Origin of the sequence: Nocardia arthritidis (assembly GCF_011801145.1) — a bacterium.
Taxonomy (GTDB): domain Bacteria; phylum Actinomycetota; class Actinomycetes; order Mycobacteriales; family Mycobacteriaceae; genus Nocardia; species Nocardia arthritidis_A.
Map to the genome: position 1 here is coordinate 6,828,032 of NZ_CP046172.1, position 57,671 is coordinate 6,885,702.

The window sequence follows — 57,671 nt, forward strand, 5'->3', positions numbered from 1 at the left end:
CGTACGCGCGCTGTCGGAGGCGATCGCGGTGATCCGGGCGATGTGGAGCGGCGAACGGGGTTTGCGCGTACCCGGAACCTTCCACACGCTCAATGGCGCGCACGGCGGCCCGGCCCCGACCGGCGATCCCGGAATCTGGTTGGGCGCCAAGGGACCTCGAATGCTGGAGCTGACCGGGCGCGCGGCCGACGGTTGGCTGCCGTCCAGCGGCTGGGCCGAGCTCGACTACCTCCGCCAGGCGGGTGAACGAATCGACGACGCCGCGGCCGCCGCAGGCCGCGACCCGCTCTCCGTGCGGCGCCTCTACAACGTCAGCGGCACCATCACCCGCGACGGCGTGGACCGCGGTTTCCTCAACGGCCCGCCGCAGCGCTGGATCGATGACCTGACCATGCTCGTACATCAATACCGCATCGACGGTTTCATCTTCTGGCCGGTCGAAGGAGATCCGATGACGGCGGCGGCGCGGTTCGCCGAAGAGGTGGTCCCGGTGGTGCGCGCGAATACCGGGGCGTAACTTCCTTCGGCGTCGGCTTCGTCCGAGCACTCATTCGGCCCCAGGGCGGCCGGAGCGCCGACGAGGCTTCGGGAGCGGCGCAAAATGGCCACGGATTTGGCGCGAATTCGGGGCGATACCGCGGAAATATGTCAGCTATCTGCCGAGTCCACCCGTGATATTTGTGGCGATGGGCAGTGCTTCCTACCCTGGCAATTCTATTAACCAGGAAGTTGCCCAATACTGCTCGCGTCGCCGTCGCCGCCCAGCAGCTACCGGACAGCGGGGAGGTTTCTATGCGTGCGACGCTAATCGGCACTCTAGCGGCCGCGGCCGTCTGCACCGCGGTCCTCGACGCGGCGACGGCGAATGCCGCCCCACCGCAACCACCTGCCATGGACAACACCGGGATCCGGCTCGATATCCTGCCCGGGCTGCTGAACTACTCGAGCAGCGTGGCCGACGATTCGGTGCGGATCAGCACTCCGCTCGGCGCACTGACAACCCGCGGCACCAACCAGTACCAGATCACCGGCGCCACCGGGCAATTCATCGCGGGTACCGGCTTCGCCGCGCCACCTGCCGCGGCTGTGGAACCGAACCAACCGTCCACACCGCCTATGCCCGCACCGCCGCCCATACCCGGCATCGGCTTCCACGCCGACCAGAACACCCATACCTCGGAGATCGACACTCCGATCGGCAGCGTGCGTGTCGACGGCACCACGGTCACCGCGCGAGATAACTCCGGTCATGAAGCGTCCGTCGGACCGCCGTGGATCCCGGCCGATCAACCGACCCGCTCCGACGGAGCGTTGCCCGGTGTTCGGCCGGTCGATGATCCGACACCGCCGGACGTCCCGCCGCCGCCCTCGCCCGCGGACCGGATGAACGATTTCAACAACGCGCTCGGGATCGCGGCCACCGAATTCGGTTTGGCCACCGGCGTCGGCGCCATGGTCGGCGGCGTGATCGGGCTCGGCGCGGGCTGTGTGCTCGGCGGTGCCGTCGGACTGTTCGCCACGGCCCTCATGCCGCCGCTGGTGCTGCCCGGGGTTTTGGGCGCCTGCATCATGGGCGCGGTCGATTTCGGCGGTGTCGGCGCCATCATCGGCGGTGCGGCACTGGGCATTCCGGTCGGTATCGTCGCCGGCGTTCAGATGTACAACTCGCTGCACGCCAAGCAGGAGGTCGCCGCCGTATTGCCCACGGACTGAATCGGATGCGGCGACGAACCGAGCCGCCCGCCCCCGCCGGATTCAGCGTATGTCCCACGTCGGAATGACGAAATCGCCACGCGAGATATGGACTTATCAACGGATCAATAAAGGAGCGAATGGTGCGTCGAATCCTAATTGTCCTGGCGGCGGCACTGTCGATCGTTCCGGGGCGGGCCGCGGCGGATCCGTTACCGGTACCGTATTCCTTGACCGCGTTCGTCGCATCGGCGGCCACCGCCACCGCACCGTTCGACCCACCGGGTGGTAACGACTGGAACTGCGTGCCGGGCCCCGCCCATCCACGGCCGGTGGTTCTGGTACACGGCATCACCGGCAATGGTGCGGACAGTTGGCAGAGTTATTCACCGCTGCTGCATAACGAAGGCTACTGCGTGTTCGCGATCACCTACGGTGTCGCACCGGACGCGCAGGGCCCGCAGGCCGGGATGGGTGGCTTCATTCCGATCGACCAATCCGCTGCCCAATTGCGGGAATTCGTCGACCGCGTGCGCGCCGCGACCGGCTCGCGAACGGTCGACATGGTCACCTGGTCGGAAGGCACCCTGGTCGGTGCCGCGTACCTCCAATTCCACGGCGGCGCCGACGCGGTGGAACAGGTGGTCAGCCTGGCACCGATCTGGCAGGGCACCGCCGTCGCCGAGCCGATCGTGTCCTCGCTGCGCGCGCTCGGCACATACGACGCCACCTATGCCGCGTTCCAGCCGACCTGCGCGGCCTGCACTGACATGCTGACCGGCTCCGATTTCATCAACCGGTTGCAAGCCAGCGGCGTCTACTCCGACCGCGTGCGCTACACCAATATCGTCACCCGCGCCGACCATGAGGTCATCCCCTACACCAGCGGCGTACGGCTCGCACCCAACGCGACGAACATCGTGCTCCAGGACCTGTGCCCGATCGACCTGGCCGGACACAACGGACTGTCCGAGGACCGAACCGTCGGGGCAATCATCCTGAACACCTTCGCCCCCGGCACCGTCGCATCCATCCCGTGTGAACCAACAATGCTGCCTTATGTCTGACAACCCGGAATTCGTAGGAAGACCGAACAGATGAACAGCTCGAAATCTCTCGGATGCGATACACCCAGACCATTGGAGAATTGCGATGCACTCATTTTCGGAGCTGAGAACACTGATCGAGCAGGTCGCTCCCGCACCCCTGATGACGATCCTCGCCTGGATACCCCAGCAAAAGTCCCTACTCAGGGTCTACACCACTCACCCGAACGAATTTCCCGTCGGCGCGCAGAAGCCGGTCGAGGTCTCCGAAGGTTGGCTGGCGCAATGCATCATTCGCGGCGCACTCTTCCTCGGTGCGGATCGCGGCGCGATGCGGAAGCTGTTCTCCGACTATGAACTCATCGAGTCGCTCGGATTTTCCGCGGTGATAAACCTGCCGATCCGCCGCGACAGCACCACCGTCGGCCTGATCGATCTGCTCACGCCGGAAGGCGCATATACCCCCGACACACTCGCCACTATTGTCCGCGAACTCTGGGTTGAGCAGAACACGGTAGCCGATCTCATCAATTCGACAGTACACATGCTCGTTCCCGCCCACAATCAATATGAGGGAGACCGAACAGTATGAACAGCTCGAAAACGCTACTCATCAAGAATGCTTCCGTCCTCGATGTTCGCGCCGGCGAATACACCGAATGCGACATTCTGGCGGTCGACGGGACGATTACCGAACTCGGGCCGAAATTGTCGTCGTCCGATCCCGACTGCGACATCCTGGACGCGCGGGGTAAGTTCGCCCTTCCCGGCTTGATCGACTGCCACGTCCATGTCATCGCGGGCACGGCAAACCTCGGCGATCCGGAAACGCAGAGCCCCTTTCTCACCGGGGCGCAGGCCACAGCCCTCATGGGCCAGATGCTGGACCGCGGCTTCACCACCGTCCGCGACTGCGGTGGCGCCGACTACGGCCTGGCCCAAGCTCAGGCCGTCGGGCTCATCCGGGCCCCGCGCCTGTTCTACGGTGGTCCGGCCCTCAGCCAAACCGGCGGACACGGCGACTTCCGCCCGAGGGGTGACGACCGCGAACAACCACGGCCGTGTTGCGGAATCGGCCGGGTCGTCGACGGACCGGACGAAGCCAGGAAGGCGGCCCGAGACGAACTACGCAAGGGCGCGCACCACATCAAGATGATGGGCTCCGGCGGCGTCGCATCACCGACCGACCGGATCGAATCGACCCAATTCTCGGTCGAGGAGATCGACGCCGTCGTCGCGGAGGCAACGGCCGCGGGCCGTTACGTCGCGGCTCACGTCTATACGGCCGCCGAGGTCACCCGCGCCCTCGAACACGGTGTGCGATCAATCGAGCACGGCGACCTTCTCGACGAAACCAACATCCCATTGTTCCTCGAGCACAACGCATTTCTCGTCCCCACCTTGGTCACTTACTGGTCGCTGCAGCGAGAGGGGCGCGAGTTCGGATTGTCCGAGACCAGCTGGAAGAAGGTCGACCGCGTGCTGTCCGCCGGTGCGGAATCGCTCGAGCTCGCCGCACGCGCGGGCGTCAACATCGCCTTCGGCACCGACCTATTGGGCGGTATGCAGCGGCACCAAACCCGTGAGTTCGCTATCCGCGCCGAGGTGCAGAGCCCCATCGAGGTGGTTCGCGCGGCAACTCTGAACGCCGCCCGGTTGTTGCGACAGGAGGGTCGGCTGGGCGAGATCAGCGTCGGCGCCACCGCCGATCTGATATTGCTCGCGGCCGATCCGCTCGACGATATCGCGGCACTCGCCGCGCCCGAGAAGTATTTGCATTCCGTTGTCCAATCCGGAAACCGAGTCGTCGAAACCAAGTAACGAGATGGGTATCGGTCGAACTCCGGCGTGGGTCATCCGACCCGCACACACCGGCATGCCGCCCGCACCCGAATCACCGGGCGCCACAATCGAACTGTTGCAGCAGGCCGGTATCGCGCTGTGCGATTCGGGAGCGCCGACGCTCCGGATCACCGAACGGCTGTACCGCCTCGCGATCGCCTACGGCATCGACGACGTCCGGCTCTTCGTGCTGCCCACTGGAGTGTTCGTCGGCAGCCCCGGCTACGCCACCGCATTCCGGCGGGCGGAAGGCCATACCCTCAACCTGGATCAGAACGCCGCACTGCACGAACTGTTCGACGTCGCAGCGGCCGGACGGTGCACGGCCGCGGACTGTCTGCGACGGCTGCACAAGATCTTGCGGGCACCGTCCCGCTACGGCGTCGGCACCACGATCTTCGGGCACGCCTTGCTCGGGGTCGGCCTCGGCTTGATCATCACGCCGACGGTGCCCGCGCTCGGCGCGTACGCTGTCCTGTCCGCGCTCGTCGGCGCGGGGAGCCTGATGATCCAGCGGACTCCCCGATTCGCGGCGACATTCCCGGTGGTGGCCGCCTTCCTGGTCACGCTTGTCGCCAATCGCATCGCGGGACCGTGGTTGGGTGAGACGCCCATCATGGCATTGGTGCCACCGTTGGCGTGGCTGCTGCCCGCCGCGAAACTGACCACCGGAGCGCTCGACCTTTCCTGGGGCGACACCATCTCCGGCGCGGCGCGGCTGCTGGACGCGGGCAATCGCATAATGCTGCTCGCCTTCGGCGCGCTGGCCGCCACCCAACTTTTGCCACCGGCTTCCACCATCGCCACCTACCCCCATCTCACCTGGGGTCCGTGGGCCGCACCGGCGGTCTTCGCCGTCGGTATGGCGCTGGTGATGTCGGCCCCGATCCGCGTCCTACCGCATATGACCGCCATCTGCTATTCGGCATACGGCGCAATGGTCGCGGGGGGCATACTGTTCGACCCGCTGCTCAGCGGCTTCTTCGGCGGCCTTGTCGCCACGGTGGCCTCGATGGTGGCGCAGCGGCTGCCGAAGGGTCCCCCCGCCGCCGCCGGTTTCCTGGCCGCGTTCTGGCTGCTGGTGCCCGGACGGCTCGGCCTGTCCGAGGTGATCGAGACCGGCATCACTCATCAGCTGAGCAGCCTGACCGCCGGGGGTGACGCCCTGTTGACGGTGGTCGCCATCGCGACCGGTGTCCTGGTCGCTGCCGGACCAGCCCGGATTGGCAGGGACCCGCACCGAGGTAGCTCACGCCCTCGTGCTGATCCCGGCATCGAGTGCCGTCGTCACGAGTGAGGCGATGGTCGCCGGGCACGGCGGAATACCGAAGCGAGTACCCACGTTAGATGACGTGTCATTCAAATAAATTGCATGGCCGGAACCATGTGGAGGCGCATGATGACGACGACACAATTGCCGGGGCACGGCTGGATTCGAATTCCAGATGATCGTCATCGCTTTTCTGTGCTGGCGCGCTCCGCACGAAGTTCCGATATTGGATGGCGTGCAGGAAGTCACGCGACATTCTGTTTCCGCCGCGTCGGCAGCTGAACCCGGCTAGTCCTCATCAGTGCAACAGGATACGAGGCAAGGAGACGACGGTGCGGGCACTGGTTCTACATGGCCCGAAGGATTTGCGGCTGGACGATGTCCCCGAGCCCGAGCTGCGGCCGGGCACGGTGAAGATCAAGGTCGAATGGGCCGGTATCTGCGGTTCGGACTTGCACATCTACGGCCGTGGCCCGGTCGGCAGCTCGATGACCGGCAAACCCCATCCGATCACCGGGGAGGTCGGCCGGATACTCGGCCACGAGTTCGCGGGCCGGATCACCGAGGTCGCCACGGACGTGGCCGGTTTCGGCCCGGGGGACTCGGTGGCGGTGGAGCCCATCCTCTACGACGGCACCTGCGTGTGGTGCCGCCGAGGCGACTACAACTTGTGCGACAAGATGGGTTTCGTCGGCCTGGATGGCTGGGGCGGCGGATTCTCCGAATATGTGGTGCTCCCGGCACATATGGCCCATCAACTGCCCACGACGATGGGAACCGATCTGGGAGCCTTGGTCGAGCCGTTATCGGTCGCGTGGTCGGCGGTGCGCCGTTCCGGCATCCGAGCGGGCGATACGGCATTGGTCATCGGGGCGGGCCCGGTCGGGTTGGCGCTGCTGCTGTGCCTGCGCGCGGCCGGTGCCAGGTTCGTCGCGATAAGCCAGCCCGCCGGAACTCGCGGCGAGCGTGCGGTCGCGTTCGGCGCGGACCTGGTCCTGGATCCACGGACCGAGGATGTCGCCGCCCGGGTCCGCGAGCAGACCGACGGACTCGGCGTGCACGTCTCCTTCGACACCGCGGGCAGCAAATCCACGCTGGACACCGCGTTGGCCGCTATACGCAAGCGCGGCCGGGCCGTCAACTTGGCGCTGTGGGAGCACCCGGTGGAGATCGATCCGATGCCGATGCTGTTGGGTGAGACGTCCTACACCGCGAGCAACGCCTACGGCGCGGGAATCTACCGCGACGTCATCGCCGCGATGGCCGACGGACGGCTGGATGCGACCCAGATGATCACCGAGCGGATCGCCCTCGACAACGCCGTGACCGACGGATTCCACATGCTTCTCGATGGTGGCATCGCCAGCCAGGTCAAAGTCCTTGTCCACCCCTGAGCGAAGGATGCCGATGTCCGCTCGAACCAGTGCCGCCGTCACCGAATCCGCCCGCCGGGACCAGCCCGACGCCGCAGCCCTTGTGGCCGCCGCGGACGACGCCCGTCCAATCCTGCTGCGCGGCGGTGCGGTGGTGACCCTGGATCCCGCCGTCGGCGAGCTCCCGACCGGTGATGTGCTGGTGCGCGGCAACCGAATCGAGGCGGTCGCACCCGAAATCCCCACGCCACCAGACGCACTCGTGGTCGACACCACGGGCCAGATCGTACTGCCCGGTCTGGTGGATATGCACCGCCATACCTGGGAGACCGTGCTGCGCGGCGTGGGCGGTGACTGGAGTTTGCTGGACTACTTCAACCAGGCGGTCGGCCTGTTCGGCCAGCATTTCCGGCCAGAGGATGTGTACGCCGCGAATTTCCTCGCGGCCACCGAGTCGCTGGACGCCGGGATCACCGGCCTGTCCGATTGGGCCGACGCATCCTTCACCCCCGACCACGCCGAGGCGGCGGCCCAGGCCTTGGAGGATTCCGGGATCCGGGCCAGATTCCTCTATTCGAACGTGTACGGACCGGCCCAAAGCTGGGCGACCACAACGCATGTCGAAAAAATGTGGGCTCGGCTCGGCGACCCCGACGGTCGGGTGAGCATGGGCCTGGGCATCGACTCCACCCGCGACCCGGCGTTCCCGGAGCAGGCGGCTTGGCACTTCGCACGAGAGCACGGGATCCCGGTGACGACCCACGGCGGGCTGTTCGGCTGGGACAACCAGCACTGGATCCGCAAGCTCGCCGATCACAACCTGCTGTGGCCCGGTACGAGCTATATCCACATGGTCGCGGTGCCGGATGAGTTCTTCGGGCTCGTCGCCGACAGCGGCGGCAACATCATCATGAACTCCCTCAGCAATATGAACTCCGGACAGGGTTATCCGACACTGGATCCCGTTCGCTCCCACGGCATCTCGATCAGCATGGGCACCGACGTCGACGTGCGATACCGCCTCGACATGTTCGAGTTGATGCGAATCACGTTGGCCGCCAACAGCGCCTACGACCATCAGCGGGCGCATCGCGCGGGCCACCTACAGCCCTACAACGTACTCCGGCACTCCGATGTGCTCGGCTATGCCACTGCCGGTGCGGCGAGGGCACTGGGAATGTCGGATCGGATCGGCTCGCTCACCGCTGGCAAGCGCGCCGACATCAGCACCGTGCGGATCGACGACCGGGCGCTTTCGCCGCGGTTCAACGCCGCCGCACACCTGGTTTTCCAAGGCACCCGCCACGACGTGGATACGGTCCTGGTCGACGGACGAACCGTGAAATACCGCGGCTCGCCCTCGGATCGGCGCTTGGAACGGGCGGTCGCGCTGGCGGCCGAATCCCGGGAATACCTGATCTCGAAGATCGGCGAGCAGGCCATTCGCAATTCCATCAACGAACCCTTCGCTCCCGAAGGCGAACCCGTTCAATTCTGACGCCGGGCAACGACCGGCGTCCTACGGAAGGAGTACGACATGCGTGCAGTCACCGTGGATTCTTTCGGAGCCGCACCGACCGTCACCGAGGTCGACCGGCCGCACCCCGGGCCGACGGAGCTGCTGGTCCGCATCGAAGCGGCCGGCATCAACCCGTTCGACAACAATATCGCCAACGGATTCCTCAAAGATCACGTGCCACACCAGTTTCCGCTCATTCTCGGCACCGACGGGGCCGGCGTGGTCACCGAGGTCGGCCCCGAGGTGACCCGATTCCACGTCGGCGACCGGGTCGTCGGCAAGTTCTTCGCACCACCGCTGGGACGGGGCACCTTCGCCGAATACGCCGTGCTCCCCGAGGACGCGATCGTGACCACGATCCCCGACAACATGTCCAGCGTCGAAGCGGCAGCGCTGCCGGTGGCCGGCATCACCGCCGAAGACCTCGACGCCCTGATCGGATCGCACGACGGCACAACTGTTCTGATAAACGGCGCGGCCGGCGGCGTCGGCTCCTACCTGGTTCAGCTCGCCGCCGGACACGGCGCCCACGTCATCGCCACCGCCCGCGGCGCCGACGCCGACCGGATGCGATCACTCGGCGCCGCCGAAGTGTTGGACTACACCGAATCCCCCGTACTCGATCAGGTGCGAGCGGCACATCCGGACGGCGTCGAGGTGCTGATCGACCTGGTCGGCGACCAAGGCCACTTCCACGACCTGCTGCCGGTGGTACGCCGCGGCGGGGCGGCCTGGAGCTCGATCTGGTCCGCCGACGAATCAGATATGGCCGCGCGTGGCCTCGACGGCGGCAACTTCGAGTCTTCCGGCGGCGCAGATGTTCTCGCCCGGCTGGTTCGCGAAGTCGCCGACGGCGACATCACCCCAGCGGTCGGCCGTGAAGTGAAACTCGAGCAAGTACCCGCGGTCCTCGCCGATCCCGCGGGCGCCCGCGGCAAGACGGTGGCCGTCATTTAGACGTAAGGCACGGCGGGATCCGACATCGACGAAGGGTGCACGGTATGGGTACGGCCACAATGACATCGTCGCTGCACAGCGTCCGCAGTGTGGACGGCACGGTAATCGCGTACCGGGTGATCGGCCCCACCGACGCGCGACCATTGGTGATGCTGCACGGCTTGGCAGAGAGTTTGATCGTTTGGGGCTCCGTGATCGAGACATTCGCGCAGCGATACCGGGTCGTTACTCCGGATCTGCGCGGGCACGGCTATTCCGGCAAGCCGGAATCCGGCTACGACGATCCAGCTAATTGGGCGGGCGATGTGGCCGCGGTGCTGGCGGCGGAGCACATCACCTCCGGTGCGGTGCTGCTCGGATGGTCCTACGGCGGGTTCGCCCTCACCGACTATCTGGCCGAGAGTGGCAGCGGCGTGGCGGACGGCGTGGTGTACGTCGACGCGATCACCGGCCTCGGCCCCGGTGTCCTCGGCGGCCAAATCGGCCCGGCCATGCGCGACGCCATGCGCGACGTCATCCCCGCCGTCTTCGACGAGGACGGCATGCGGGCAATTCACGCCTACAGCCGCGTGGCCGAGGCCGGGATCTACGGCGCCGCGTCCGGACCCGATGTGCAACGTCTCATCGGCACGAGCCTGATGACCCCGCCGCGCGTGCGCAAAGCGCTGATGACCCGACCACCGCGCGACAACGAGACAACGCTGCGTGCGCTCACCGTCCCCACACTGATCATCCACGGTCTCGATGACACGATTGTCTTACCGGATACAGCCCGCCACCTCGGCGAGGCGATCCCGCATGCGCGGGTGTCCCTATGGGAGAACACCGCACATGCCCCCTTCCTCGAAGATCCCGGACGCTTCACAACCGAGATCACCGAGTTCATCGAGGGCCTGCGATGAACTCGAACACTTGGCAATTCACGCGCTGATCGACTGACGGAGGTTCGGTCGTGCCGGAATACGATGTGGTGATAGTCGGTGGCGGATCCGCCGGAGCGGTGCTCGCGGCCCGGCTCAGCGAGGATCCGGCACGAGAGGTGCTGCTGCTCGAATACGGGCCCGCTCCCGATCCGCAGGAGTATCCCGAAACGCTCTACAACGCCAACATCATTGCCGGAGATCCCCGTTACGACTGGGACTATCACAGTGTCCCGCACGGGATCACACCCTCCTTTCCGCTGCCCCGCGGCAAGGTGCTCGGCGGGAGTTCGGCAGTGAACGCCGCTGTCGCGATTCGTGCCCCGCGCTGGACCTTCGACCAATGGGCCGCGCGTGGCCTGACCGGCTGGTCCTACGAGCAGATGAGCCACTGGTACCGGCGCAGTGAGCGGACCACCTTCGGTGATGACGAAATCCATGGCCGCCATGGCGATTTCGTTGTGCACCAGATGAGCCACGAGGCCCTCACGCCCGCCCAGCGCGCGTTCGTCGCCGCCGCCAGGGCCATGGGATTTCCCGAGGTCGTCGATTTCAACTCGGAGAAGAACGCCGGAGTCGGCCCGTTGACGATGAACATCGTCAACGGCGTCCGGATGAATACCGGCATGACACATCTCGATCATCGGGTGCGGTCCCGGCCCAATCTGACCATCCGCACCGGCGTGCTGGTCGACAGGGTCGAGTTCGCGGGCACCCGCGCGGTCGCGGTGACAGCAGCGGGCGGTGCACGGTTCGAGGGGGCACAGATCGTGCTGTCGGCCGGGGTGTACGGCAGCGCCGCGATCCTGTTGCGGTCGGGCATCGGCCCCGAAGACGAACTGTCCCGGCACGGCATCCGGCCGGTGCAGATCGCGCCGGTGGGTCTCAACCTGCAGGAACATCCGTTCCTGCTGTCCGGTTATGCCGCACCCGCGGACAAAGTCGCGCCGAACGAGCATCCGCTGGCCGCGGCGCAACTGTGGTATCACACGTCGCGGGCGGAGAGCGGCGAGACGGACTACGCGATCCTGCCCGAGCATTTCCTCATCCCGGAAAGCCCGACCGGCACCGGGATAACGATCGCGGTGGCCCTGCTCTCCGCGCGCAGCCGCGGACGATTCCGGCTCACCAGCCGCGACCCGGCCGCGGCGCCCGAATTGGACGTGCGCATCCTCTCGGACCCGGAGGATCTGGCCCGCATGATCGAAGCGGTGCGCGTAGCGCATGAACTGGTGGCGACGGCGCCGTTGGCCGAGTACATCACCGCACCACTGAGCGATTCGGCCAGGGCCACCACCGATGCGGAGCTCGAAGGCGCGATTCTGCGCGAGAGTTCGACCTACCAGCACGGCACCTCGACCGCGCCGATGGGCACCGAGAACGATCCCGACGCGGTCACCGACAACACCGGCCGCGTCTTCGGCCTCGACCGATTGGTAGTCGCCGACGCGGCGATCATGCCGACGGTGCCGCTCATCAACACCAACCCCACGGTGATCGCGATGGCCGAAGCCATCGCCGCCGGTCTATCTGTAACCCGCCCATAGAAAGGACGAAACCATGCCTGCCAATCCCTACGACGCGCTACCCGCGCTACCGGCATTCCGGCTCACTTCCACCGATATCACCGAGGGCGAACCACTGCGCAACGATCAGCTGGGCACCGCCTACGGCGCCACCGGCAAGGATATTTCACCCCAGTTGTCGTGGTCCGGATTCCCTTCGGAAACCAAGAGTTTCGCCGTAACGATGTATGACCCGGATGCCCCGACCCTGTCCGGCTTCTGGCACTGGGCGGTAGCGAACCTGCCGGTGACCACCACCGCGCTGTCCTCCGGTGCGGGCAGCGCGGGCGGTGCGCTGCCGGCCGGTGCGGTGACCTTGCGCAACGACGCCGGATTTCCCGGTTACATCGGCGCTACGCCGCCGCCGGGCAGCGGACCGCACCGCTATGTCGTCGCGGTACACGCCGTCGATGTCGAACGGCTCGACATCGACAAGGACACCACCCCGGCTGTCCTCGGCGGCAACCTCTACGCCCATGCCGTCGCCCGCGCCGTCCTCATCGGCACCTACGAACAGAAATAGGACGACATTCGATCGGAGGGAGCAGCCATGAAACGACAGCCGACGGTTGCCGTATTCGGCACCGGGATCATGGGGTTACCGATGGCGGCGAACCTGGTACGCGCGGGGATGACCGTGCGGGGGTTGAAACGCGGCGCCGCGGAGGCCGAATCCCTTGCCGCGCACGGGATCGAGGTAATGGACTCGGCGAGCCGGATGGTGACCGGAGCGGATTTTGTCGTGACCATATTGCCGGACGGCCCCGTGACACACGCGGTGCTGGAACCGGTTGTGGCCGAACTCCCGGTTGGCGCCGTGTGGCTGCAAATGGGCACGGTCGGACCGGAATGGACCAATCGGCTCGCCGCGTTGGCCGAGCAATCCGGTGTCGGGTTCGTGGACGCACCCCTGTTGGGGACGAAACCGGCCGCGGAACAAGGCACGCTGATCGTGCTCGGATCGGGCGAGGACCGGCTGCGCGATCGGGTCCGTCCGATTCTCGAGAGTGTCGGTGGGCGCATCATGTGGATCGGTGCGGCCGGGGCGGGCAGCAAGCTGAAGCTCGTCGTCAACGCGTGGATGCTGGCCCTCGTCAATGCGACCGCCGAAAGTGTCGCACTCGCAGAGACTTCGGACCTGGACCCGAAACTCTTCCTGGACGCCATCGCGGGCAGCGAAATGGACGTGCCATTGGCTCATTTCGCGGGCGAAGGAATAATCGGCCGCCGGTTTTCACCCAACCTGGCGGCCCATCACGCGGTCAAAGATGCCGAACTAATGCTCGAGGTGGCCGGAAAGGAGGTGGATCTGGCCGGTATCCGTGCGACGCTGACCCATCTGGAGACGGCCGTGCAAGCCGGGCACGGTGACGACGATGTGACCGCCCTCTACTACGGAGTCACGCCGCAATGAGCCCCGCGAACAGAGCTCGGAGCGCAAACGATCCGATGGCATGGTGCCCGGCATGACACTCGCGAAGATCGCCATCGAGGAAGCATTTCACAATCCGCGCGATGTGCGTCCGCTGCTGTCCGATCCGGAACTGCTGCAACAGTTTTCCGATCGGGCGGGCCTCACGCCGGCGTTCTATCGGCCGGTACTGGAGCGGCTCGGCGAATTCGACGAGATTCGGCTCGGCGAAATGGATCGCGGCGGTATCAGCCATGCCATCCTCTCCTTCACCGCACCGGGGATTCAGTCGATCATCGACCCGAGGCGGGCACGCGACGAGGCGAAGCGGCAGAACGACTTCCTCGCCGAGACGATCGCCCGTCACCCGGACCGGTACTCCGGATTCGCCGCCGTGGCACTGCAGGATCCGACCGCCGCGATCGCGGAATTGCGTCGGTGTGTCGGCGAACTCGGCTTCAAAGGCGTTCTCGTCAACGGATATACCAACGTCGACGCGGAATCCGCCGCATATCTGGACGAACCCCAATTCGATGATTTCTGGTCGGCGCTGGTCGAGCTGGACGTGCCGCTGTATCTCCATCCGCGCCCGGCATTGCCGAGCTGGCAGCGGGGCGCGATTCACGGGCATCCCGAGCTATTCGGAGCCACGTGGGGATTCGGTCTCGAAACCAGCACCCACGTGCTTCGCCTGATCTTCAGCGGACTGTTCGATCGCCACCCCGGGATCAAGTTGATCGTCGGGCACCTGGGCGAAGGCCTGCCCGCTCAACTGTGGCGAACGCAGTACAACTTCGACAAGAACCCTTTCGACAAGAAGATCGAGAAGACCCTTCCGGACTACTTCGCGGACAACATCTGGCTCACCACCAGCGGCAATTTCTCCAGCCAGGCGCTGGACGCGGCAATCGGGACGGTAGGAGCCGACCACATCATGTTCGCGGTCGACTACCCCTACGCCGACACGCAATTGGGCACCGACTGGATCGAATCGGCGCCGATCAGCGAGATCGATCGTCGAAAGATCGCACACGGTAACGCGACGTCACTCTTCGGTATCGGACAGGAGTAGAGCTATGACCACAGTTCGCGAGGTTTCCTACGATGTGTTGCGGGCCTTCGGAGCGACCACGATTGTCGGTAATCCCGGATCGAATGAGCTGACCTTTCTGGACCGCATGCCGGAAGACTTCACCTTCGTGCTGGCCCTGCAGGAGGGCGCGGTCATCTCGATCGCGGATGGCTATGCGCAGGCTTCGAATACGCCGGTGGTGGTGACGCTGCACGCGGCCGCCGGTCTCGGCACCGGGATGGGCGCGCTCACCAACGCCTACGCGAACGGCGCACCGCTGATCATCATCGCCGGTCAGCAATTCCGGCCGATGTTGACGCTGGAGGCGATGCTCACCAACCGTGAGGCGGTCACGCTCCCGAAGCCGTTGGTGAAGTGGAGTTTCGAGGCGCCGAGCGCGGAGTCGGTGCCCGCCGTGCTGGCCCGCGCCGCCGCGTGCGCACTCACCGCACCGACCGGCCCGGTGTGCGTGTCCATCCCGCTCGACGACTGGCGCCGCGAAGCCGACGCCGCGACCGCGGCCTATTCGATCGGCCGCCGTATCTCCGGGAACCCACACGCCGCGCGGACCGATCTGGAAGAACTCGCGCGACGGCTCCAGTCGGCGCGCAATCCACTACTTGTGCTGGGTCCGGATGTCGACAAATACGGGGGGTGGCACGCGGCGATCACGCTCGCGGAGAAGTTGTCGATCGAGGTGTTTCTCGGTAGCGGCGAATACTCGCGAATGCCGTTCCCCACCGGCCATCCCTGCTTTCGCGGCGCGCTCGGCGCGACCGTCGAGCAGGTTCGCGATCAACTGCGGGGCTATGACTTCATCGCCTGGATCGGCGGTGCGCTGCTGCCGTACCACGGCTGGGACGAAGGGCCGTATCTGGCGGCAGGCACCGATCTGATTCACCTCACCGCGGATCCCGACCAGGCCGCACGCGCGCCGCTGGGGCTGTCCATCGTGGGTGATCCCGCGGCCGCGCTCGCCGATCTCGTCGAACTGGTCGCGGTGTCGACCAAGCCCCTGCCCGCCCCGCGATCCGACGAGGCGGCGGTTGCCCATGGCGGTCGGCTGACCGAACAGCAGGTGTGGGACATCTTGGCCGAGGTTCGGCCAGAGGGAGCGCAATTCGTCTGGGATGCTCCCTCGACGATGGGTTGGTGGAACCGGGTGCCGATCAATGAGCCCTCGAGTTACTTCGCCCCGGGAGCGGGCACCGTCGGGTTCGGATTGCCCGCCGCTATCGGGGTCAGCTTGGCCCGGCCGTATCGGCACACGATCGCACTCCTCGGCGACGGTGCGATCAACTACACGATCGCGGCCCTGTGGACGGCCGCGCAGCGAGAATTGGACTGCACCTTCATCGTGCTGCGCAACGGCACCTACCAGGTGCTCGAGGATTACGGCGCAATGCTCGGCGCACAACTACCCGATATGAAGCTGCGCGATCTGGATTTCGTCTCGATCTCCCGCGGATACGGCGTGCGCGCCGACCGTGTCGATAACGCCGACGCGTTGAGCAAAGCGCTGCGCAATGCCTTCGCCGAACCCGGGCCACATCTGATCGAGGTAAGCGTCATGGCGCTCAGCAGCGGCATGTTCTGAGTTCGCTCGATCCCATGTCGACGTGGCCCGTGGTCGGCGGAGGAACATCCGGGGCTTATGCGACGTCGTGGATGCGGCAGCCGGGGGCGGCGGGTATTCCGGCGAAACGGTCGGCCAGCCAATCGATGGCGGGGCCGGGGCCGCGCACGCCTCCGGTCATGTGTTCGGCGATGTGGTAGCGGGTGTAGTCGATGCTGGATTCCGGTGCGCGGCAGTAGGTGTCGACCAGGGCGTTGACCATGCCGACCGGCATCAGCCAGTCCGGGTTCGCGTGGTAGATGTACATCGGCATGTCCGGCACCGCCGCGCCCATCGCCAGCGCGTTGATGACCTGCACGGCATCCGGGTTCTCGAACGGATTGTCATCGAACAGGCCGACGTAGTTCAGGAACGGGACGGTGTAGTTCTGATAGGACAGGCACAACCCGCTCTTGGCTTGCGCCAACTGTTTTCCGAAGGGGTTTATGTGCTGGTCGATATACCGGGCCAGCGACGGGTACTCACGTGCGGCTCCCAGGACTCCGGCGAAGATCATTCCCGCGCCCAACTGGCCGTTGTCGAACCGCAGCACGGTCCCGATATTCGCGAGGACACCACCTTCGGCGACGCCGACCACACGGAGTTCCGGCGCATAGCCGCGGTGGAGTTCGGCGGCGAACCCGGTTGGGATGGAGCCGCCGGAGTACCCGGCGATCCCTACCCGGGTGGCGGAGCCGGGCAACTGCATCGGCGCGAAGTTCTCGGCCGCGCGGATGCTGTCCAGCGTGATCCGGCCATTCAGCGGACCTGCGCCGAACGCCTCCTGCAGCCCTTGATAGTCGGGAATGTTCAACGCCCAACCGCGATTCAGGCTCTGGTAGCCGAAGAGGGTATCGATCGGTATCACCATCGAGCCGTTGACAAATCCCGGAACCGAACTGAGCTGCAGCTGGTAACTCGGTGCGCACCACCGCCCCAGCGAATCCTCCGCGACTTGGAAGGCCAATAGTGGACGATCGGGCTGGAACCCGCGTGGCTTGATCACCGTGGTCACGGCCGCGATGGGCTCGTCACGGGTATTGGTGGAGCGGAAAGACAGTTGCCAAGCGTCCGCGTCGATCGGAATGGCCGACGACTCCGCGATCTGCACCCCGCGTGCCGCAATGATCTGCCCCGGCTGGAGATCGACGAACAATTCGGGTGCCGGAGAGTAGAACGGGTCCGTCTCAGGCAATGGTGGCGGCGTTGCGGGCGGTGGCAAAATCATCGGCTCGGCTGCCGCCGGAGCGACACCCAGCGACAGACACACGACCGCCGCGACGATAGTGAACACCAGCTTCGACAGCACTTCGCGCACGCGCATCCGTCCTTCGATTCGATATTCCCGGTGGCAGAACCACGAATAACACGGAATGTACTGCCCCAGACAACATACGGCAACGATACGGCAATCTCCGTGAAGCTGGGTTCATATACCGTGCGCGCCGAGCTGGTCACCGGTCCGGCACATCGCCACGGGCGGCAGCTGCGCCTACCGGACCGAGGCGCTGACGGTCGTATCGGAAGCAAGTACGCTGCTTTGTGAAATATGATCGGTCGGGATGCGTTAGGCGATTGCCGTAGTGATGCTCTTGATCTCGGAGTAGTGCTGGATGGCGTCGTGACCCATTTCGTGGCCCCAGCCGGATTGTTTTACCCCGCCCCAGGGCGTCATGGCGTCGAGAAATGGTCCCGAGTTGACCCAAACCGTACCGGCTTCGAGTTTCTCGGCGACGCGGTTGGCGAAGCCGATATCACGGGACCACACCGAGGCCGCCAGCCCCATTTCGCTGTTGTTGGCGCGAGCGATCACCTCGTCCTCGTCTGTGAAGGTGAGCAGGTTCACGACGGGTCCGAAAATCTCTTCGCGGGCAACGATATTCGTATCGTCGATATCGGCCAGAATGGTCGGGGCGTAGAAGAAGCCGTCACCGTCGACGCGGTAACCGCCGGTGACCAGCGTGGCTCCCGCTGCGATGCCTCGTTCGACATAGCCCGCGGTGCGCTCGACCGCGCGTTCGGAGATGAGCGGTCCCATATCCGTATCGGCGGCGGTGCCGGGGCCGATCCGCAATGCCTCGGCGGCCGCGGTGAGTTTTGTCCGGAATTCGTCGAGAACCGTTGTGTGAACATAGGTTCGGCTGAATGCCGAGCAGTGCTGGCCCGCGTTGTAATAACCACCGACGAGCTGCCCCGCGACCGCGGCGTCTATATCGGCGTCGGCGGCGATGATCACCGGATCCTTCCCGCCGAGTTCGAGGGTGACCCGCTTGAGATTGCTTGCGGCGAGCCCGAGTAGGTGTTTACCGACCCGCGTCGAACCGGTGAAGCTGATCTTCCGAACGTCGGGGTGCCCGGCGAGCCGGTCGCCGGTTTCCGCACCGCCGGTGAGAATGTTGACGACTCCCGCTGGGAAACCAGCCTTTTCGACGAACTGAGCGAAACGCAGGATGCTCAGCGGCGCCTCCCTCGGAGCTCGCACCACGACCGTATTGCCACATGCCAACGCGGGAGCCAACTTCCAGCACAATTCCATCGTCGGCGCGTTCCACGCGGGCATCAGCCCGCAGACGCCGATCGGTTCGCGCTTCGTGCGGAAGATCCGGCCCGGCACGGACACCGGGCTGGTGGTGCCGTCGACCTTGGTGGCGTATCCGGCGAAGTAGCGCAGGTTCGCGATCACGCTGGAAATCTGGAAGTTTCGTACGTCGGTGATGCGGTTGCCTTGATCCAGGCTCTCCAACTCGGCCAGCTCCTGCGCGTTCGCCTCGACCAGATCGGCCAGCCGCCACAGCAATACCCCGCGCTCGGACGGCGAGGCCCATCCTTTCCGGAAGGCCGTCGACGCCGCTTCCACCGCTTCGTCGACCTCGGGCACACCGGCTTGCGGCACATCCGCGATCGGCTTCGCCGTCGCCGGATTCAGGGTTTCGAAAACCTGGCCGTCGTACGTTGTATCGCGCCACTGACCATTGATATAGAACTCGGTGAACGCGGACATGACTCTCCTCCGGAAGGCTCGGACTCAGACGGTGTGAGCGATCACTCGGCCGGCGCGGATGGTCAGCTCGAAGCGGTTGCCGTCGACGCCGCCGATACTCGATTCATCGGTGGTGCTGGAATGGATGACCGAAATGCCGCCATCCGCGACGAGGTCCCCATCACGGCCGGTGATCGAGACATTGTTCATGGAGACGAAACTCGCTCGGTTCATCAGCACGCCGATTCCGTTGGGCGCGGTGATGACGAGGTCGCGCATCGGTACACCCGAGGCATGCACTTCGAGAGCCACCGACTCCTCGCCGAGGGCCGAGATGGCGCCGCCGACAGCCAATTTCCAGACCTCGCCGTCGTCGATCTTGACGGTGCTGATTCCATCACCGTCGCTGGAGATGTCACCGGTTACCAGGATCTCGGCGATGCTGCCGCCGGGTTCGACGTTGATGGCGTTGGCCGCCAACTCCGTCAGCACGCCCTTCACCAGGGATTCGCCGGAGCTGCCGTGGGTGCGAATGCTCCCATTGACGACCAGCTTGCCCAGCGGCCTGCTCAGTTGGATGGCGGGAGCACCGTCGCCGTGCGTGGTCACATCCTGGAATTCGATGGTGCCGACGGACCCGGAATAGATGTTGAAGGCGCGGGCGCCGTAGCCGTGGGTCTCGATCGGCGCGGTCAGTGAAATGTGCTCGATATGACCGAAGTTGATGATGCCGTTACCACTCGAGCCGGTGGACAGCAGCGGCCCGCGCACATCCCAGCGGTCTACGACACCCCACGCGTCGAGGATCATGTCGTTGACACCGAATGTCGTCACCGACCCGGCGTCGATGGCGTACTCGATATGCGCTCCGTAACCGAAAAAGACTCCCGACGTAATGAGATCCTGTACCCCAGTGGCGATTCCGCCGTCGATGTAGATCTCACCCAGCTCGACGAGGTCCGCCTCGACGCGGCCGCGGGAACCGAATCGTTCATCGCCGCCGCCGGAGATGAAAACGCCGGATCCGCGCACGGGCCGATCCGCACGCCCGATCGACAGACCGCGAATCCTGGTGGTGAGCAATGACTCCGGACCCTGCTGCTGATTCCAGATCGTGAACGCGCCCTGCCGCGTCCGCACGCCGTAACTGGTCGGACACTCGGTCCGGCCCCGCACATCCGCGAATTCGACGTCCACGCAAGAACATTCGATGTGCCCCGCCCGGACCATGGTATTGGCGAGGATTTGGATCTGGCCGACTACGACAAGGTCGGCGAGTTCCAGGCGGCCCAGATCGGCGACCGCGGTGTCGTTGTAGATCGCGCGCCGGTCGGGGTCCACTTCGATGCGCAGTCCATCCACCGCGTTGTCGCGGCTCAGGCGAATACCGTCGGCTCCGGCGGCGAACCGCAGGACCGCGTCACCCCGCCCGACCAACTGCGCACCCGGCCGCAAGACGACGGTCGGCAAACCTTCGATCGTGGTGGCCACGGTGATCGTCCGGGTGTCGGGCGACGCGACCGCGCTGAGCAGACCGGCGGCGGAATCCACCAGCACCGCGTTATCGATCTTGTTCATAACCACCCCTCACATTTCGGCTGCGAATTATCCGATTTCGGCGGAAAGATCCCATTCGTTGCCATGGCATCCCACTCAATTGCATTGAAACCGGTTTTCACCTTTTTTGCATGCATGAAGAACAGATAGCGCTCATCTCCACGCGGCAGGGGTTGACGGATTCACGCCAGTTGAGGCTTCGCCAGCATCACCGGTGGACGCATCGGCAGGTCAGCAACGTCGGGCATGAACCCGAGGACACGAAAAACAGATGACCCTCATCTGGACCGGCGATAATCATGCGACGCAGGGCCGGACCGGTTCAGGAAGTGCCGCGGCCGTCCGGCTCCCACCACAGCCCCGCTTCGGACGGCTGGGCCGTGCCGGACGGCCTCGGTTCACGCGTTACCAGAGCACTCGATCCCGGTACCACCGGCATATCGTCAATGCGAGCCGCAGATCGAGGGTGTCGCCGGTGAGGGTCAGCCCGAACTTGCCGGTGATCTGCTGGATTCGGTATTGTACCGTATTGCGGTGCACCATCAGCTTTTTCGCGGTATTGGCATAGCTGCGGTCCTCGGCCAGGAAGACTCGCAGAGTTTCCCGGAATATCTCCATTCGGGCGTCGTCGCGGGCCAGCGGTCCCAGGGTGCGTGCGGTGAAGTCGGCGAGTTCTTCGGGTTCGTCGAGTAGTAGGGCGACCGGTGCGACCTCCATGAACGACAGTACGGACGGTGCCGCCTTTCCGGCGGAGACCGCCACTTTCTTGGTCCGCGCCGCTTTAGCGGTCGTGCGACGGAAGCCGGCGGCTCCGGCATACGGGCCGCCGAGAGCGAGGCGCACCGGCACGCCTTCGTGCACCCACGCCTTCCGCAGTTGTTCGATATCGGGTGCGTCGGCCGCCGAAAGCGGAACCCACACCCGCAATTCCCGGTATCCGCTGGGTAACAGCAGCGGGTCTCGGGTTACCCCCAACAGGTGCCGCAACAGTGGAACCGTGCGTTCGAGTGCTCGCGACGCCACCGCGGGCGTGGTCGTCGGGCATACCCATGCCTCGACGGCCAGGTGAATCGAATCCAGCGGATATCCGAGTGCCTGCTCCGCTGCGTGCAGGTCGGGATCTGCGTCGTGCAGTAGTCGCTCGATCCATCGCTGCGAGGTCGTGTGCTGGCTGTTATCCCAGTGTTCGCGTTCCCGCTCGTAGGCCTCGCCTACCTGGGTACAGACTCGATCGATGTACAGGGCGGCGAATTCCGCCAACCTGGCGGAGATCACCGCCGCATCGGGCATACCGATCCGCCACACCTCGCCGATCGCCGCGGCCAGCAGTTTGGACTGACCCAGACCGTACGCGCGCAGGAGCGCCGTAAGCGGAACACCTTCACGAGCCAGTCGCCGGGCATAGACGAGCGCGGATGCGGGAGCGTCGACCGAGGCGGGGTCGACGCCGTTGGCGAGTACCTGCATCACCATGATCACGTTTTCGGTTGTGCTGGCGCGCAACAGATCCGCCAGATCGCTGGTCAAACCGAGGGCGCCGATCGTCTGTTCGATGCTGACCATCACGTCGTCGATGAAAGCCTCGCGGGCCGGCAAGAGCACACGGGCTATCTCACCCGTCAATGTATTCATCATGCAATCTCCCGGAAGCAATCGGTCGCCCGGGCTCGCCCGGGGATCAGAATGGCGGATCGGCCGAACGTCATTCGAACCGATTTCCTCGTTCACCAGTGGCCGCGTTGTTTCGCTCGGCGCCGTATCGAACGCCACGCCGGTGCCGCACGATCGGTGCTATCGGAACCGTTTGCCGATCTCCGCGCCTGACAAGCGAGTGACAAATATTCACGGCGCTATAGCGGCTGCCATTGGCCTTTCCTCGGATTCAGGTCGACATAGCCGGAAGTCGGCGCGTCGAAACGTTCCCGGACCGGAACGGCCGAGGCTCGGAGCTCAGGAACGGCGGGCTGTCTGCAACACCTCGTATCGGTCGTTGCCCGCCTGATTGCTGAACCTTAGCACATTCGATGTTGTTGGCACACTGCGACTTTCGCATATCGGACATCACCTTGACAACAGAGGTTTCGAGGGCGGTTTTCATGCGACAGTTGTCATCCTTTGCGAAAAGCCATGGCCACCAGCGGCGTTCGGGCGATTTGCCAATCCCTGTGTGATCGTTCCGAGGTCGAACGGCTCGGGTCGGGGCGTGCGATTGTGGGCGTTCGTTCTCGTGTGACTGGTGATTGCTCGACGGCCGCTCATATCGTCGATACCACCCTGTGCCACATAGCCTTTCGTCCCAGACGCGAACACGTCGCCGAGCCCGCCCTGTGTTGTCCTTCCGGTTGGAAGGACAACCTTAGGCATTGGTGAGTGACATGTCATAGGTAGCGGCGATATTTGTGCGTGGGGGCACAAATACCGCGACATCATCCGGTCTCGTAGCACAGGGCGCCAACAGCTATGCCCAGTAGGAATATCGAACTATCGCCGCTACCTTGACCCAAAAGTGTTGTCAGCGGCCCATTCTCACGCGCCATAGGCGAAAACCAACGCCAATCGGAACATGCGATCAGCGCATAGCGCCTGGAACAGATCTCGGACCGGTGCACGACTTGTCCGGACGAGACGGCCTCGGCGCCGCCGATGGCGGGTGACCAGGATCGGCGCGGTCGCCGCACCGGATTCGGCCCGCTCAGCGGAATCGGCGCCGAACCGTCGACTGTCGACGTGCCGACCCGCGTCTGCACGATCGTGATGTCCGGGGTTCCGGGTTGTCGAGCCCCGTCCGGTCACCCGGCATCATCCTTTGGCAGTTTCTCGAACAGGCAGCGACTTCCGTCCGTGATTCAAAATCCGCTATGCCGATAACTTCGGTATCCGAATCGGACGAAATAAGCTCAGCATAGACCCTTTGCCCACATGTGCTGCCGATACAAGGCGACCTCTAAAATATGTACTTCGCATACGAACTTGTTGCCGTGACCTTGCGGCGCCCTGAGCATAACGCCTATCGTATGATTCCGCTCGAAAAGCAGATCGAAATGCAATGCCGCGCTCATCGCCGAATTTCGAAAACAGGCACGAATACAGATCGAAGGACAGGTATGAAATCCGTCATCAAGGCCTTGGTCTCGGCTATATTGACGATAGCCACCCTGCTGACTATTACGACCGGACATGCGGCCGGACAAGAACGCGTCTCAGCCGCCGGAGATTATCACTTCATCCGAAATATGGCCAGCGGCAAGGTATTGGACATCGAGGGCGGCAGCACCCAAGAGGGGGCCGCAGTCATTCTTTGGGACAAGCGAGACCATGATAACGACAACCAGTTGTGGAAATTTACCGAGGGGCTTATCGTCAACAAGAAGAGTGGACTTTCCCTGGAAATAACGATGGACAAGTCAGGCAGTATCACCATCGGAAAGGGACGCATCGTTCAAGCCGCAAAGCGCGAACCGGCAGCCGACCGCCAGCGCTGGAAATACAATGACGAGCACCAGCTGCTGAGTTTCCTGGGCGAGGACGAACTCTGCCTCTCGGGCGCAAAAGGCGATGTCCAGACCCCCGGTAACAACCTCGTTATCAATTTTGTCGACGGCACCGCCTCGCAGCAATGGATGTTCGACTCGCCGTAATCGCGGCGACGGCTGAGAGCTATGGTGCGGCCGTCAGGTCGCGGCGTCGAGCCGGTCGACGCCGCGACCGGGCCTTATTCAGATCCGGTTGGTGTCGTGGTTTGTGCGCGGTTTCCGAAAATTTTGTGTTGTACGCACATAGCGGTCTACAGCTTCCTTTGGATAGCATCGTATGCACCGAGGATCGGAGCCGAACCGCAATTGATATACCCAATTAAGGGGATTTGTGGGGATGGTTTTCGATTACGGTTGGTTCACCTCACCCTGACCCCTGATGGCGGGCGAGGTATTCGAATGTCGATCCTATGACAACGCGGGCCGCCAGCTGCAGGTGTGCGGTGCCGCGCTGTCATTCTGTATGTCTTGGAGGGCAATAATAATGAAGGTTCCTCGTCCGGAGCATCACGCGAGGATTGTGGGCAATTTGCGTACTGTGCTGTCCGGTGAGCAGTCGGACGCGACGCATGCGCGGGTGGCTCGGGTGGCGGCCAACCGGCCACGCCACCACCTTGTGGGCGTGGCGTTCAACGCGTTTGCCCGCCTGGGCGAGGGCAAGACGCTGACCGATTTCGAGCGGCGGCTGGTGGATCCGTTGCGGCGGTTGGGGTTCAGCGATGATCAGCTCGCTGAGCTGGGCGCGGTCCATGCCGGTGCTGCGACCGAGGCGCGCCGGGCGGTGTTCCCGCAGGCGGTGGCTCACCTGAGCACCGAACAGGGTTATACCGATGCCGATTTCCGCCGTGATGCCCCGAAAATGGTCGCCGAGATTCTCGCGATGCCGTCCGTGCGGGTCACCGACGCGACCACGGCGCGCGCGGGCGAGGCCACCGTACCCGCGCCGCCCGATGACGAATTCGCTCGCGCGGCGAAGGCCGCGGGCTGGAGCCTGAATATCCTCGCGTCGACCGCGGACTCGGCCCCCGCACCCGAGTCCAGTGGCCGACTCACCTCCGATGACACCGTCTGGCAGGTGCGCGCCACGAGCATGCACGCCGTCGCCCAGTCCCACGACGATCACGGCACCCCGACCGACGAGTGGTACTTCGGGTTCGCCACCACCAACACCAAGCGGACCACGTCATACAAGTCCGAGGTGATGGCGGACATCGACGACGGCGTGAACCGGGATTTCCGGCAGAACGTGCTGTGGGTCGGCTCGGCGGGTGCTACCGGCCTGGTGTGCACCGTCGACTGCTGGGAACAAGACAACGACGAGCAATACATGCAATACGACAATTCGCTGCATGCCTTGGCAAATGCCATCGTGGAGAACCTCATCGACCCCTCCACCTGGCTACAGTTCCTGTCCGATGTCGCAGAGGCCGCAGCCCTCGAGGGCGGTGCCGGTGTCGCCGCCTTCCTGCTCGGCACCCTCATCGGCACGGCGGTCGCCGCCGCTCTCGGCGCGGCGATCGCCGCGATCATCAATGCGTTGACGGCCTGGGCGGCCGACGATCATGTCGGCACCTCGGTGGTCGCGATCACCCCCGATATCCTGCGAAGCTCCGGCGGCGGCCGGCAGTTGGAGGTCCATCTGGACGGCCGCGGCAACGGTGAAGGCTATGCCATCGTCCACCTCCAGCTCCAGCAACTGCCCGGGGAACCGATAAATCTCATCAACCAGGGCAGCAATCTGGCTCTGGAAGCGCTGCTGGAGGACGATTCCGTCCTGGTCAGGCAGCGCCGCTACGACCCCAACAATCCTGCGCAGCTGTGGGTCCACGATCATGACGGGATCATATGGAATGTGGCTGCCGGAGACGTCTTGGATGTGGATCGCGGGGGAACCGAGGACGGGGATCTGGTATACCATTGGCGGTACAACGGCGGCGCCAATCAGGTGTGGTACTCCGAATACATTGACATTTACCAGGCTTATTTCTACCGCAACTCGAACAGCGGCAAATACCTCGATGTAAATAAAGGCAGTCATGAAGAGACCGCGTGGATCCATCAGTGGTCAAAGAACGGGTCTTCTGCCCAGAGATGGTTGCAGTCTGCTCCACCGGCCACGCTGATCTTCGAATATCCCAGGGACGGATTTACTCTATCTCCTGATGCTGACCAATTCGCTAACGGAACCACATCGCTCCCGGACATCTATACCCTGGTCCTGACCAGGGACGGCGAATACGTCGGTGAAGCGAACCCGTCGGCCGACGGAAATTGGGAAATAAAGATGGACACTTCGGCATGGCCGCCCGGCGAGCACACGCTCCGTATTCGAGCAAAGAGCGGCTACCCCGGCGAAGGCCAGGTCACCGTCCGAGTTGCGTCTACTCCTTCTCCTTCGCCTCTGCCGCCGGCCACATTTACCTTCTCTTCGCCATACGACGGAGACCGTTTGCCTGGTTATAACATCGTCGCTCGCGGAACCACATCGCTCCCGGACACCGCGACTGTGGTCCTGGAAATGTCTTCGGGCTTTGCCTTCGATTACATCGGTGAAGCGAACCCGGTCTATGGAGAATGGGAAATCCCGCTGAACAATACAGCGTGGGGCGAGTTCCAAAAGGCTACTCTCCGTATTCGGGCAAAAAGCGGCTACTCGGGGGAACGTACGGCAATCGTCTACAGGTAAGCCCCCCGAGGCGAATAACGGGCACGCCAGGTGAGATCGCGAGGCTGAGGGTACTCGGCTACCCGTGATCTCACTCTCGGTACCTGGGCGGCCGAAGCCGGTGCGACGCAACAGAATATGGTTGCGTCGCCGCGGCCTGAATAGGCAGCTTCTTCCACCCGCTTCGCCGAACCCCGCCGGAGGACTCGCCGGATGTGCCGCGGCGGAGCCGACCTGGCGCGGCTCACCCGCGGCGCATTTCGGCGGCGACGCCGCGGAGGTCTTCGATCAGCGCCCGTGTCGGTGGCTTCATCGGCCGATCGACCAGCCGGCTCATCCCTACCGTGATTTCCGGAGCATCCGACCATGCCGGCAGTACCGCCACGCGTAGGTCACCGGTTGCGGTGAGACTTCGTGGCAGCACCGCGATCATGTCGGTCTCCAGCAACAGCTGCAGTGCCACGGCGAACGAAGAGGTTTCGATCCGGCGCTCGGGCAACGGCATCGCGGATCGGGCGAAGACCTCTTCGTATTCGCCCCGCGAATCCACTTCCGTAGCGGGCAGGATCCAGGTGTATTCCGCCAGATCCCGCAGCGTCGGATTGCCCACTCCGACCATCGGATGATCCGCTCGCACAACCAGTTCGACGAAATCCGTGCAGAGGACCTCGGTAATAATCGTTGGCTCGGCCGCCGCAGAAAGCCTACCGACCACGAGATCGACACGCCCCGACTCCAGATCCGCCGGCACCGCTTCCGGCGGCGCGGTGCGCACCACCACCGTCACCAACGGATACCGCGCCTTCGATCGGGCAATTGCTCGCGAGAGCAACAGATTCGACCCGGACGTATCGGTTCCGACGACCACCGTGCCACGCGCCCCGTCCGCCAACTCGGCGATGTAACGTCCGGCCTGCAATAGCCGCGTAATGACCGCACGCGCGTGTGCGGCAGCGGCATCGCCGAAAATGGTCGGCGTAACCCCGCGCGGCCCACGCTCATACAGCTCGACACCGAGAATCGACTCCAACTCGCGCAGATTGCGCGTGGCAACCGGCTGAGTGATATGCAGCTCGGCCGCCGCGCCGACCAAACTCCCGTGCCGCGCCAGGGCGTCGAGCAATAGCAGGTGACGAAGTTTGAGTCGTCCGTCCCGAAGACACCGACCATCCATCACCATATTGCGCTCCGCGACACATCCACCGCGGCCACCGACTCGGCCCGCCTGGCCGGTGATCGCGGCGGCCGGTCGGCGCGGGCCGTGTCGGCCACGACCGCCTCCTCTGCCCGACAAGCCAATTCACATTCGGCTCTGTACAACGGCCAGTAAAGCGAATACGCCGCCTACGCGCACGCACGGACTACAGATGGCCCCCATCTGTACCGGGAATGAATCCACAATGCGCTCCGCCGATTTCGGCAAAGCGGGTCGACCCGTACCACCCGGTCAGGCACCGGTGAAGACAGCGGCGCCGGGCGAGTACTCGGCGGACGGTGGCAGCGCTTGTCATTCCCCGACGTGGTTGTGCAGGAGGCGATGGATCTCGCCAAGGCACAGCTCCAAGCGCCGGGGTTGCTCCAGTGCGGGGGTCCCGGCCGAGTGAATGGTCAGATCGCCGCGCCGCGCGGTACGGACCACCCGCGCGACGTCCCCGACAGTCCGCTCGGTGTGCGGGTTCCCGGCGACGACCAGGACCTGTGCGCCGATAGCGGGCGGCAGGTGCCGCAACCACTCCTCTGCACAGCTGGCCGTGGTGGGCCGGGCCGGTCCCTGCGGGCGGTGCCGGGCGGCGGCGTTGAGGACGAACAAATCCATGCCGTCGGGGGTACCGAATCGCTGCCAGAGTACGGTTCGGCGCGGTACGCCCGCGACGGTGGCGGGACCGGTGGCCGGGCAAGTGGCGGCGAAGGTCAATTCGCCGCCGAAGACGGCCATGGCATTGGCGATGACGATCTCGTACTCGGTGGCGAACGGGCGACCCCACGGATCGGGATCCACAGGGTCGCGGGCGAGTTCGGCGCGCACCCACGGGTGCTCCAGGAGCTTCGGGTCGCGAGCGACAAGGCGGTCGACGATGTCGTCGACGGTGCCGTCCCGAGCCTCCCGCAGCCGTTGACCGCACCAGACCTTGATCGGGCCGAGCACGCAATCACGCTCGCGCCGGAGCCTGCGCACGAGGTGCAGTCGGCCGTCGTTGGCCTTCCAGGTGCCCGCGACGATCTCTGTTTCGTCGAATGTGGCGCCCGCGACGGGCAGCGTCTCGCTCAGCAGTCCCATCGCGTCCACCAGGGCCAGCGCCCGGGTTCGCTGCGCTGGCGTGTAGTCGGCGGGTATCCGACCATGCTCCGGGCCCAGCCAGTGTCTGGCCGTGGTGGCCGCCAACTGTGCGACGTCATCGTGCCAGGGCACGTTCAGTATGTCGAACAAGGCCCGAAGATGGCCGCGGTGGCGATCCAGGAAAGCACTTGCCGCCGCACGTCGATCCTCCGTCGCCACGATATTGCCGATGCGGACGCCATGTCCGTCCCCCACCGCGACGACCGCGCCCTGAGCGACGAGTTGCTCGTTCACCAGCAGGTCGACAGACTCACCCGCCAGCGTGTCGAGACCGATGACGGAACCCTTGCCCAACCCCAGCAATTCCTCGGTCGAAATCCGGCTGACTTCGAGGCGGGCAGTCAGCCGCACCGGTTCGCCACCCTCGGACTTCATCGCCTCATCACCATTCCCTGCTCTCGTTCATCAACCGCACATCACGCCGATATCGACCGGCCTGCGTTGAATTTCCATTTCCCCACACCCCTTGCTCGGACTTTATACATTGTGCGCAATTCAATTCAACCGTTGAGGGCGTAATTCGTACCGGCCGCACATGCTTTGCCGGAATGATCGGTCGAAGCGCACAGAACGCGGCATCCCCTGCTCCGGTTATCGTGGATATCGTTGTTGCGGCCCGCGGCGAGCCCACCCCGCACTCGCGAGGCATGATGGATGTGTTGATCAACGAGTACCGACCAGGCAGCACCTGCCAATGAACGGAGATCTCGATGAGCACGATCTATGACGAGCTGGACCGGCACGCGAACGCGATCGCCGCGCAGGTTGTGCGCTGGCGACACCACCTGCACCAGCATCCCGAGCTGCCCAATCGGGAATCCAATACCGCCGAGCTCATCGCCGACCATCTGCGCTCACTGAAGCTGGACGAGGTGCGCACCGGGATCGCCGGGCACGGCGTCGTCGGGGTGCTGCGCGGCGGAGCGGACGGCGGCGGGTCCGGTGCGGTGATCGCGCTGCGTGCCGATATCGACGCGCTGCCGGTGCCCGACCTGTCCGGGGTCGACTTCGCCGCACACGTCGTCGACAAGGACTATCCGGGCGGGCCATTCCCGGTCTCGCATGCCTGCGGGCACGACTGTCACATCTCGATGCTGATGGGCGCCGCGAGCGTGCTGGCCGCGGTGCGCGAACAACTGCCCGGCACCGTGCTTTTCGTTTTCCAGCCGGCGGAGGAGGGGCCGCCCGTCGACGAAAAGGGCGGCGCCCGTGAGATGCTCGCACAAGGTGCATTCGACAACCCGGCACCGACCATGGCGTTCGGGCTGCATGTCTGGCCATATCCCAAGGGCGACATCGGATATTGGGCCGGCAACCTGTTCAGCTCCTCTTGTCTGGTGAAGATCACCGTTACCGGGCAGCAGGTGCATGGATCCACACCGTGGATGGGCATCGATCCGATGCCGGCGGCGGCGGCGATCGTCACCGGCATCGGGCAGCTGTACCGGGAGCTGGACGCCTACGATCCGATCACCGTCTCGATCGGGCATATCGAGGATGTGGGACGGTTCAACATAATCGGACAAACAGTCACACTCTTGGGAACCATCCGCTGTGCCGTCGAATCCGATATGACCGAGGTACAGAAACGCCTCGACACGCTTGTCGAACATACGGCGCTGGCCTACAACGCCACGGCGACAGCCGATTTCCTGCAACATGTACCCGCCGTGCACAACACCGAGAAGTGGATCGAGGCCGCACTGCCGACGTTCCGGCGCGTCGCCGGGGACGAGAAGGTGGTGCAGTCCGTTCCGACCCTCGCCTGCGACGACGTCTCGGAATTCGTCAACAAGTACGGCGGACTCTATGTCCTGCTGGGCGTACAGGATACGCAATTGGCGCCGCACGGTATGCCGACACCGATTCCGGGCGGTCGCGGCCTCGCGATGAACCACAACCCGCACTTCTATGCCGACGACGACACGCTGGTCACCGGTGTGCGACTGCATAGCCATGTCGCCTACGACCACCTCGCCGGCATATTGTCGCCGAAGTGAGAGGTCGATCACCCGCACGGACTACAGATGGTTCTCATCTGTAAAAGGAATGCTTCCGAGTTCACGCTCCGTCGATTTCGGCACCGGCGAGTAGTACGACCGCGCATCGCGGTGGCCTGCCTCTGGCGCATATTTGTCACTACGGGACAAGAAATGGCGCATTCCCTGCCGGTTGGACACCCCATGGCAATAAATCACAGATACGCGCGCACAATTGTGGCAGAAGCATGTACCGCCACCGAGAACCGCAAAAGAATCGCCATCGAGCTGCACCGGCCGGCTGTACACGAATTCCGACAACATGGCGGTGATAAAACGCCACCGTCATTGTGATCGGCGAGCAAGCCCGCCGATTTCGGCCTAGCGAGGAGATCATGAACAAACTCGAGATCATCATCGCCAGCACTCGTCCCGGGCGCATCGGACTGCCTATTGGGCAGTGGATCGAAGCCGAAGCCGTCGGTCACGGTGGCTGGGACGAGGTCGAGCTGGTCGATCTTGCCGTGGTGAATCTGCCATTCATGGACGAACCCAATCACCCCAGACTGCGTCGATACACGCATCCGCACACCAAGAAGTGGAGTGCGAAGATCGAGGAAGCCAATGCTTTCGTTTTCGTGATGCCGGAGTACAACGCTGGCTATAACGCCGAGCTGAAGAACGCCATCGACTACCTGCACACGGAGTGGGAGTACAAGCCCGTCGGTCTGGTCAGCTACGGCGGTGTCTCGGCGGGTACGCGCGCCGCGCAGATGATCAAGCAGGTGGTGACCATGTTGAAGATGGCTCCGGTCTACGAAGCGGTGTCGATTCCCTTCGTAGAGCAATTCCTCGGCGACGAGGGCGAGGTCAACCCGAATGCGATCATGACCAACGCCGCCAAGGCCATGTTCGATGAACTGGTCCGAGTCGGTGCCGCGCTGGCGCCACTGCGCGAGCAGACCACCTGACGACGATCACCTTCGTGGATGCCCGGTCACTGTGCGCTGACGGCCGATGCCTGCCCACTGCCACCGCGCGACTGGGGCCAGGGCGGGCGGAACCGCAGCCCGGACCGCTTGATGGTGGCCAGAATCGCCGACGTCTCCACCATCGTCACCTCGGGAATCGCGCCGACGGTTCCGGTGACGAACTGATATATCTCGTTGTCGTCGCGCGCGGCGACGGCAAGATGCAGGTTGGTCGGCCCGCTGACCGCACCCGCGTAGAACACCATCGGATGCAGCGCCAACCGACGACCTATCTCCTCCAGCGCACCTGGCTGCACGGTAAGCCAGAGCAGCGCTTGGGATTTCAGCCCGAGCAAGGCGACGTCGACCACCGTCACCGGGCGAACCACATGTTCCCGGAACAGTATCTCCAGCCGACGCCGCGCCGTATGCGCGGTGATACCCGCTGCCGCACCCAGCTCGGTATAGCTGGCGCGGCCGTTCCGAATCAGGGCCTGAATCAGCGCCTTGTCGACCTCGAGCAGTTTCGGTGGCCGCTCGGACTCGAGCATGCCGACTCCCAGGATCAGCTCATCGGGAGCGGGCCGGTGCGCCGGATCCGACGCGGGAAACACCCGCAGCACCCGTTCCGCGGTCCACGAAAGCACCGCGGGTGTCGCGGGAAGATCCCGCAACAGCAACGCATCCCGTTCCTGCGGGCCGTCCAGGAACACCAGCGCGCTGATCTCGCTGCCACCGCTGAGCACATCCATGCCGATGGTGTCGGGTCTGCTCGCCAGGGCATCACAGATCGTGCCGATCCGTTCCCTTGTGCATCTGAGCCGCAGGGTGATGGGCACCATCTGCGGAAAAACGGACAGATTGCGCATAGCCGAGGCGCGGAGGACACCCTTTTCGTACAGCGGGATGGCCCGGCGCACTACGGTCCGTTCGGATAGGTTCAGCCGCTGTGCCAGCTCCCGCCAGGACGCGCGTGGATCGGACAGGAGCGCCACCGCGATCCGCCGATCCGTCTCCTCCAGTTCCAGGGGCACGTGATCACGATAGCGGTAGCGGACTACGAAACAGCCGCGTCCACACCGACCGCCGACCTGTCCATTCGTGACGCGGTGGCACGTCACATCGTGACCAGTTGGTCCAGCCAGGGGCGGCTGCGCCCTTGTTTCATCGGCACCACACTGTCGGGTAGTTCATCGGTCAATTCGATGCCCGCGTCTTGTATCTCGTCGAGAAATTTCGGTAGGTGTTGGATGCCGTCGTACACGTCGTGCAGCACGAGAACGGTCCAGTCCTGGCTGTCGACCAGCGCACGGGCCCGCCGCAGCCAGCCGTCGGCCGGCTGCAGCCAGTCCTGCGGCACGGCGTTCCAGGTCACGATCGTGTACTCGTGGGCGGCCAGATAATTGACAGCGGCCCGGTTCAGCAGATGCGGCCCCAGTCGGCCGCGACCATTGGGGCGGAACAGTTTCTCGGGTCCTGCCAAATCACCCAATGCCGTCTGGGCGTCGGCGATCTCGGCGATCGCCGCCGCGGCGTCCACCTCTCCCAGCGGTGCGCCGTGGTGCATCGTGTGGTTGCCCACGCGGTGCCCGGCTGCCCGCACCGCCTCGGCGGCACGCTGCTGTTCCGGGGTGGCCAGGTGCGCGCCGACCATGAAAAACGTTGCGCGCAGCCCCCTTTGCCCGAGCAGATCCACCAACCACTCGGTGCGTCCGGGTCGCGGTCCGTTGTCGATGGTCAAGGTCAGTCGGCGCGCGGGCATCGCAGCCCGCGTGCCATCGCTTGCCGGATGCCGGTTTTCTCGATGCGACCGCATGGTCGAACACCCCTTCGCCGTCAAATGAGGGCCGGATAGCTGCCGCCGTCCAGATGCAGGTTGATTCCGCTGATGTAGCCGGCCTGCACACTGCACAGATAAGCCACCGCGGACCCGACTTCCTCGGGACGGCCCAGTCGCCGGGCCCGAATCGATTCGGCCTGCGCTCGGCGAGCTTCCTCGAAGTCGATGCCCGCGCGCTCGGCCTCGAGGTGCGCCAGCTGGATCTGGCGCCCGCTGTCGATGCGCTCGGGCAAAACATTGTTGACGGTGACGTTGTCGGCAACCGCCTCCAGCGCAATACCTTTCATGATCGCGGTCTCCCCCGCCCGCGCCCCGGCCGATGCGAGCATTAGCGGTGACGGAGTGGTCACCATGGCCGAGGTGATATTGACGATGCGGCCGAATTTCCGGGAACGCATGCCCGGCAGGACGGCGCGAACCAGCCGCAACGGCGTCCAATAGTGCAAATCCAGCGCGGTCGCGAAATCATCGTCGCCGAGTTCGGCCAGGCCGCCCGGCTGCGGACCACGATTGTTCGTCACCAGAATGTCGGGATCAGCTTGGGCGGCAAGCAATTTCGCGCGACCATCCGTGGTGGTGATATCCGCACCGACCGGCAGCACCCGCACACCGAATTCGTCGCGGATTCCCGCCGCACGCCGCTCCGCCTTCGCCGAATCGCGCCCATTGAGCACGATATTCACACCCTCGCCCGCGAGGGCGCGCGCGCAGGCCAAGCCGAGTCCTTCGGTGGCGGCGCAGACGGTCGCCCATCGTCCGGCGATACCTAGATCCATGATCTTCGACTCCTTTCGAAGTGTCCGGAATCCGGGCGGGGTTGATCCGCGCTACTCGGCGGCGTAGAACTTCTGCCTGATTTCGCCGATGCCGGTGATGTAGCTGGTGAGCGTGTCACCAGGGGCGAGGTAGCGCGGTGGTGTCTGCCCTATACCTGTGCCGGGCGGGGTGCCGGTGAAGATGACGTCGCCCGGCAACAGCGGCGTGACGGCGCTGAGGCGGGCAATGATTTCCGGCACCGGGAACACCAGCTGCGAAGTGCGCGAACACTGCGCGGTTTCGCCGTTGACCGCGCAGCCGATCTCCAGATCGCCCGGGTCGGCGAACTCGTCCGGCGTCACCAGCACCGGTCCCATGGGGCCGAACCCCGGATAGGATTTGCCGAGGCTGAATTGCGGTGGTGCACCAGTCATTTGGATAATTCGTTCGGAGATGTCCTGACCGACGGTCAAACCCGCGACATGATCCCAGGCCCGTTCGGTGCCGATACGGTGCGCGCGCCGGCCGATGACGATCACCAATTCCACCTCCCAGTCGACGTGCCCTGCGGGCAACGCCACGTCGGCGTACGGATCGGTGAAGCAGGTCGGGAACTTGGTGAACACCGAAAGTTCGGTGGGGACCGGCAGACCGACTTCTTCGGAATGGTCGCGGTAGTTCAATCCCACCGCGAACACCTGTCGCGCCCCGGGTGCGGGATTGCGAAGGTCGGATTCGCCAAACGTCATCGACATGTCCGCTCGAAACAGAACTGTGCCCGCCACGTCACGCACGTCGTCCCACTGCTGGTAAGCCGCCAGTGGCTCGGCGGGAATTCTGCCGCCACTCGCGCGCGCGAGGTCGATGGCTCGCCCGTCGGCGGCGAGCACGCAGAAGCGGTCGTTGACATTGGCGAAGCGCATTTTCACTCCCCTTTTCGAACGCTCCATGAATAGTGCAATGCCCGGGCGGTGCGCACGCTCATCTATCGCACCGTTTTCCCGTTGAGATTCATGACGACTCTTTCATCCCGCATGACTGACCCTTTGGACCGGAGCGCCCGGCATCGGCGTCGGCGTCTCGGGTTCCCGTGCCCGGACCCCGCGCATCGGTGAGGTCTCGGTGAACCAGGACAGCTCCGGCTCCGCCCCCCACAGACTGACCGCCGCGAGCGGATCCGCGAACGACCACAACAGAGTCGGTTCGTCGGCGTCGACGAAGTAGGGATGGCTGAGCAGTTCGACTCGGTGCCCGTCCGGGTCGCGCAAATTCATGGTTGTTTCGGTGCCGATGCTGTGGCGGTTGGGCCCGTATTCGACGTTCGTCTTGAAACCGTGCGTGTGGGCGGTGTCCAGCAGGTGCAGCATCGTGACCGGTGCGTCGTGCACGACGAACGCGAAATGGTGCAGCTTCGGTCCTGGGCCCTGGCTGAAGACGATGTCGTTCGCGTTGCCTTTGCGTTCCAGGAACGCGACTTGCAGCGGCTCGTCCGCGTCGCCCGTCGCAGTGGCGGCCTCACTTGTATGGAACCCGAGCCCCGCCCAGAATTCGACCGCGCTGTCGGCGTCGGGAACCCTGATCTGCAGATGGTCGAATCGTGGCGGCGCGGCACCGACCTTGCGCGTGTAGTCGAGCACCTCTCGTCGCGTTCCGACCACCGGCATCGCGGCGATGAATTCGACGGGAACGCCCTGCGGGTCGCTCACCTGTAAGGTGCGGCCCTGGGCCGGAAGGTCTACGAACCGCGTCGGCAGGTCTCGTGCACGGAAATGCTCGGCCAGCCGATCCAGGTCCTCGGGGGCGGCCACCCGGAAACCTGTGCGCCCGACCGCCGCGTCGGCCGCCCGGTGCAGTACCAGGCTGTGATGCTGGATCTCCTCGATACCCCGCAGGTATACGGCGTCGTCGGTGGCCTCGGTCACCACGAGTCCCACGAATTCCTCGTAGAACCGTCTGCTCTCGGCCAGATCTGTGACGTCGAGGTGAAGATGGTTCAGCCGGGTGATGTCGAATCCCGTATCACGGTCTTGCGGATACAGAGGCATGGCTACACGGCTCCAATCGTTTGTTATGGCGGTAATTCTCGTACGACTGTGGAAACCAATGTCTTCCAGCGACTATTTCGCGCGAAACGCGGAAACGAAAGAATGTGACAAGCGAGCGTCCTGGTTACCGCGATGTGCGCCACCGGAATCTCGTTCCGACGTATAGACGAGACAATCCGGAAATGCGGGCTTGGAATCTTCTTCGCGAGTGGCGAATCAGGGACGTGGAATGTTGCGCAGATTGCTGCGAGCCATGTCGATCATCTTGCCGACGCCGCCGTCGAGGACCGTGCGGCCGCTGCTCAGTGCGAAACCACGCAGCATCTCACCGGTAATCCGCGGTGGAATCGACAGCGCGTTCGGGTCGGTCACTACTTCGAGCAGGGCGGGGCCGGGAGTTTCCAGCACCGTCCGCAGCCCCTTGGCAAGATCGCCGGGATGATCGATCCGAACGGACGGGATACCGCATGCGGTGGCGATGGCACTGAAATCCACTGCGGGATGGTCGGTTCCGTAATCCGGATAACCTTCGACCATCATCTCCAGCTTGACCATGCCGAGGCTGGCGTTGTTGAACACCACCACCTTCACCGGAAGGTCGTAGGTCTTCAAGGTCAACAGTTCCCCGAGCAGCATGCTCAGCCCCCCGTCCCCGGACAGGGAGATCACCTGACGGCCCGGGTATGCCAGCTGCGCGCCGATCGCGTGCGGCAGCGCGTTGGCCATGCTGCCGTGCCAGAACGAGCCGATTACCCTGCGTTGCCCGTTCGGCGTGAGATACCTTGCCGCCCATACGTTTCCCATTCCGGTGTCAACCGTGAACACCGCATCGCCTGCCGCCTCCTCATCGAGGACAGCCGCCGCGTATTCGGGATGGATGGGCGTGCGGTCGGCGATCTTGCCGGTATACGCACCGACGACCTTCTCCAACCGCCTGGCGTGCTCATGCAGCATGCGATGCAGGAACGAACGGTCCGTGCGCGGCCGCAACAGTGGAAGCAACTGCGCGACGGTCGCTTTCACGTCCCCGTGCACCGCGAGATCCAGCGGTGTGCGCCTGGCGAATCGGGTGAGGTCCCGGTCGATCTGGACCGTGCGCCGTTGCGGCAGGAAATCGTCGTAGGGGAAGTCGGTGCCGAGCAGGACCACGCAGTCCGCCTCGTGCATGGCCTCGTAGCAGGCACCGTAGCCGAGCAGTCCGCTCATGCCGACGTCGAACGGATTGTCGTACTGGATCCACTGTTTGCCGCGCAAACTGTGGCCGACCGGAGCAGCCAGCGCGTCCGCCAGGGCTATTGTCTCATCGTGCGCGTCCGCCACGCCGCCACCGCAGAACAGCATCACCTTGTCCGCGTTGTCGAGTACCCGGGCCAGTTCCTCGATCTGCGCCGGCGCGGGCACGAGCGGGGAGCGAACGGCACATGCGCTGTGCCCCACCGCATTCGACGGAGCCCGCCGCCCGCTGACATCACCGGGGATGGTCAGCACCGAAACACCGCCCGCGCCCAGGGCGGTCTGCATCGCGATACGCAGCAGCCGCGGCAACTGCTCCGGCGTGGAAACCATCTCACTGTAGTGGCTGCATTCGGCGAACAGCTGCTGCGGATGCGTTTCCTGGAAGTACCGGGTACCGATCTGGGCCAGCGGGATATGCGAGGCGATAGCCAGTACCGGCGCACCCGAGCGATGTGCATCGAACAGCCCATTGATCAGGTGCAGGTTGCCCGGCCCGCAACTGCCGGCACACACCGCCAGCTGTCCGGTCAGCTGCGCTTCGGCGGCCGCCGCGAACGCGGCCGCCTCCTCGTGCCTGACATGGACCCACTCGATACCGTCCGTACGCCGGACCGCATCCACAATCGGATTCAGACTGTCCCCGACAATCCCATAAATCCGCGAAACCCCATGCGCGATCAGGTCGCGAACCAAAACGTCTGCCGTCGTCACCATGCCGTGCCCTACCTTCCCGATCTCGTCTACCGAATCGATCCGGGTGCGAACGCACCGCTGCTACCGCAAGTTGCCGACTGGTCCGAGGCGCCGATCACGAGTAGGACGACGTCATCACTACCTGCGACCAGCAGCAGGGCCGGATCGCCGCCCGTTGCGGCCGGTCACGATGAATCCCATTGCAGCATCCGAAACCAGTAGATCGAATTCGCTTCCGCCCGGCAACAACGTATTACAGATGACCGCCACCTGTGCGGGCGATAATCGCTTGTTCTTCGAGGCTTATTCGTAAGCCTCCGTCCTCCTACTATGCACTGATATCATGCCCCGCAGCAGCATATCGACGCTGCGTTCGACCGTTTCCGGGCTTCTGAGGTGAGGATAGAAGCGGACGATCTGCATGATTGGGGCAAAGATCGTGATTGTGGCAAGTTCGAGATCGAGGTCCGGCCTGAGCTCACCGATTTCGATGCCGCGTTTCAACACTTCCAGCACCTGGGCCTCGCGAGGTTTGACAATAATCTCGGCGTACCGCTCCCGCAATGATGGATGACGCAGACTCTCATTGGCCAAAGCGGCAAGCAGCGGTCCCTGTGCCGATTCGAGATGACGCCAGCGCAGGTTCTCGGCGACGATGATCAAATCTTCCCGGATGGATGTGCCGGGCAGTTCGGGTAAGGGTAGGTCGACGGATGCGATGGCATCGACGATGAGATCTTCTTTGCAGTTCCATCGCCGATAGATCGTGGTCTTTGCGACACGGGCCTCGGCAGCCACCCGTTCGATCGACAACGCACCTATGCCCAGATCAGCGATGATACGCAGCGTGGCGGTGCGGATGGCGCGGTCCGCTTCTTCACTTCGCGGTCTACCCCGGCGCTGCACGTGGTTGTTGATTGGTCTCTCCAAACTCGACCGGTAAGGTCCGATCGTGGGTCGAAAAGGGTACTGCCCCAGACGCACCGGGGCAGTACCCTTCGGATACTTAAATCATTTTCAGGTGACGCAGGTCGGACACGTACTTGCCGATCAGCTCGGCGCCGAGGTGCGGAAGATCGCCGTCCGGACCGATCTTCGCCGCGCGGACGGCGTCCCGGAAACGATCTGCGGTCATATCCGCACCGAAGCTGGTCGGTGGTTGTTCGTATGCGTGCAGCAGCGGCTGAATCGATTGCTGCCGTTGCTTTTCCGGTAAGGCATTGAGCGCGGTTTCGAAGCGTGCGAACCAATCCCGGTAGCTGTCGATTCGGCGAATCGAGCAGCCGGCATCGACGAGCCAATCGACGAAGGTGTCCAGGGAGATCCCGTCGTCATGTGCGTTGCGGCAGTTGTACGTGTGGTGGCCGCTATGGTTTTCCTCGCCGATCGTCGCGATCGCTTCGGCCGTGAAATCGCCCGGAAGCCCGCTGTAGTGGGCGCGTGGCCGGACACCGGTGTAGTTCAGTTGATAGAACGATCCCGGCGCGATTCCAGTCGCTATGAGGCTGAACAGTAGTCGGGTGAGATTGTCCGGCACGTTCAGCTGACCCTGGTATCGGCTGTGGGCCAGGATCATATCCGAGCGGAACACCGACACGGGCAGTCCTACCTCGTCGTGCGCCTCGAGCAGGAGCACTTCCGACGCCCATTTACTGACGGCATATCCGCTGGCATAACCGGAGGTGAGCGAGCGCACCGGATTTACCGTGCGCAGGTCCACTTCCTCGTCGATGGGGATTTCCGAGTCCGCCCCCACCCCGACCGTGGAGACGAAGCTGACCGGCTTCATCCGGCCGGTGATGGCCAGGCGCACTATCTCGGCAGTGCCGAGCACGTTCGGGCCGAAGAGCTCCTTGTACGGCATCACGTGGTTCACGAAGGCGGCGACATGGTGGATGAGGTCGACTCGTCGCGCCAGGTCGGCAAAGGTGTCCTCGGATAGTCCGAGGTTGGGTTCGCCGACGTCACCGACCAGCACCTCCAGGTGATCGGTCGCCAGTTCCCGGAACCGGGCCAGCTGTTCCGGATCGCCCGTATCGAACACCCGTTCCAGCCGCTGCTGGGCGGCTGCTCGGTCGCTGCCGCGGATGATGGTGATCACCTTGCCCTGGCGCGGGGCAACACGTTCCAGCAGTTCGAGAAGCATCAGGCGGCCGAGGTACCCGTTTGCGCCGGTGAGCAGTACCACCCGAGCGGGATCGTGGCTGACGGGAGGCAGTTTCTTGGCGGCGGCGATCGTCGCGGCGTCGATGAACTTCGCCAGGGTGATGTCGCGGGCACGGACCTCGGTGGCCTCGGCGCCGTGGATCTTGGTGAAAGTGGGCCGGGTCGACCCGTGTGCGAGTTCGGATTCGATATGCGTGGCGATCTGCTCGAGATCGTTGGCCGGGTTGAGGATTACCGCCACCGGTAGCTCGATGCCGAAGATCTCACTGAGCAGGTTCGCGAAGGTCAGGGCGGATAAGGAGTCACCCCCCAAATCGGTGAAGGGTATCCGCTGGATCGCGGCGTCCAACGTTGTCCCCAACACGGCCTCCGCGGCCTGGCGGACTGTTTGCAGAGCGGACTGATCGGCTCCATGGGTGCGCAGGAATGCCAATTGGCTGGCCTGGTTGTCCGCCATTTCGCCGTAGAGCGCCTCGAGTTGATCGCCGAATCTGGCCTTCAACTTGGGTCGGTTGAGCTTTCGAGAGTCGGTGAGCAACCCGTTCTCCGTGCTGAACGGGTCGGTTTCGACAATGAAGTCCCGCGGGATCTCGTAGGATTCGAGTCCCGCCTCGTTGGCGACCTGCTGAATCGATGCCGCGATCCGCGCTTTCAGTTCGGACGGCTTCGGCGTCCCGGCAAGTGCCTCAGCGGTGGGAACGACGACCGCGAGCAAGAACGAACGCTCGCCGTTCCCGTAGACGTAGACCTGGCGCACGAGAGGGCTCTTGACAAATAGCGCGTCCAATTTGGAGACCGTCACGAATTCACCTTGCGACAACTTCAAGACATTGTTGCGACGATCGACGAATACCAGTTCGTCCGGCGCGATTTCGGCCATGACATCGCCGGTCCGGTAGAAGCCGTCGCTGGTGATCGCGTTTTCCCAGATTTCTGGCCGCTTGTAGTAGCCGGGGATGATGGTCTCGGTCTTGACCAGTAGCTCGCCGCGGGGGTGGGGCTGATCGGTGACGAAGTAGCCGAGCTCCGGAACGTCGACGAGTTTGTATTCGACAACTGGTGGTCGTTGGACCGAGTTGTCGACCAGAATCGAACCGGCTTCGGTGGAACCCAGGGAAATCGTCAAGTGCAGCTGGAGGCATGATTCCATGAATTCGTGCAGTTCGCGCGACAATGGCGCCGAGCCGCAGACCAACGAAACCATCCGACCGCCCAGGACATTGTTTCGGATGTGGGCTCTGATGTCTTCGTCTGTCTCGGCAGTCGGGTTCGCGACGCGAGACCGTTCGCTCTGATAGTGCTGGAAGAGCATTTCGCAGATCCGTGGCACGAGAAACAGTTCGGTGGGCCGTGCTAGCGCCGTATCCTCGAAGAGCGTGGACAGATCGCTCTTCGCGGTGAAGTACGAGATGCCACCGCGCACCAGGCCGGCGGCCAGCGTCGCGACACCGAGCAGGTGGCTCAAGGGCGTGAAGTTCATCGAGAATACCGGAGTTTCGTGGTCGGGCTGCCACCGTCCGGTCCACGCGTCGCGGACCAATCGCTTGGTGTGCACGGCGCCTTTTGGTGCGCCGGTGCTACCCGAGGTGTAAATCAGCAACGACGGGGCATCGCCAGTCGTATCCGTGTCCAGCGGAGCCGGCGCCAGCGTCTTCCCGCGGGCAATGACCTCGGCGAGCGAGTCGATCGTCGTGTCGGGGCGGATGGCCCGCAGTCGCTGGGTGGCTGATTCGAACAGTTCGCGATGCTCATCGACCTCGTGGTGGTAGTCGAATACGACGATTCGCTTGATCGATCGAGTCACCTCCGCGAGTTCGACCGCATAGGTCAGTCGTGCCGGGCTGACTGCCAAGATTTTCGGTTCCGTCTCGTCGGTGATCTTCGAGAGATCGGTGGGAGTGGCGCTCGTCTGCAAGGGAACCGCTACCAGACCGAGGTAGTTGAGTGCCAAGAACAATGTCGCGTGTTGTGCGCTGGTGAACCCGATGGTGGAAACGAAATCCCCGGCCCGCACGGGATGCCGCGGGTGGGAATAGAGTTCGGCAGCGACAGCCTCGACCGCTTTCCACACCTCTGCGTAGCTGAGTGTGTCGAACCTCGGCTCGAGGGCCAGAATGGTGCGGCCCCCCGCGTCGGTGGTAAACACTTTGGCGCGTTCCGCGAAGGCGGGCCGATCTCGATAAGTATCGAAGATGATTCGCTGGCATTCAGCCAGGGGGATTCCGGGCTGCTGTGCGGCGAGAAATGCTTCTGCTTTGGGCGTCGCGCTGGCGAATTGCGGGTCTTCCGCAAACAGTGTCGCTATCTTTTGTTTCCGTGCCTTGGCGAAGGCCGCTGAATCATACATTGGACACCTCGATCTTGGTCGGTCACATGGTTGGTGGGATTCGCGACGGCGTGGTCTCGACGCTGACACCAATACCGCTACGCGACGGCGTGGTCTCGACACTGAAATCAATACCGCTACGCAACGGTAGCGTATCGAAATAGATTCGGGCTAGTGGGCAGCGTCGAGACAGGTGTCACACTGCGATGAGGGGGCTCAGTCCACGATCGTCGGGTCGCCTTTGGGGTGTCCTCAGGGCGCCGACGTGCATCGTTCGGCCCTGTGCGCAGACACGCGAACAGTCATGGACCGGTAGGCCGTGCGCGCGCTCGAGGCTGCGCCGACGCAGCCGACGCGGTGGTCGGCACCTTCAAGCGGAGTGTCGACCAAGGTCATCGGCCTTCTCCAGAGCCAAACCAGCCGCCGCCAGGTCAATGACACACGCCCAAGCCGAAGCGCTACACGGTGAGGTCGAGGCGGTACTCGCACCGATGAGCTTGCGCCGTCGGAACTATTTCAAGCACGGGCGCCCAAGCGCACCTTCTGCTACGTCGACCGCTTCGCGTTCATGAGGGTCGCGTATCGGCTGCGCAAACGGCATTTCGGTGTGATCTGGAGGGAGCGCTACGCCGCCGATTCAACATTTCGAACTGCCACGAATTGTGCGCGTGCTCGGATGAATTTGTGATGTCAGCACATAGTAGTCCGCGGCCACCGTCGGTTAGCGTTTTATGACACTCGGGCCGGCCAGGGTTGTCCGGTCCGGGTGTGCACCAGGCGATCTCGCCGACGGTCCGGGAAATCGGTGTCTCCGAGACGGTGTCTCATCCGCAACATATCGCCATATCCCTGACTCGCCCGCCGAAATTTCCATCGATTCGCTGCAAAGGAAACAAGAATGAAGTGGACTCGCACGCTCGGACTCGCGGTCGTTGCCGCCGGTGCCGTTGTCTTCTCGGGCACAGCCGTCGCCTCCGCCGCCCCTGCCCTTCCGGCGCACCTATCCCCGAGCTACGACCGCGGCTACGCCTACGATCGTTATGACAGGAACTCGACCGGCTCGAGCGGAATAGCGTCGGGCTCCAGCAGTATGGCGTCGGGCGTGAGCGGCCTCGCCGAAGGACTCGCGAAGATCCTGGGGTCCGGCAGCGCGGCCGTGCGCTGAGTGATCCGGCTTCCGTGATTCGTCGGCGCTCCGCCCCGTCTCGGGCGGGGCGCCGCGATTGATCGGCAGTAGCCGGACCGCTGTCATTGCTACCGGCAGCGCGCCTCCGATCCCGGCCCGGACCGGAGGCGACGCGTGCTAAACCGCGGCGATCGTGCCGGTGCAGCCGAGGCCCGAGCTTCCGGTGCCTCCCGCGATGGCCAATTGATAGGGGTATTCGCCCTCTTGCAGCACCCCGAGGTCAATCTTGTCGACCTGCAGGTACCACGCCATATTCGTCGCCAGGTCGGCCGATACCCCATGGGTCGGCATCGTGAAAACGGCCCCGCTGGCCGGCGTGTAGCCGAACGCGACGACCAGGTCGACGTGCGCGCCGGCGGGCACCGCGGTCAGTCCGTCACCCATCGGAATCGCATCGCTCGGGATACCGGCGCTTTGGAAGCAGCGACCGTTCATGACCGAGAGGGCCAGTGCCACGTCCTTCGGCGCGGACTCGGCATGCGCCGGCGGACTCGCCGCCGCGATCGCGGTACTCGCCAGGATCGTGAGGACAGCGGCGCGCCGAAGGCGAGCGAAACGTATATCCGTCGGAAACATCCCGGCCTTCCTTCCATCGTTCGATCGAACCGATATTCGAAGCACTGTCTGGATGGCAACAACCGGCGAAAGTGGAGCACGTCCGCCTTGTCCGGGTCGACGCAAGTCGAGAGAGCCGGACATCGGATCGCGCGACGGCGGCGGAAATGCGCCGATTCCCGGCTATCGGCGGGAAATACCACGACACCGGCACCGCGCCTGGCGCGATTCACCGGCTCCGGGTAATTGCCTCGACGTCGCCGACCAGGCCAGGTAAGTCCACCTGCAATAAACTCAGGAGATTTCTTGTCTAATTCATGTGAGGCCGTCCGTGGTCTGTCGTTCGCGACGACTGTTTTGTGTGGTGCTTTGTTGTCGTTTGGTGTGGCTGCCGGTGATCCTGGTCCGGCCCCGGGTGGTTCGGGCCTTCAGACCGTCCCGAAAGTGGTGGAGAAAGACTCGCAGGGTGTTGTCACCCAGGTTGTCCCCGAAAAGCCGGTGCCCGCCTCCTCGGGTGGCGGGAATCCGGGCGCCGCTGCGGTAGCGCACGCGGAGGGTGTCGGAGAAGTCTTCGGCGCGAAGTCCGTGGGCAGTCTGGTCGTCGACGCGGTGTTTCCGGTCGGATCGGGCTCAACCGTGCGGCTGCGCCAGGAGATTGATTCCGTACCGGTCTTCGGGGCTTCGGTGGCGCAGTCGCTCTCGGCGGACGGATCGCTCCTCTCGGCGACCGGAGCACTGACTCAGAAGTTCCGGGGCGCGTATCCGCAGAACCCGTCGACACCGCCTGCGGAGGTGTTTCGGACAGCCGTGCGGGCCGTGGCCGATCAATCCCACGTACCGGCGGACAAGCTGTCTGTCGTCGAGCAACGGGCGAACTGGTACGACCCCAAGCTTGCGGCCGTAACCGATGCCGACAGTCAGGCGGTCCCGGCCTACCGGATCGACGTCGCCGGCTCCGCGAAGTGGACCGTCTTCGTCGATGCCACCGACACCGGCCGTGTGCTCGATTCCTGGAGCGACAAACAACACCTCAACAGGGTGGTGTGCGACGCGGATTCGGCAGATATCGACACCGATGACGACGACTCGGAGACCACGCAATGTGGCGGCTCGTCCACCTTCACTCCAGACAGAACCGAAGGTAAGCCCCCCGTCTCGGTTGCTGATGTCGACAATATCTACACCTACCTGGGAGACGCGGACGCGTTCTACAACAAATACACTCCGCTGGCCGATCTCTCCGATTTCATCGGTTACGACACCGGCGACGGACACGGTAAGGCCCTGCGTGCCACGGTCCGAATCTGCACGTCCGAGGAGCGAGAACAGAAACAGCAGGAATGGGAACCCTGCCCGTACCGTAACGCTTTCTGGACCGGCGATCACATGGCCTACGGTGCGGGTCTGGCCACCCAAGACATCACCGGCCACGAACTCACCCACGGCGTGACACAGCACACCAGCGGACTCATCTACCGCGACGAATCCGGCGCCATCAACGAGTCCATGTCCGACCTCTTCGGAGAACTCATCAATATCACGATGGGCAAGGCCGACTCGGAAGGCCGCTGGAAGATCGGTGACGGCAGCGCCCTGGGCGTGATCCGCGATATGAAAGATCCCACCGCGCGCAGAAACCCCGACACCTACAAAGCCACCTACTGGTACACCGGCCCGTCTCAGAGCGCATTCGTCCATATCAACAGCGGCGTCGGAAACAAAACCGCCCAACTCATCACCGACGGCGGAAGCTTGAACGGTCAAACCGTCACAGGTATCGGCATAGAAAAAGTCGCCGGCCTGTACTGGACCGTTCAGACCCTCCTTCCGTCCGATGCGGATTACGCGACCTTGTCGTCCACCCTCACCGCGGCGTGCAAGCAAAACGTCACCAATCAAGTCGCCGGCACGACTACCGCCGACTGCGCAGAGGTGGCCAACGCGACAAAAGCCACCAAACTACCCACCCTCAATCGGACTTAAGACCCGACAAAATCCACTGGCCCGGCGACCGATCACCGACCATGCGAGTGGTGGCGCACACTGGCTGCTTCGCTGACCTCATGTTCAGCGCCGAGGCCGGTCTGTTCCGCTATTGCGCGTGGTCCACCACCGCGATTCTGTTGCGGCCGTGTCGTTTGGCGGTGTACATCGCGCTGTCGGCGTGCCTGAGTAGGTATTCGGGGCTGCGGTGGGCCGGGTCGCCACCGCATTGCACGACCCCGACGCTGGCGGTTACCGGAATGGGCAGGTGCGGCGTCGCCGCGACCGCGAGGCGCAGTTGCTCGGCGGCGGCGATCGCATCCGCGCCGATCAAGGGGCTCACGATCACGAATTCTTCGCCACCGGTCCTGGCGACGATGCTGCCCGGTACGACCGCGGCACGGAGCTGATCGGCGATCTGGATGAGCACCTGGTCGCCGGCGTGGTGTCCGAAGGTGTCGTTGACCGCTTTGAATCGATCGAGATCGACGATCATGAGGCAGAGTCCGTGATCGCCGCGCGAGAGAAGCGAGTTCGACAGGTAATAGTCGAGTCCGCGCCGGTTGAGCAGATTGGTCAGCGGATCCGAGAAGGTCTCCACACGCAACAGCCAGTAGAGGAATTGCAGCGCCGGCAGGACGACCACATTCGTGGCCATCATGATCAACACAATCGCTACCGCCATGGCGAGGCCGTGGCGGGGATCCTGGGCCAGCATGCGCGCGGTGAGCACCAACGCCGACAGCAGGGACCAACCGACATGCAGGGCGAGGACCCGCGGGCTGTGGAAGAACGTCAGATAGCCGCCGATGACGACCAGCAGCAGAGATGTGGTCGCACCGTAGACGCGATCGCCGATCACCAGGCAGGCGAGCGTTGTCAGGACATCCCCGCTGAGAAAGATGGTCAGCGATTCGGTGACGTTCGGCCACGGTCGCAGCCACCATCGCACCGCGCCCAGCGCGTCGAATCCGACGATGAACCCGAAAATCACCCGGCCGCCGAGGCTGTCCGGACCAACCGAGGACAGCAGGGTCAGCAGGGATATCACCCCCATTACGGCACATCCCGTAGCGATCACGGCCCTGATCAGGCCGAGGGCCGCGCGGTGTTCGAGGGTACGCACCAGCCAGTGGTAATTCACCGAGTCGCGCCACCAGGCCCGCAGCAGTGTCATCGGCCGATCACCCGGCATTGCGTGGTCCGGTCGGCCGAGTTCGGCCATCCGGCGATCGGATGGGATCGACTACATCCGCTGGAGCGGCGATCACAACGGCCACAGCCGCGGCCTTCTTCGAAACAGACATGGTCGCTGAATCTTTCTGGATTTCGATCCCGGTGGGTTCGGTCGGCCGTCCTTCCAGTTGAACGAAAGACTAATAGCGATTCGCTTCCACTTTCCTGTGAGCTGGGCCACTATTTGCATCCGGTCACGTGCGATGCTGCGCCCGGTGGATATCGGTCACGCCCATCGGATAGCGACGTGCGGTGCGTCCGCATAGAGTTTGTTGGATCGATCCGACTCGACCGTGTGGTTGGTCAAATATTCGAGCGAGCAGACATCCATCAAATCCATTGCCGTACAGCAATCTCACCAGAGGATTACAGAGTGTTGCCGAGTCTCTTTCATCGGCGGTAGGTGGTGCCCATGGACTACAGCAACGCATTACTGAAAAAGTGGTGGCGGGATCACACGGACTACCAGTGGTTGTTGCACAGTCTCGAAACCCGTTCGGTACTGGACTGGAAACGGGTGCTCGCCGTCACCGGCGCGGTCATGGGCGTCATCGCGACGTTGTCGGCACTGTCGCCGTACGGCCCGCAGAGCCAGTTCGGCCGCGTATTCCTGTGGAGCGTCATCGCCGTGACCGCGTTGTGGACGCTGCGCTGGTGGTTCCTGCCCTGGCCCAGTGCGGCGGAATCGCTCATATGGTTCGGTCTGGCCGACTTCCTCATCACGACGTCATGTCTGCAAAGCGTGAATCGCGTCTACGGCGCGGCCGGACTGATCCTGCTGGTGGTCACCGGCGGCTATCTCGCGTTCTTCCACAGCGCCAAAATCCTTGCGGCACATGCATGCTGGTCGCTGTTGTCGGTTGTCGTCCTGTCGATGCGCATCATTACCGGCGGCGGCGATGCCCTGGCCGCGGTAGCCATCGTCCTCATGATGGTGGCGGCGGTGGTCGCCGCGCTGCCCGCCCTGCAATTCCTCTATTGGCTGCTGCGCACGGAGTCGGTCTGCGATCCGCTGACCGGACTGCTGAATCGGCGCGGCCTCGAATACCAACTGTCGGTATTCTGCGATGGCCGAAGCACGCTCAGCATCATCTCCGTCGACCTCGACCGGTTCAAGGTCGTCAACGACACCTTCGGCCATCAGATCGGTGACGCCGTGCTGGTGCGAACCGCGCTGCGATTACGGTCGACAGCGGGTAAGGACGCGGTGGTCGCCCGCACCGGCGGCGAGGAATTCGTCGTCGTCACCAGAATGACCGCAGTATCCGCCCGCACCGAGGCCGAGCGGCTCCGATGCGCCATCGCCGAGCCGGCCGAACCGGTAATACGGGTCACCGCCAGCATCGGGGTGGCGGTAGTCGACAGCGCGGCGCCCGGATATCCCCCGCCCAACCCGGCGCATCTGCTGCGGCGCGCGGATGCGGCCATGTATCGGGCGAAACGATTCGGCGGCAATACCGTTGTCGTGGAAGAGCTTTCGATGCCTTGCTGATAGCGGCGGTCACCGTCGGCGGCGGGCGCGGTGTTCCCTCGACCACGTACCGGCGTCACCTACCGTTCTGCAGCGGAATCGTCTTGGTCTGCAACCACTTTCGCGCGGCGAAGTCACGCGCTTTGATGGTCACCTCGGCACCGGTTACCTCGACCTGCAAGCCCTGGTTGACCTGTCCGCCAATCTCCTTCTCATCACCGCGGCCGTCGGTGGTGTAGCCGGTCTGAATGCAGCCGGTGTTGATGGTGGTGAAGCCCTTGGCATTACCGGTGCCCGGCACGACTTTGGTAGCGATCCAATCCGGCAGTCCGAGGTCCCAGTGGGTATGCCCGCTGAAAAAGAAGACATCCGGATACCGGCCGAGAATGCCGAGCAGTCGGTCGATCTGGGTGTAATCCTTGTTGTAGCGCTTGGTGTTCGAACCGGATACCGAATCAGGTAGCGGGTGATGGCTGATGACCATGACCGGTTTTCGTTGATCGGACCAGTACCGCAGCCGCTCCGCCAGCCAGGTGAACTGAGTCTCGCTGATCCACACCTCGTCCCAGAGATTCTGGTCGTAGTAGTGCTGATAGCGCTCGGTGCCGATGGCCAGCACCGGGATTCCGCCGAAGATCGTTTCGGAGTAGATGGTGTTGCGGCCCGCGAAGTTGTAGAAGCTCTTGAACAACGAATCCTCGACGACCCCATTCGGCCACGTCGCCTGTGCGAGGGTGCGCTCATCCTTCCACTTCGGGACATAGAACTCGTGGTTGCCGATCGCCCACGCGATTGTCTTCGCATGCTCATTGCTCCCGAAAACCTTTGATACCGCAGCATATTCGGAATCGAAGCCGCGCGGGGTGATGTCACCGGCGATGGCAAGCCCTGCGCTGTCCGGATTGACGACCCGCATATCCGCCAGGGCGCGCCGCAGATCGCCCAAATCGCCTTGTATGTCGCTGATCACGTTGAAACTGATCGACTCCGAATCCGCTGCCATCGCCAGCGGCGTGCGCAGTGCCGCAGGCAGCGTGACCGCTGCGGCAGCTGCCGCCGCACCTGTGAGGAACCTTCTCCGTTCGAACCGCATTCGCACCCTCTCACACCGGAATCGCCGATCCCATCGGGACTCGAAACACCACCGACGAGGGTCCACAGCGAGAGTTGCCATCGGGCGACCGCCGGGTGACCGCAGGCTTAAATGGTCTAGACCGATGCACCGAGCTGCTGGCTGGCCGGGATTGAAGTCTGTCTCAACCCGGGAGAGGTTGGGGTTGGGCTTTTGCCCTGCGTGTGGGGCGGTTCGGGTGCAGGGCGAGTTGAAATGCCGAACCGGTTTGCACTGCTTACGGTGGCGCGGAGTTAAAATTGACGTGTCATGGGTTGATCCATCACGACCAATGGCATCAGGAGGCCCGTTGCTACTTCATCTCCCCTCAATCACGCAAGTAGTAACGGGCTTTCGCCCCCTTGTTCACTGGGCGCCTGGAATCTCGGCGGCACCCGTGAGCTGAAGATGTTGGTACAGGCGAATTTTGGTGGCCTGTGTAGTTGCAGCCGGGCCGATATTGTGCGCGGTCGCGGACGAATTTGTGCTATCAGCACATGGCGGTCCGCGGACATCTTCGGTTAGGTTTTCATGGCACCGAAGATTTGAGGAAGTGAGATAGTCGCTGGTCTGCCAAGCTTTTCCACGTCATTTCGGATCGGGCCGTTGTCGGGCGGGGCGGTGGCAGTGGGTGGGGTGTAGCCGATCGTGTTGTGCCGCAAGGTGAGCCGTTGCGGGCGGGCCATTCCGGCGGGGATGCTGACGAGTTTGCGTCGAAGGGCGATCCTCGTGCCCGGCCGTCGACCAAGTCAAGGGCGAGATGTCCACTAATGAGGAGAAGTATAATATGCGAGCGCGCACCCCTGAAATTACCGACGACAATGGTTCTTTCGCAGCCGACCAGCCTGGTTCGAAGCAGACGGTGGGTGTACTGCTGACCGATAACAAGAAACATGCCGATGTTTTCCGAACCAACGAGCTGTCAAAGCTGATCGACAGCTCCTACATTCGGCAGACCGAGGTTCGCGAACGGGTACTCGACGGCCTTCAAATCTGGTCGGACGTATTCCAGGATCTGCTTCATCTGCGGGTAGCCCGAACTCGCGACCCGCGGCACAAGACGGTTGCTCTGGAACATCTCGATGAAGAGCTCGGTCATAACGCCAACCTCCGCAAGCAACGCGGCGCCGACGAAAAACCGATATCCGATGAGCAGCTCACTTCAGCAATGGCATGGTTCGATTTCCAGATGCTCCATGGTAGCGATGTGACAAAGTCGATGCTCATGCACATCGTGCTGGAGACCGCCGGTGAGATCTTCCATCAGAATGCGGCTCCGGCCTTCGCCGATATGCCGCACTTCCGTGAGCATGGCGAACACGATGCCGATCACGTCGAAATGGGTATCGAACTGCTTACCGACGCCTCGCCGCTGGAATTGGAGGATCTGCGGGCCACGATGACTGAGGGCTGGCGACGAATCACGATAATCTTCGACCGGATAGCGGCCATCGCGGCAGCCGAAGCGCATACCGCGGATCGGCCGACTGCTCGGTGATACCAGTACGCGGGTCACTCCAGTGAATCCGGCGGGAGTGACCTGCTTTCCAAATCTTGACTGGCCACGTGCGGGGTCGAACGCCGGGGGCCGTCCGCCACGGCGGCCTCGAGCCCGGCGATCAGCATCCGAACCGCGCGACCACTTATTTCGCGATATCGCCGAGTACGCGATCCATAACGCGCTCGGCGAGCCCCGCGATGGTGAGTGAGGGATTCGCGCCCGCGCAATTTCCTGGAATCAACGAGCCGTCGACCACGTAGAGATTCCGGTAGCCGATCACCCGCCCGTCGAGATCGGTCGCCGCGCCGATCGGCACCCCACCCAGCGGATGAACTGTGAACGAGAGCCCGGGCACGAAGGGAAACCCATTGGGAGACAACAGTTTCGATGATCCGCCGTGGCGTTCGATAATACGCTCGTGTATCCGGTTGGCGGCCCGCAGCGAATCCCGCCAACTATCCGCGGGCAGCGTGAGCATCGGCTCGTCTCCGCGCCAGGTCCAGGACGTGCGATGTTCCCAGTCGGCGGTGGTCGTCAATTGCGCGAGCAGCGGCGCCGCGCCGACCGGCCCGGGAATGCTCATGGTTTCCACCCGTACCGGCAGATAGTTCGGATCGTCATCGACGAACGCCGAGGTGATGATCGCCGATGCCGGCCTGCCCGGGAGTTTCGCATCCACGGTCCGGCAGGTCACCTGATCGCCGTTATCGCCGACCAGCGTGCCGACATGCTCGTTGAGATCGGGCAGCCCGCCGCGTTTGCGGGATCGCAGCAGCAGCCGGGCGGTTCCGAGCGTTCCCGCTCCCAGGAACAGATGGTCGCAGGTATAGGTTTCCGAGCGGTCGGCGCCGTCGAGCACCGCGACGTCGACGGTGAATTTCCCGTTCTCGTAGGCGATGTGCCGCACATCGCGCAGCTCGAGCAGATTCCATTTCGGTGATTGCGCGGCCCAGCGCAGATAGTTGCCGGTCACCGAATTCTTGACGCCGTCGCGCTGCCACGAGCACGACGGACCGGACTCGGTCGGCGCGCCGCCGGTCCGATCGACGACGGCACGGAATTTGTCCCAGTTGTAGGTGGACAGCACCGGCTCGGTAGGCATACCCGCCGCGGCCAGCTGTTCGTCGGCGAGGCGGACGTGCGCGAAGGCGGCGCCGGCGCGCACATCGTCCGGTACAGGCCGCGCGCCCAACCGTTCCACGACCCGCGGCCAGTAGACCGATGCCAACTCGTCGTAGCCGAGGCCGGTCGGGAAGACCTTGTCGAAATAACGCCGCGCCGGCGGCACCGTGGCACCGGCGTACAGCGTGGATCCGCCGCCGACACAGGCCGCGACACCGATGCCGACCGACTCGGCCACATACGGTTCGCCCAGCCCGGTGACCTTGGCCGGATTCGGATCCCACAGCCAGCGCGGATCCCGGTAATCCAGGGCGGAGTCGAAAACCATCGCCTCATCGCTCTGGCAGTAGGCACGGCCGCGCTCGAGGGTGAGCACATCAACACCCGCCGCGGCCAACCGGTAAGCCGCGATCGCCCCACCGAATCCGCTGCCGATGACGATCGCCGTCCGATGGGACGGGTTATCCGCTCGTGCCCGCGTGCGTGCCAGCATCGCCGCACCCGCCGCGGCCCCGAATGTCGTCGCGCCCCGCAGCAGCGCGCGCCGGGTCAATAGCGACCTGTCCACCGCCGATCATCCCTTCCTGTTATCGAAAATCGCCGCTGAGCAGGTCGAAATTCGCCGCGGGCACATAGGCGCCCAGGAATTTTCCGCTCGGAATCAGCTGCCGCAGTTGATCACTGCCCTTGGTCGACACCTCGACCTCGAGCAGTTCCACCGCGGGCGCATAACCGTCGATACCGACGCGGCGGCTCTGGACGACCCGGCCATCGGCCAATTGCTGTTCGATGGACAAGAATCCGGGCGCCTGCACCAGACCGGCGAGCTGGATCACCGGGATCCGCGTGCCGCGCAGTTTCGAGGTGATACTCACCTCCCAGCCCGCACCGCGCGCGGATATCGTTTTGCCGGGTGCGGGCACGCCGCCGGAGAATTCCGCGAGGGTTTTCGGCATAGCCCACCGCTCACGCGCCGACCGCATGCTGACGCCGCTGTCCACCGGGAGGAAGGGGATCGTCATATGTGCACCGCCGGTACGGCCGTAGTTGAGTACCCCGGCGAGCTCGTTATACGGACCCAGGTCCGACTGATAATGCGCGAACCAGGAAACCTTGCCCAGCAACGTCGCGTCGTAGTCGAGTGCGGGGGTGAGTAGGTTACGGTCCTTCGGATCGGCCCCGGAGAACCAGACGACGAACCCGTCGGCACGCACCCGCCATGGCGCGGTATTCGATTCGCGCGGGGCCCGTGCGATCATGCTGTCGGTCAGCCGGGCCTCCGGAATGGACGACGGAACTGTCGTCCATTCGGTGACGACTCCGGGTTCCGCCGCGGCATTCTGCTGGTCGAGGATGACCGGCAGCAGCATTACGCCTGCGGTGAGTGCGATATGCAATAATTTCCGACCGGTCCGCAGCGCGGCTCGACGTGACGAAATCATGAAATTCTCCATCAACTGATCTACTTCGGGTGCCGCGTCTGGGGATGCTGAACGCTTCAATTCATGCCCGGCTGATCGAACCCGAGTTTCTCGAAGGCGAAATAACCGGCGGGATAGATGCCGCTCGGCAGGAGTGCCCGTAGTTCATCGCTGCCCTCTGTTTTCACCGTGACGACGGCGAGCCGAACCGAGGCGGACATGCCACCGAGTCGCAGACTGCGTAAGGTCTTGAGCCCACAGGCCGGTGACGGCTGTTCGAAAGAGATCTGCTGCGGCATCCGAATGTACTCGACGAATTCTGGCAGTGTCATGCTGATATTTCCGGGCAATGGTTTGGAGGATACCGAGACCGACCATCCCGGACCGCTCGCGGTGAGTGTCTCGCCGAGACGCGGGCTACCGGTGAAGTCGGCGAGCGTTTTCGGAAATCCCCAGTTGTTGCGCCCGTTCTTGGCGGTATCCGGACTGTCCACCGGTATGAACGGTGTATGCATGTAGATACCGGGTTTCGAAATACGGCCGTATTGGATCATGGTGTCGATCTCGTTGTACGGACCCACCGGCGTATACGAATATCTGGTGGTGAACCCCCATCGCATCATCGGTAGCGCGGTATCACGGATTTCCGCGGGCAGTAGGAAAGTGTCGCTGGGCCTGGGCCACATCGCCCACAGCACCAATCCGTCCGATGAGCTGAGATCCCACGGCGCCGGGATATCGGGGCCCTTTCTGATTCGCTGCTTCATCTGATCGGTGAGCCGCGCCTCCGGGATGGTCGACGAGATCGATTCCCAGGCGTCCGTCTCACACCGGCGCGGTGCCGCATCCGCCGCCGAAACGGCCGCGGTGAGCATGGATCCGACGGCGAGCACGGTGAGGAGAAATCCTCCGGTCCGGTGCGCGGCGCGTGCCCTTCGACGGCTTCTCGAACGCAATGCGTAATCCCAGATCACCAATGTCCCTCTCGTTCCCGGCCCTCGGATTTCGGTGGCCGCCGCGGCATCCCTTTGCTTCGCAGCGACAGAGTAGGTGGCCGATCGGTTACCTACCAGCCGGTCCATTACGCTTTCAAGATAATTGAGATTCGTCTCAACGTCCGCGCCGTAAGTGATAATTTCGGCCAGAAAAAGGCGGATCCGGCCATCGCCGCCGAACTGTTGAGATGGCCGTCCGCAGTCGTTCATTTCAGTACCTGCGGAAGTTTTCCGAGACATGATTCCACGCGTTGTTTCGTAACCAGGGTATTTCATTTGATTGACCCGTAAAGGTGACTCAGCTAACAGGCCGCAGACGTTAACATTTCGTTGACGCCCCGGGTTTTCGGCGCATATGATCCGTCTACCAGTCGAGGTGGTGTTCACAAATCTGCTATACACCGTCACATCCTCGGTACCTGCCGATCTTCAGCTATCCGCTCGATACCGAAAGACTTCGATGCCTGAACAAGCTCTCTTGGCCTCCAGCGCTATTACGCTGCGACAGTTCGACTATTTTGTGAGCGCGGTCCGCCTCGGTTCGATGTCCGCCGCCGCCAAAAGATTCGGGGTGACCCCCTCCGCGATGTCGCATTCGATCGGCGCGCTGGAGAACTCGCTGGGTCACAAATTGTTCAGCCCCGATTCGCGGCGGTCGAGCCTGACCAAATTCGGCAGAGAATTCTTCACCCAGGCATCGAATGTCGTCGATTCCGCACACGGGGCGATGGTCATGGGGCAAACCTTCAACGAAAGCGTGCTGACCATCGGAACCTCGCCGACGATCGCCCGTAAGCTCATGCCGCCGATCATCGGCAGGATGCGGCACACCCGGAATTTCGGGACCATCGATGTGCGGACGTTCGCCAACGGGTACCAGTTGTCCTCGGCGCTCGGCCACGGCAGCATCGACGTTGCGCTGGGTCCCTTGGATAAGACGCCGGGCCAGGCACACGTCTTCGGCTTCGAGGAACTCGTCGTCGCGTGCCGGTCCGATCTACGGAATCGTCTCGACGGTTCCTGGCAGCAGCTGGCCCGACTCCCCTGGATCGGCTACGGAACGAGCTCGGAGATCGCGGGAATTCTGGCCCAGGAATCGGGCCGGGCGGGTGTCGAAATCAGGTATGCGGTGCTGGCGCCGGACGTCGCGACGGTATTGAGCCTGGTCGAGCACGGCATCGGAGTGGCGGTGGTGCCACGGATGGCGCTGCTCGGCTGCTCGCCGCAACTGTCCTATATCAGCCCGACGCCCACGATCACCAGGAAGCTGGCCTTACACACGAAAGATATGTCACCGCATGTCGAGCGATTCGTCAAGCTGCTCACCGACCTCGAATTGCGCAAGAAATTGAGCGCGGCAGGACTGTTCGAGATCTGATGCCCTCTCCTATTCGGATATTGCGGGGACATTTTGGCATGGCGAACGTGTGGAACAGAACGGCAGACTCGGGACAGCGCCGCGACACTGTCGGGATCGGGTTGACCATCGGCACGGTGAACACCGTATTCGCGGTGGCGACCCGCGATGCCGGACTATCGGTGCGCACCGCACGCACCGGCGTCCACCTCGATCCCGAAGATAATGGCCGCGTGCGTGCACCGAGCGAATCCGGTTCGACCATCACCGATTTCGCCGATCTTGCGAACGATTCCGAAGCGATATCGGTCGATGGACAGCTGTGGTCACCGCCGAAGCTGATCGCGGCAGTCGTCCGTAATCGGC

At 63.8% G+C, this 57,671-nt stretch carries 45 protein-coding genes (2 of these 45 running past the window's edge); 25 read left to right on the forward strand and 20 right to left on the reverse strand.

Going from position 1 to position 57,671, the window contains the following annotated elements; all coding sequences use genetic code 11:
- The 15 genes from F5544_RS30930 to mdlC form a co-directional block, all read left to right on the forward strand.
- Positions 1 to 517, forward strand: partial view of an LLM class flavin-dependent oxidoreductase gene (locus F5544_RS30930; RefSeq protein ID WP_167476444.1) — the 3' portion only. Its footprint begins 368 nt before the window's first position; the window shows 517 of its 885 coding nt (coding positions 369-885); its start codon lies beyond the left edge, outside the window; the stop codon is at positions 515 to 517.
- A gap of 275 nt (positions 518 to 792) precedes the next feature.
- Complete coding sequence (locus tag F5544_RS30935) at positions 793 to 1,713, forward strand: hypothetical protein (RefSeq protein ID WP_167476445.1); 921 nt, start codon at positions 793 to 795, stop codon at positions 1,711 to 1,713.
- 119 nt (positions 1,714 to 1,832) lie between these two features.
- The gene (locus F5544_RS30940) at positions 1,833 to 2,759 is read left to right on the forward strand and encodes an esterase/lipase family protein (RefSeq protein ID WP_167476446.1); all 927 of its coding nucleotides are present in this window, start codon (positions 1,833 to 1,835) and stop codon (positions 2,757 to 2,759) included.
- An 85-nt stretch (positions 2,760 to 2,844) separates the two neighbouring features.
- Positions 2,845 to 3,330 (forward strand): GAF domain-containing protein, encoded by a 486-nt coding sequence (locus tag F5544_RS30945; RefSeq protein WP_174867448.1) that lies wholly within the window; start codon positions 2,845 to 2,847, stop codon positions 3,328 to 3,330.
- The gene (locus tag F5544_RS30950; RefSeq protein ID WP_167476447.1) at positions 3,327 to 4,559 is read left to right on the forward strand and encodes a metal-dependent hydrolase family protein; all 1,233 of its coding nucleotides are present in this window, start codon (positions 3,327 to 3,329) and stop codon (positions 4,557 to 4,559) included. The genes F5544_RS30945 and F5544_RS30950 overlap by 4 nt, the downstream gene beginning before the upstream one ends.
- A 4-nt stretch (positions 4,560 to 4,563) precedes the next feature.
- Entirely contained in the window at positions 4,564 to 5,877 is a 1,314-nt protein-coding gene (locus tag F5544_RS30955) for a threonine/serine ThrE exporter family protein (protein WP_167476448.1), read from the forward strand.
- A 305-nt stretch (positions 5,878 to 6,182) separates the two neighbouring features.
- A complete protein-coding gene (locus F5544_RS30960) occupies positions 6,183 to 7,244 on the forward strand; it encodes a 2,3-butanediol dehydrogenase (protein WP_167476449.1) in 1,062 nt (353 codons plus the stop codon).
- A gap of 13 nt (positions 7,245 to 7,257) precedes the next feature.
- Entirely contained in the window at positions 7,258 to 8,721 is a 1,464-nt protein-coding gene (locus tag F5544_RS30965) for an amidohydrolase family protein (protein ID WP_167476450.1), read from the forward strand.
- Positions 8,722 to 8,760: 39 nt separating this feature from the next.
- Positions 8,761 to 9,699 carry an NADP-dependent oxidoreductase gene (locus F5544_RS30970; protein WP_167476451.1) on the forward strand — a complete coding sequence of 313 codons (939 nt, stop codon included), beginning with the start codon at positions 8,761 to 8,763 and terminating at the stop codon, positions 9,697 to 9,699.
- Between the two features lie 44 nt (positions 9,700 to 9,743).
- Positions 9,744 to 10,601 (forward strand): alpha/beta fold hydrolase, encoded by an 858-nt coding sequence (locus F5544_RS30975; protein WP_238846757.1) that lies wholly within the window; start codon positions 9,744 to 9,746, stop codon positions 10,599 to 10,601.
- A gap of 50 nt (positions 10,602 to 10,651) precedes the next feature.
- Positions 10,652 to 12,166 (forward strand): GMC family oxidoreductase, encoded by a 1,515-nt coding sequence (locus F5544_RS30980; RefSeq protein WP_167476452.1) that lies wholly within the window; start codon positions 10,652 to 10,654, stop codon positions 12,164 to 12,166.
- A 13-nt stretch (positions 12,167 to 12,179) separates the two neighbouring features.
- Positions 12,180 to 12,707 (forward strand): YbhB/YbcL family Raf kinase inhibitor-like protein, encoded by a 528-nt coding sequence (locus tag F5544_RS30985; RefSeq protein WP_167476453.1) that lies wholly within the window; start codon positions 12,180 to 12,182, stop codon positions 12,705 to 12,707.
- 27 nt (positions 12,708 to 12,734) lie between these two features.
- Positions 12,735 to 13,598 (forward strand): NAD(P)-dependent oxidoreductase, encoded by an 864-nt coding sequence (locus F5544_RS30990; protein ID WP_167476454.1) that lies wholly within the window; start codon positions 12,735 to 12,737, stop codon positions 13,596 to 13,598.
- 52 nt (positions 13,599 to 13,650) lie between these two features.
- A complete protein-coding gene (locus tag F5544_RS30995) occupies positions 13,651 to 14,667 on the forward strand; it encodes an amidohydrolase family protein (RefSeq protein ID WP_167476455.1) in 1,017 nt (338 codons plus the stop codon).
- A gap of 4 nt (positions 14,668 to 14,671) precedes the next feature.
- The gene (gene mdlC / locus F5544_RS31000; RefSeq protein ID WP_167476456.1) at positions 14,672 to 16,264 is read left to right on the forward strand and encodes a benzoylformate decarboxylase; all 1,593 of its coding nucleotides are present in this window, start codon (positions 14,672 to 14,674) and stop codon (positions 16,262 to 16,264) included.
- Between the two features lie 55 nt (positions 16,265 to 16,319).
- Here the strand turns inward: mdlC and F5544_RS31005 are convergent, their stop codons facing one another.
- From F5544_RS31005 to F5544_RS31020, 4 genes are all read right to left on the reverse strand, one after another.
- Entirely contained in the window at positions 16,320 to 17,606 is a 1,287-nt protein-coding gene (locus tag F5544_RS31005; protein ID WP_167476457.1) for a lipase family protein, read from the reverse strand.
- 243 nt (positions 17,607 to 17,849) lie between these two features.
- Entirely contained in the window at positions 17,850 to 19,283 is a 1,434-nt protein-coding gene (locus tag F5544_RS31010; RefSeq protein ID WP_167476458.1) for an aldehyde dehydrogenase family protein, read from the reverse strand.
- A 24-nt stretch (positions 19,284 to 19,307) separates the two neighbouring features.
- Positions 19,308 to 20,840 carry a hypothetical protein gene (locus F5544_RS31015; protein WP_167476459.1) on the reverse strand — a complete coding sequence of 511 codons (1,533 nt, stop codon included), beginning with the start codon at positions 20,838 to 20,840 and terminating at the stop codon, positions 19,308 to 19,310.
- A gap of 384 nt (positions 20,841 to 21,224) precedes the next feature.
- Complete coding sequence (locus F5544_RS31020) at positions 21,225 to 22,454, reverse strand: PucR family transcriptional regulator (protein WP_167476460.1); 1,230 nt, start codon at positions 22,452 to 22,454, stop codon at positions 21,225 to 21,227.
- Positions 22,455 to 23,770: 1,316 nt separating this feature from the next.
- On the opposite strand from F5544_RS31020, the gene F5544_RS31025 reads away from it, so the two are divergent.
- Positions 23,771 to 24,457, forward strand: coding sequence for an RICIN domain-containing protein (locus F5544_RS31025; protein WP_167476461.1), 687 nt, complete (start codon positions 23,771 to 23,773; stop codon positions 24,455 to 24,457).
- Positions 24,458 to 24,890: 433 nt separating this feature from the next.
- A complete protein-coding gene (locus F5544_RS31030) occupies positions 24,891 to 27,038 on the forward strand; it encodes an RICIN domain-containing protein (RefSeq protein WP_238847503.1) in 2,148 nt (715 codons plus the stop codon).
- A gap of 223 nt (positions 27,039 to 27,261) precedes the next feature.
- Here the strand turns inward: F5544_RS31030 and F5544_RS31035 are convergent, their stop codons facing one another.
- Together F5544_RS31035 and F5544_RS31040 are read right to left on the reverse strand one after the other, a co-directional pair.
- On the reverse strand, positions 27,262 to 28,197 hold the full coding sequence (locus tag F5544_RS31035; RefSeq protein ID WP_342760387.1) for a LysR substrate-binding domain-containing protein: 936 nt from the start codon (positions 28,195 to 28,197) through the stop codon (positions 27,262 to 27,264).
- Between the two features lie 327 nt (positions 28,198 to 28,524).
- Complete coding sequence (locus F5544_RS31040) at positions 28,525 to 29,730, reverse strand: FliM/FliN family flagellar motor switch protein (protein ID WP_167476463.1); 1,206 nt, start codon at positions 29,728 to 29,730, stop codon at positions 28,525 to 28,527.
- Between the two features lie 335 nt (positions 29,731 to 30,065).
- On the opposite strand from F5544_RS31040, the gene F5544_RS31045 reads away from it, so the two are divergent.
- Together F5544_RS31045 and F5544_RS31050 are read left to right on the forward strand one after the other, a co-directional pair.
- Positions 30,066 to 31,355: a M20 metallopeptidase family protein gene (locus tag F5544_RS31045; RefSeq protein ID WP_167476464.1), complete on the forward strand. Its 1,290-nt coding sequence runs from the start codon at positions 30,066 to 30,068 to the stop codon at positions 31,353 to 31,355.
- A 374-nt stretch (positions 31,356 to 31,729) separates the two neighbouring features.
- Entirely contained in the window at positions 31,730 to 32,305 is a 576-nt protein-coding gene (locus F5544_RS31050; RefSeq protein ID WP_167476465.1) for an NADPH-dependent FMN reductase, read from the forward strand.
- 26 nt (positions 32,306 to 32,331) lie between these two features.
- On the opposite strand, the gene F5544_RS31055 is transcribed toward F5544_RS31050, so the two are convergent.
- From F5544_RS31055 to car, 8 genes are all read right to left on the reverse strand, one after another.
- Positions 32,332 to 33,339 (reverse strand): Lrp/AsnC family transcriptional regulator, encoded by a 1,008-nt coding sequence (locus F5544_RS31055; RefSeq protein ID WP_167476466.1) that lies wholly within the window; start codon positions 33,337 to 33,339, stop codon positions 32,332 to 32,334.
- Between the two features lie 83 nt (positions 33,340 to 33,422).
- Positions 33,423 to 34,121 (reverse strand): polysaccharide deacetylase family protein, encoded by a 699-nt coding sequence (locus tag F5544_RS31060; protein WP_238846758.1) that lies wholly within the window; start codon positions 34,119 to 34,121, stop codon positions 33,423 to 33,425.
- A 20-nt stretch (positions 34,122 to 34,141) separates the two neighbouring features.
- On the reverse strand, positions 34,142 to 34,921 hold the full coding sequence (locus F5544_RS31065; RefSeq protein ID WP_167476468.1) for an SDR family oxidoreductase: 780 nt from the start codon (positions 34,919 to 34,921) through the stop codon (positions 34,142 to 34,144).
- A 51-nt stretch (positions 34,922 to 34,972) separates the two neighbouring features.
- The gene (locus F5544_RS31070) at positions 34,973 to 35,824 is read right to left on the reverse strand and encodes a fumarylacetoacetate hydrolase family protein (RefSeq protein ID WP_167476469.1); all 852 of its coding nucleotides are present in this window, start codon (positions 35,822 to 35,824) and stop codon (positions 34,973 to 34,975) included.
- Between the two features lie 102 nt (positions 35,825 to 35,926).
- The gene (locus F5544_RS31075) at positions 35,927 to 36,946 is read right to left on the reverse strand and encodes a VOC family protein (RefSeq protein WP_167476470.1); all 1,020 of its coding nucleotides are present in this window, start codon (positions 36,944 to 36,946) and stop codon (positions 35,927 to 35,929) included.
- Positions 36,947 to 37,162: 216 nt separating this feature from the next.
- Positions 37,163 to 38,896: a pyruvate dehydrogenase gene (locus F5544_RS31080; RefSeq protein WP_167476471.1), complete on the reverse strand. Its 1,734-nt coding sequence runs from the start codon at positions 38,894 to 38,896 to the stop codon at positions 37,163 to 37,165.
- A 282-nt stretch (positions 38,897 to 39,178) separates the two neighbouring features.
- Complete coding sequence (locus F5544_RS31085; RefSeq protein ID WP_167476472.1) at positions 39,179 to 39,805, reverse strand: TetR/AcrR family transcriptional regulator; 627 nt, start codon at positions 39,803 to 39,805, stop codon at positions 39,179 to 39,181.
- Positions 39,806 to 39,881: 76 nt separating this feature from the next.
- Positions 39,882 to 43,388, reverse strand: coding sequence for a carboxylic acid reductase (gene car, locus F5544_RS31090; RefSeq protein WP_167476473.1), 3,507 nt, complete (start codon positions 43,386 to 43,388; stop codon positions 39,882 to 39,884).
- Between the two features lie 877 nt (positions 43,389 to 44,265).
- Between car and F5544_RS31095 the strand changes: the two genes are divergently transcribed.
- A complete protein-coding gene (locus F5544_RS31095) occupies positions 44,266 to 44,532 on the forward strand; it encodes a hypothetical protein (RefSeq protein ID WP_167476474.1) in 267 nt (88 codons plus the stop codon).
- 138 nt (positions 44,533 to 44,670) lie between these two features.
- Here the strand turns inward: F5544_RS31095 and F5544_RS31100 are convergent, their stop codons facing one another.
- Complete coding sequence (locus F5544_RS31100) at positions 44,671 to 45,009, reverse strand: hypothetical protein (protein WP_167476475.1); 339 nt, start codon at positions 45,007 to 45,009, stop codon at positions 44,671 to 44,673.
- Positions 45,010 to 45,552: 543 nt separating this feature from the next.
- Between F5544_RS31100 and F5544_RS47650 the strand changes: the two genes are divergently transcribed.
- Positions 45,553 to 47,091, forward strand: coding sequence for a M4 family metallopeptidase (locus F5544_RS47650; RefSeq protein WP_167476476.1), 1,539 nt, complete (start codon positions 45,553 to 45,555; stop codon positions 47,089 to 47,091).
- 109 nt (positions 47,092 to 47,200) lie between these two features.
- Here F5544_RS47650 and F5544_RS31110 read toward each other — a convergent pair whose 3' ends face one another.
- On the reverse strand, positions 47,201 to 48,268 hold the full coding sequence (locus tag F5544_RS31110; protein ID WP_167476477.1) for a GGDEF domain-containing protein: 1,068 nt from the start codon (positions 48,266 to 48,268) through the stop codon (positions 47,201 to 47,203).
- 471 nt (positions 48,269 to 48,739) lie between these two features.
- On the opposite strand from F5544_RS31110, the gene F5544_RS31115 reads away from it, so the two are divergent.
- Positions 48,740 to 49,819, forward strand: coding sequence for a GGDEF domain-containing protein (locus tag F5544_RS31115; RefSeq protein ID WP_167476478.1), 1,080 nt, complete (start codon positions 48,740 to 48,742; stop codon positions 49,817 to 49,819).
- Between the two features lie 55 nt (positions 49,820 to 49,874).
- Here the strand turns inward: F5544_RS31115 and F5544_RS31120 are convergent, their stop codons facing one another.
- On the reverse strand, positions 49,875 to 50,891 hold the full coding sequence (locus tag F5544_RS31120; RefSeq protein ID WP_167476479.1) for a DUF4073 domain-containing protein: 1,017 nt from the start codon (positions 50,889 to 50,891) through the stop codon (positions 49,875 to 49,877).
- 805 nt (positions 50,892 to 51,696) lie between these two features.
- On the opposite strand from F5544_RS31120, the gene F5544_RS31125 reads away from it, so the two are divergent.
- Complete coding sequence (locus F5544_RS31125) at positions 51,697 to 52,407, forward strand: hypothetical protein (RefSeq protein WP_167476480.1); 711 nt, start codon at positions 51,697 to 51,699, stop codon at positions 52,405 to 52,407.
- Between the two features lie 145 nt (positions 52,408 to 52,552).
- Here the strand turns inward: F5544_RS31125 and F5544_RS31130 are convergent, their stop codons facing one another.
- From F5544_RS31130 to F5544_RS31140, 3 genes are read right to left on the reverse strand one after another with little or no spacing between them, the layout of a single operon-like run.
- Complete coding sequence (locus tag F5544_RS31130; protein ID WP_167476481.1) at positions 52,553 to 54,100, reverse strand: GMC oxidoreductase; 1,548 nt, start codon at positions 54,098 to 54,100, stop codon at positions 52,553 to 52,555.
- A 19-nt stretch (positions 54,101 to 54,119) separates the two neighbouring features.
- Positions 54,120 to 54,974: an acetoacetate decarboxylase family protein gene (locus F5544_RS31135; protein ID WP_167476482.1), complete on the reverse strand. Its 855-nt coding sequence runs from the start codon at positions 54,972 to 54,974 to the stop codon at positions 54,120 to 54,122.
- Between the two features lie 56 nt (positions 54,975 to 55,030).
- A complete protein-coding gene (locus F5544_RS31140) occupies positions 55,031 to 56,335 on the reverse strand; it encodes an acetoacetate decarboxylase family protein (RefSeq protein ID WP_167476483.1) in 1,305 nt (434 codons plus the stop codon).
- A 73-nt stretch (positions 56,336 to 56,408) separates the two neighbouring features.
- On the opposite strand from F5544_RS31140, the gene F5544_RS31145 reads away from it, so the two are divergent.
- Together F5544_RS31145 and F5544_RS31150 are read left to right on the forward strand one after the other, a co-directional pair.
- On the forward strand, positions 56,409 to 57,326 hold the full coding sequence (locus F5544_RS31145) for a LysR family transcriptional regulator (protein WP_275106978.1): 918 nt from the start codon (positions 56,409 to 56,411) through the stop codon (positions 57,324 to 57,326).
- 116 nt (positions 57,327 to 57,442) lie between these two features.
- On the forward strand, positions 57,443 to 57,671 hold the 5' end (the start) of the coding sequence (locus F5544_RS31150) for an Hsp70 family protein (RefSeq protein WP_167476485.1). It continues 668 nt past the right edge of the window; the window shows 229 of its 897 coding nt (coding positions 1-229); it begins with the start codon at positions 57,443 to 57,445; its stop codon lies off the right edge, out of view.

Bases quoted from the DNA above. Each gene is read 5' to 3' on its own strand.
- F5544_RS30945 (WP_174867448.1), top strand. From the start codon at position 2,845: ATGCACTCATTTTCGGAGCTGAGAACACTGATCGAGCAGGTCGCTCCC.
- F5544_RS31005 (WP_167476457.1), bottom strand. From the start codon at position 17,606: ATGCGCGTGCGCGAAGTGCTGTCGAAGCTGGTGTTCACTATCGTCGCG.
- F5544_RS31020 (WP_167476460.1), bottom strand. From the start codon at position 22,454: ATGATGAATACATTGACGGGTGAGATAGCCCGTGTGCTCTTGCCGGCC.
- F5544_RS30970 (WP_167476451.1), top strand. From the start codon at position 8,761: ATGCGTGCAGTCACCGTGGATTCTTTCGGAGCCGCACCGACCGTCACC.
- F5544_RS31010 (WP_167476458.1), bottom strand. From the start codon at position 19,283: ATGTCCGCGTTCACCGAGTTCTATATCAATGGTCAGTGGCGCGATACA.
- F5544_RS31125 (WP_167476480.1), top strand. From the start codon at position 51,697: ATGCGAGCGCGCACCCCTGAAATTACCGACGACAATGGTTCTTTCGCA.
- F5544_RS30940 (WP_167476446.1), top strand. From the start codon at position 1,833: ATGGTGCGTCGAATCCTAATTGTCCTGGCGGCGGCACTGTCGATCGTT.
- F5544_RS30955 (WP_167476448.1), top strand. From the start codon at position 4,564: ATGGGTATCGGTCGAACTCCGGCGTGGGTCATCCGACCCGCACACACC.
- F5544_RS31070 (WP_167476469.1), bottom strand. From the start codon at position 35,824: ATGCGCTTCGCCAATGTCAACGACCGCTTCTGCGTGCTCGCCGCCGAC.
- F5544_RS30990 (WP_167476454.1), top strand. From the start codon at position 12,735: ATGAAACGACAGCCGACGGTTGCCGTATTCGGCACCGGGATCATGGGG.
- F5544_RS30935 (WP_167476445.1), top strand. From the start codon at position 793: ATGCGTGCGACGCTAATCGGCACTCTAGCGGCCGCGGCCGTCTGCACC.
- F5544_RS31135 (WP_167476482.1), bottom strand. From the start codon at position 54,974: ATGATTTCGTCACGTCGAGCCGCGCTGCGGACCGGTCGGAAATTATTG.
- F5544_RS30950 (WP_167476447.1), top strand. From the start codon at position 3,327: ATGAACAGCTCGAAAACGCTACTCATCAAGAATGCTTCCGTCCTCGAT.
- car (WP_167476473.1), bottom strand. From the start codon at position 43,388: ATGTATGATTCAGCGGCCTTCGCCAAGGCACGGAAACAAAAGATAGCG.
- F5544_RS31040 (WP_167476463.1), bottom strand. From the start codon at position 29,730: ATGAAGTCCGAGGGTGGCGAACCGGTGCGGCTGACTGCCCGCCTCGAA.
- F5544_RS31110 (WP_167476477.1), bottom strand. From the start codon at position 48,268: ATGACACTGCTGCGGGCCTGGTGGCGCGACTCGGTGAATTACCACTGG.
- F5544_RS30965 (WP_167476450.1), top strand. From the start codon at position 7,258: ATGTCCGCTCGAACCAGTGCCGCCGTCACCGAATCCGCCCGCCGGGAC.
- F5544_RS31015 (WP_167476459.1), bottom strand. From the start codon at position 20,840: ATGAACAAGATCGATAACGCGGTGCTGGTGGATTCCGCCGCCGGTCTG.
- F5544_RS31050 (WP_167476465.1), top strand. From the start codon at position 31,730: ATGAACAAACTCGAGATCATCATCGCCAGCACTCGTCCCGGGCGCATC.
- F5544_RS30995 (WP_167476455.1), top strand. From the start codon at position 13,651: ATGACACTCGCGAAGATCGCCATCGAGGAAGCATTTCACAATCCGCGC.
- F5544_RS31145 (WP_275106978.1), top strand. From the start codon at position 56,409: ATGCCTGAACAAGCTCTCTTGGCCTCCAGCGCTATTACGCTGCGACAG.
- F5544_RS31075 (WP_167476470.1), bottom strand. From the start codon at position 36,946: ATGCCTCTGTATCCGCAAGACCGTGATACGGGATTCGACATCACCCGG.
- F5544_RS31065 (WP_167476468.1), bottom strand. From the start codon at position 34,921: ATGGATCTAGGTATCGCCGGACGATGGGCGACCGTCTGCGCCGCCACC.
- F5544_RS31095 (WP_167476474.1), top strand. From the start codon at position 44,266: ATGAAGTGGACTCGCACGCTCGGACTCGCGGTCGTTGCCGCCGGTGCC.
- F5544_RS31060 (WP_238846758.1), bottom strand. From the start codon at position 34,121: ATGCGGTCGCATCGAGAAAACCGGCATCCGGCAAGCGATGGCACGCGG.
- F5544_RS31120 (WP_167476479.1), bottom strand. From the start codon at position 50,891: ATGCGGTTCGAACGGAGAAGGTTCCTCACAGGTGCGGCGGCAGCTGCC.
- F5544_RS30985 (WP_167476453.1), top strand. From the start codon at position 12,180: ATGCCTGCCAATCCCTACGACGCGCTACCCGCGCTACCGGCATTCCGG.
- F5544_RS31025 (WP_167476461.1), top strand. From the start codon at position 23,771: ATGTACTTCGCATACGAACTTGTTGCCGTGACCTTGCGGCGCCCTGAG.
- F5544_RS30975 (WP_238846757.1), top strand. From the start codon at position 9,744: ATGGGTACGGCCACAATGACATCGTCGCTGCACAGCGTCCGCAGTGTG.
- F5544_RS31115 (WP_167476478.1), top strand. From the start codon at position 48,740: ATGGACTACAGCAACGCATTACTGAAAAAGTGGTGGCGGGATCACACG.
- F5544_RS31080 (WP_167476471.1), bottom strand. From the start codon at position 38,896: ATGGTGACGACGGCAGACGTTTTGGTTCGCGACCTGATCGCGCATGGG.
- F5544_RS31035 (WP_342760387.1), bottom strand. From the start codon at position 28,197: ATGGTGATGGATGGTCGGTGTCTTCGGGACGGACGACTCAAACTTCGT.
- mdlC (WP_167476456.1), top strand. From the start codon at position 14,672: ATGACCACAGTTCGCGAGGTTTCCTACGATGTGTTGCGGGCCTTCGGA.
- F5544_RS31045 (WP_167476464.1), top strand. From the start codon at position 30,066: ATGAGCACGATCTATGACGAGCTGGACCGGCACGCGAACGCGATCGCC.